The organism is Arenibacter flavimaris, from assembly GCF_030291335.1.
Lineage (GTDB): Bacteria > Bacteroidota > Bacteroidia > Flavobacteriales > Flavobacteriaceae > Arenibacter.
Genome location: NZ_JASWIM010000019.1, coordinates 57,672 through 115,342 on the forward strand (window position 1 = coordinate 57,672; position 57,671 = coordinate 115,342).

Below are 57,671 nucleotides of genomic sequence, written 5' to 3' on the forward strand. Positions count from 1 at the left end.
CAACATTACAATGGCAAAGGCAGCCCCGTCAAAACCTGAAGTAAACCATTTATGACCGTTTATTTCATAGTGACCTTCTTTTTTGAAGGCCAGTGTACCCATATTTACCGGATTGGAGCCCGCAAAATTGGGTTCGGTCATAGCGAAACAACTTCTAATATCTCCTGCTAGAAGAGGTTGGAGGTATGTTTCTTTTTGTTCCTCGGTTCCGAATTCGATCAATATCTCCATGTTGCCCGCATCAGGGGCCTGACAATTAAAACAATAATGTCCGTAGGGACTGGCGCCCAAAATCTCGCTGATTTCCCCATGCTGGGAATTGGTGAGTCCCAATCCGCCGTATTCCTTAGGAATCTGAGGTAGCCAAAGCCCCAAGGCCTTTACTTTTTGGCGCAGTTCATTGAGCTTTGGTAATTTTTCATCCCAGCTGCAATTTAAAATCCAGGGTTCCAAAGGAAATAATTCATCCTGAACAAAGGACTTTATCCTATTTTTAATTTCGGTGAAATTCATCTATTCTGTTTTTTACAGGTTCCGGTCTTTATGTGAAATGAGTTTGGAAAACCTGTGGGATTGGGTATCAATATTTACAAACAGTATTATTTACCTGTAAATTTAGCGGGACGTTTTTCCAAAAAGGCGTTGACACCTTCCTTAAAATCGCTACTTCCAAAGGTGGCCACTTGCTTTTCAGCTTCATAAGCAATGGTGTCGTACAAATCGTGTCCCATGGCATAGAACATATCCTCTTTGGTGACGCCAAGGGCTAGGGTAGGGCGTTTGGCCAATTCATGGGCCCAGGCTTTGGCCGTTTTAAGCAAATCCGAGTCGCCTTGTACCAACTTATTGGTGAGGCCAAGGTCTAAACATTCCTTTGCCATTATTTTTTTGCCTTCCACGGCTATTTGCAATGCCTTGCTATATCCGACCTGTCTTGCCAATAGCCAACTTCCGCCACCGTCGGGGCCAAGTCCAATATTGATAAAAGCATATAACAGAGCACTGCTTTCGGACATTACCCTTAAATCGCACGCAAGGGCCAAGGAAGCACCTACACCGGCCGCAGTGCCGTTAATGGCCCCGATAATAGGTTTGCGAAGTGTAAAAAGCGTGCGCATCAGTGGTTGGTAAGTACTGGTAATATATGCCCTCCCTTCCTCGGGTGTAATCTGACCAAAGACAGCCATATCCGCACCTGCACAAAACCCCTTGCCGGCTCCCGTAATGACCACGGCACGTATGTCGTCATCTTTTCGGATTAGGTTCATGGCCTGGGTGATTCCTTGTACCACATCGTCCGTAACCGCATTGTATCTTGAAGGCCTGTTAAGGGTAATGATTCCGATATCGCTTTCCTTTTCAAAAAGAACACTCTCATTGATCTTGCTTTCAATTTTTCTAGGTGCGTCTTTGTGGGTTGCGGGATCTGCTTTCCCGTTCTTGGAGTTTGAATAGGCTTGGGCAATAAATTCGGCTACACATGCCGGTTTCTCTTCGCCCTTAAGCTCAAATACAAGCTTCAATTTGTATTTGGCCCCACCTTGAAAAGGGTTGAATTCCATTAAAGACACTCGGGCCCTTAACAAGGCGCCTACAGGGGTGGCATTCATGAACCTTACTTTGTCCAATCCATAATTTACTCCCATCGCAATATCCTTGATCCTGAGGGTTTCAAAACAAAATTTTGAGGCCAGTGACAGTACTAGAAAGCCATGTGCCACCGTTTTTTTATAAGGAGAATACTTGGCGGATTTTTCAGGGTCTATATGAATCCATTGATTATCGTCTGTTGTTTTGGCAAAGGTGTCGATCATATCCTGGGTTATGGTCATCCAATTGGATACCCCCAATTCCTTTCCTTGGTAACGGGTCAGATCCGATAACTGTGGAATTTCTGTGGAATAAGCCTCATTGATTGGTTTTTCTTCTGCCATTTGGTTGGTTTTTGTCTAATTAAATTGTTTGGTGTTTGCAGGGCTCTGGCCTGATTGCTAATTGAACCCTCCAGCGATCATGTGGCCCCCGTCGGCTGTAAAAATCGACCCGGTACAATAACTGGATGCCTCGGAAGCCAAAAAACAGGCCAGGCCGGCCATTTCATCCGGAACGGCCATTCTTCCTGCCGGTAAATGGCGTGTTACTTGGTCCAATATTTTTTCGTTTTGCCATAGGGCAGAACTAAATTTGGTTTTGATAAGTCCTGGACAAATTGCGTTGGAACGGATACCAAATTTGCCCCATTCCACGGCCTGTGATTTTGTCAACATAATTAAAGCCGCCTTACTAACGCTGTACAGCCCCAATCCAGCACTCGGTTTCATTCCTTCAACTGAAGCAATATTGATGATACTCCCGCCTCCGTTTTTTTTCATAATGGGATAACAAAGGTTGGCCAATAGAAAAGGGGCCTTGGCATTTATATCCATTATTTTGTCAAATAAAGCATTTTCCATAGTATCCAAGGGGCCATAAAACGGATTGGTAGCGGCATTGTTCACAAGAATATCCACGCCTCCGTAAGCATTTACCGTTTCTTCCACCAGTTCCTTTAATTGGGTTTCATCACCAACATGGCAGGCTATTCCCAAGGTGTCGAAGCCTTCCGCATTCAAATTGTTGGCTACTTCATCAACCGCTTCCTGGCTACGGGAACTAATCACCACCTTGGCACCGTATTCGGCTAGCCCTCTGGCAATAGATGCACCTATGCCTTTGCTGGCACCCGTTACAATGGCCACTTTGTTCCTTAGATCGAATTTTTGTTTTATTCTTGTTTGCATCTACTTGTTTTATTGGAGTTCTTATTATATCATAAAGGTATGGGCATACATTAAACAGGCATGGCACCACCATTGGCATGTAGGGTATGGCCACTTATAAATCCTGCTTCTTTTGATGCCAGAAACAAATAGGCGTGTCCCATATCTTCCGGGGTGCCGATCCGGCCTACGGGAATCATCGAAATCCCTGCCTGTATAACATCCTCTGGCATTGAATCCGTCATTTCAGTTTTAATAAAGCCAGGGGCAACGGCATTTACCGTTATGTTGTATTTGCCAACTTCCCTACAAAGCGAATGTGTAAAGCCTACTATGGCTGCCTTACTGGCACTGTAGTTGGTTTGCCCAAAAGCGCCATGAAAGGCATTTATGGACGATGCTGAAATTATACGTCCATAATTGGCTACTTTCATGTGGGGTACTACGGATTTAGCAGTAATGTAAAGCGAATCTACATTGACACGCATTACCTGATCCCATTCCTCACGACTCATTTTTAGGATAGAACGGTCACGGATAATACCTGCGTTATTGATCAGAACATCAATTCTACCATATTCTTCAATAATCTTGGCAACCGCTCTGTCTACAGATTCTTGGTCGGTAACATCTACTTTTTGATAAAATATTTTTCCACCGGAGTCCGCAATTACTTTTGCGGTTTGTTGCCCATCTTGTAATACATCCCATAAGGCGACCGTGGCGCCTTCATTGCAAAATACCTTGCAGATTCCTTCACCAATGCCTCTTGCTCCACCCGTAACGATTACGAGCTGTCCTTCCAGTTTTTTCATTTTTATAAAAGTTTGACCGATTTTAATTCAGTAATTTAAAAAACTTTGGAGACAAACTCTAATGAAGTAACAAGTATTATTGGAACTGGAAAGCTTAAGACCCCCCTATTACCAACATGGGAATTAAAAGTATTGGTAGGCCATATGTGGCTATAGAACCAAAATACCCTAGAAATCAAGAAAATTGATACTAGGGTAAATGCTATCTTTTATTTCAATTGTTTTAGAACTGGTACCTGATACCCAAAGCGATATCCAAATCCAGATCATCGGAATAACTATCGTTAAAACCCAACTCTGGGCGTATGTCCAAGGACAGCAAAAGAGGAAAATCAAAATTACATTCTATACCTATATCTCCGGCAATAAGGGCAAAGGCACCGTCTCCACCAGGGGAATCGAAGGAGCCAATTCCCGCACCTGCACCAACATACCAGTTAAACAAACCTTCAATAGGCATTACCCACTGATAGAGTCCGACCAATTTAAAGGCGTCAACATTGTTGGAATCGCGCCAACCTAGGTCAAATTCGAGCCTGTTGTTATTGGATATAGCTCTTTGATAGGACACTTCCCCTCCAAATCCGTCATTGTCCCCGAGCCTTAGACCTAGGGCGTTTTTGGCAACTGATTGGGCATTGGCCGCTGCTATGGTCATAGATATAACTGTTAAAATACTCAGTATTTTTTTCATGATTTTGAAATTTATTTTTTACAAGATTAAATATGTTGAGGATTTCCCATTGTCCCCATCAAAACAAATTATAACTCCATTGATATTGAAAGGGACCGACTTTGGAAAAAGTCAATATTTAATTTTGTTGGGTCATTAATTAAAACTGTAAGACCGAACTTTGGGAATAATAGTTTTTAACTCTCCAACTGATTATGGCCGACCGCAAACCAAAAAACAAAATAGTTTGGATCATCGCTATTGCAATGGCCCTTATGCTACTTTTATTTGCCGTCCTGCAATTTAGCGCCAAGAGATATGTGGAGAATCTCCTGAATAAAAAAATACCAGACCACATTCATTTGGTATATGATAAAATAGAAGTAAACCTACTTACAGGTTCCTTGCTAATAACCGATGTTACCTTGGATATAAGTAATAGGAACGCTGGTAATGAACATAAGGAAATGCATTTGGAAAGCATAGGCATGGAAGGCTTTGGCTATTACAATTATATTTTGGGAAACACTATTGGGGCCGATAAAATAAAGTTGCTTAACCCCAAGGTGCGTTATTATAACGATAATACGACCAACAAAATTACTTCAGATAAGCCTTTGGAGACTGGAACAGAGAAGGTTTTTGTTTTGGACCATTTGGAAATTGAGGACGGTGAAATCGTGAATATTCAAAATGAGACAAACACCATAAAATTTACAGTGGAAAACTTCAATTTGTCTCTGGAAAATCTACAACTGGACAAGGAAACGGTAACTCATAAAATCCCATTTTCCTATGGAGATTACAAATTGAATACAGGAAAGGTGTATGCTGACCTTGGACCCTATGAAGCGCTTAGCCTAAGTGGTGCCAACATCGATAAGAGGGTGTTGCAATTGAGCAATTTATCTTTGAAGTCCAAGTATAACAAGAGAACTCTCTCCAAAAAATTGGATAAAGAACATGATTACATCGATTTGGAAATCCCTAAGGTCCGGCTGGTGAACATGGATTTCGGATTTAGGGCCGAACGTTTTTTCCTGGATACCAAATCGGTCGTCATCCAAAACCCAAAAATGCAAATCTATCGCGATAAGCTTGTACAGGATGATTTTGAACAAAAAAAACTGTACAGCCAAATGTTACGCGAGTTGCCGATAGATTTAAATATTTCCGAGGTTAGGATCAAGGATGGATATATAGCCTATTCGGAATTGGTGAAAACTGGAACGGTTCCGGGAGAGATTGTATTTTCCGATCTTAAGGCTTCAATGAGCAATGTTTCCAATATTTATGAAAATGAAGAAAAGACCGAGATTATGGCCAAGGCAAAACTGATGGGCGAAGCTCCGATAGAACTAACATGGAATTTTGATTCCAAAGTGGGAAACGATCCATTTTTTGTGTCTGGCGTGGTTACCAATTTTAAGTCTAAAAGTATTAATCAATTTCTGAGGTCCAATCTTCGTGCGGAGGCCGAGGGCGATGTAGAAGAGCTGTATTTTACGCTTAGTGGCGATGCGGTTAGTGCCAGTGGGGATATGAAAATGAGCTATGAGGATTTTCGTTTTACGGTCCTTAAAAAGGATAGGATGGGAGTGAACAAATTATTGACTTTCGTAGGGAATATATTTACCAATGATGGTTCCAAATCAGATAAAATGGGCTATAGATATGGGGAAATATATGCAGAGAGGGATAAAACCAAATCTTTCTTTAATTATTTGTGGCTCAATGTAATGGACGGGATGGTAAATACACTTACCGGTGATGGGGAAAAAGATTAATTTTTAACAAAAATAACCATGGCTAAAAATTGGATGGGAGATCCAGAAATAGGGGCTACTTTTTTGGATCATATACACGCTCTCCTTCTCTTTCTCTCTTCGGACTGCAATCCTATCTTGAAACAGGCATTAAAAGCACTGTAGAATGCCTCGCTATTCCTTTTCAAGTAAGGACTCTAAAGCTACCTTATGGCAATGGATTTTTGTTCTTTGTTCCATGTTAATCGGATTCCTATAAACCTTGCCCAAATAGAGCAAATGAAATAATCGTTAGCATCAAGGTTTCTGGTGAAAGCCCATTAACTTGTAGGTATTAACAAAAAATAAAAACAGTTAAGTATTATGGAAACAACACAAGCAACTATCGGAATAAAAAAAGACAATAGAAAAGCCGTAGTGGCAATGCTGGGCAAACTTTTGGCAGATGAGTATTTGCTATATACCAAATTGCGGAATGCACATTGGAATGTAGAGGGAATAGACTTTCATACCAAACACGTTTTTTTTGAGGAAGAATACAATAAGATAGAGAAAATTGTAGACCAGGTTGCCGAGAGAATCCGCATGTTGGGGTTTTATTCTCCCGGGACTTTGAACGAATTTTTAAAACTATCACATTTGAAGGATGAAAGCCCCAAAAAGAACGATAGTTCCAGTTTTATGGAAGTTTTATTGGAAGATCATGAGACAATTATCAAGTTCATTAGAAAAAGTATCAGTGAAAATGCGGAGGAGCACAATGACGAGGGTACCGCCGATTTTATAACCGGAATCATGCAATTACATGAGCAAATGTCCTGGATGTTAAGGGCTTCCCTCAAGACCTTTAAATAGGCGATTGGACTTTTTAAATTATTGAGAAACGGCGGGAATTTATCCTGCCGTTTTTTTGTAAAATATGGGAGTTTAAGCGCAGTCTCGAACATGCAGTAATTAATATTCCGTAGCCAGTGATGATGGGAATTGGTGAGTCAAATGGGATGTGTGGGTTGGGATCTATGTGTTAAAACAAAAAAACCAGTCTAAAGACTGGTTGTGTAAATAAACTTATTAAATATATCAGGCTGTAACAGCTAACGAATTTTGATGGTCCTGATAATGTTTAGGACTACAACTGTATTTTTCTTTGAATATTTTGGAGAAGTAGCTTCTGCTAGTTAGGCCAACACTATATACTATTTCTGAAATGTTGAGGTCGGAAGTTTTAATAAGGTGTTCTGCGGTCTCCACCCTTACATTCCTAATGTAATCAGTTACCGTTCTATCGAATAGCAGTTTAAAACCTTCCTGTAGTTTTGCTGGTGAAAGACCGGATTTGTTGCTAAGATATTTCAGGCTATATTGAATTTCCGGATAGTTCTTAATAAAATTGGACAGCTCTTTTATATCATCCATTTCATCTTTGGTCAAGGAACCGAAATTATTTTTTGCTTTCTTTTTATCTTCCTTGTGTTGTTGGATTTCCATGGCCAAAATAACGTGCACAATACCTTTTATCAATAGGTTTCGAACCAGTCCTTTTTGGGTGATGGCCCCTAACTGCTGCATTTTTTCGGCTATTTTAAGATTATAGGAACCGGTGTAGGCAAAAATGTTCTGTCCTGATTTGGGCATAAATGTTCTAAGTAACTGATTTCTCAGTAGGTCGGTATCATCATCATCTTGGGCAACTTCATGGGTGTCTACCATTATATTGGAAAGCTTAACCACTTCATTTTTCCTAAAGAACAAGGTCGTGGCCTTGCTAGGGTCACTGGAAAAGATTCCTGTTTGGAATTGGTTCAGAAGTCTTTTTTCTCCTTTGATACCGAAACTATGACTAATTTTTCCCTTGGCACAGTACATAAAGTGAATAGGGTTGGTAATTGGCATATTATTGATGAGAAGCATATCTTCCTTAAAGACAATGTCATATTCCATAAAGGAAATATTGTTCTTAAAGGAAACTCCGCTTATGACACCGCTGACCAAATTATTGTCAAGTTCTAAATTGTACTCCTGTGGGCGAATTTTTAACGTTCCCCCCAAGTCTTGTTGTAACTGATTAAATATGTTGGCTATGTTGTTCGTTTTAAGATATACAATTTTCATGTTTCCGTATTTTAGAATTATTACTTTATTTGTCTCTTATTACCCTAGCAATAAATAGTACCACAGCAAGTAGGAGGAGCAGGTGTATTAAAATGCCTACGTTTACTATAAAAAAGCCAATGGCCCATAGAAAGAGCAATAGTATTGCTGCGATTATCAATATTTTGGACATTTTCTTTTTTATCATAATTAAGCCACTTGGTCTTACCGATTAAATGGATATCTATCTCAGTTTGATTCTGATTTGCCATTGGTCATACCCATGATGAAATTATCCGGGAGGTCATAATTTTTGTTGTCCATGGAATCCAAAGTCCAGCTTTTTCCGATTTTTGAATTGAGTTGATATGGTTCTGATGTCTTTTTCATGTTGGTTGTGTTTATAGTTCTTGTTTATAGTTCTTATTGTTTGAAACAAAGTTCGTTACAGAGGGCTCCTTTTGTGTTATACAATTTTTATATTCTGTTATATAATTCCATTAAATCGACCTTATTTCCTTAAAAAAATGCAAAAATTTGGTAGGTTCAATCAATGACCATTAAGAACCATCGTTGTTTGTGTAGCGGAATTTCGCTTAAATATCAGGGAGCACAGGTAAGGATATTTCTTGAAGAACAGGCTAGTAATATGTTGGGCCCAAGCTTGGGGCGAGACAGAACTCGATACTGTTTTTAGGATATAGGTAAGAGGTGGGTATACAACTACCAATGAGCGTACTTAATGCTATTGGTTTTATTAGTGAAACTCAATTTTGAGAAGTCAGTTAGACGCACTTAAAATTGCAGGTTGAACTAATCCCGCCTTTTTCGGCGGGATCTAGGTTCAATACCTCGACCCTAGGGTCGATTCCTATTATTGGGTTCAGGGCCTGCCTTTGTCGGCAGACAGGCCTACCTATGTCGGCAGACAGGCCTGCCCTGAGTTTTAATGCCTTTTATTGTTGATGTGAAATGGGGGGAGAAGTATCCTTTGGATTCTATACCGTATTGGGATTTTAAACCGGTAAGTAGATGTTGAAGGTAGCACCTTTGTTTATAAGCCCATAGGCCGCAATATGCCCTTTGTGTTTTTCCACAATCTTCTTGCAAATAGCCAATCCTATTCCTGTGCCCGAATATTCGTTTTTTTGATGAAGGCGTTGGAAGAGTTCAAATATTTTATGGGCATTGGCCTGCTCAAAGCCAATACCATTATCCTTCACGGAAATGCAGTAATACTCCTTGGCTTTCTTGTGAAAGTCATCAGGAATGGAATTGCGTTCCATTTTCTCGCATTCGATTTCTATTTTTGGAGTATCGAGAATACTGTGATATTTGATGGAATTTGAAATCAGGTTGTTGAAAAGCTGTTCTATCTGAAAAGGGATACCTCTCACTTCGGGCAGATCGCCAAGAATAAATTCTACCCCGGACTCCCTAATTGGGGCCTCCAGATCTTCCTGAACTTTATCCAACACTAGATTCAGGTCTACTTGTACAAAGTCCTTTTTTTTCTTGCTTAGCCTGGAATAGGATAATAGGTATTTTATAAGGGTCTGCATACGGTTGGCGGAAGATTTTACTTTGTCTATGTATTGCAGTTGTTGTTCTGTAAAACTGGAGGAATCGGAATCCGTAATCCTTGATATGAACATCTGTATTTTTCTTAAAGGCTCCTGAAGGTCATGGCTGGCAACACGGTTAAAGGATTCCAATTCACTATTGGTGCGTTTTAGTTCCAGGTTCTTGTCCTTTAGCTTTTGTTCATTTTTAAGTTCTTTGGTAATATCCTTTACCACTCCAATAAACTCGGTCTTTAAAAAATGGCCCGTATTGTGAAGGTATTTTACCTTCCCTCCTTTGGTTATAATACGATATGTATAATTGCCGATTATTTTTTTCTCCCAGGCCAAGTTTAATTTTTCGTCGTAAAGCTTGAGGTCTTTTGGGTGCACAAAGTGTCTATAGTTATCAGGTGTCGGCTCAAATTCATTGGGTTCGCAATCCAATAACCTGAAAAAGTTATCGGACATAGTGGCTTCCTTGGTTTCTATATTCCATCGGTAGCTACCTATTTTGGCCACCGCTTCTGCATCATTCAGAATAGAATTTTGTACTGTTAATTGTTCATTAAGCTCCAATAATCGTTGTTTGGCATTAATTATTTGAGTACTGTCATAAGAAGTTAGTGTAATACCATCGTTTAGCTTATTGATGGTAGTATGGACCCACACGCGTTTATCTTTTAAGGGATATTCGGTTTCATGTATTTCAATGCTGCCGTTGTTGGCACATTTTACCATGAGGTCGTATAGTCCGGTTTCATGTACAAAAGGATAAATTTTGGAGATGGACTTTCCAATCACTTCATCCACCTGTTTTCCTGTAAGGTTCTCACTTTCAGTGTTGGTGAATAAATATTTGAAATCTATAATATGGCCATTTGAATCCCTTTCGGTAATTAGATGGCTAACGGTGTTACTGGTGCTTTCCAGGATATTGTTCAAGAAGGATTTGGTTTCGATCAAGTTGTGGTTCTGCTTTTCCAGTTGTTCGTTCAAAACCTTTAGATTTTGAGTAAACTTTCTTTCCGCAGTAGTATCCACAGAAGTTGTTAAAACCCCATTTTCCATTTTAACGGCCGTGGTCTTGAACCAAAACTTATTGTCATTAAATTCAAAATATTTTTCAAATTTACGGGTAGTTCCTTCTGTAATAACTTTGGACAATTCGTCAAAAATGCCGTTCTCAAAATTAATGGGAATTAATTCGGACATTTTACATTGCTCTATTTGGTGGGATTTTTGTCCGAGGACCGATTCAATTTTTTCGTTGGAAAATACAATGGTAAAATCTTTTACCTGTCCCGTAGTATTATATATAGGTAAAAAATAACTAATAATATTGTCTGTGCTGCTCAAAATATTTTGAAGAAATTTCTCCGCAGTAACTGTTTTTTTTCGCTGTCTGTTAATTTGTAGAAATGAAATAATAAAGATAAATAAGGCAAACATACCCAGGAGCAAGGTCATTAATGGCGTAAATGAAATTTGGGACCTATATTCCTCCTTACGTTGGGCAAGTTGTATCTGCTTTTCTTGGTACAATTGATTTCTGAGCAGATTCAATTGGGTAATGTATTTTGAAACCTTAGTGATTTTTTCTCTATCACTGGCAGAATAATTTGTTTTTTGAAATGGAATATCTGCTATAATTTTTAGGGAATTATAAAGGCTGTCCTGCCAGGATTGTACAGAAAATAGTATTTTCTGCTGTAGTTCATTGTCTTGGGTTAATCTTCTTAGTTTTTGAAAAGACTCCTGTACTTCCGGTTTGTAATTTTCAAAGGAAGAAATACCCAAGGTATCTTGGGACAGCAAGTTTTTAAGTTCCGTGGACTGCATTTGGGCATAGTAGGAAAATAGCTGATTTATTTCCATGTCCACCTCAAGGGAATGGGAAACCATATCTGCCGATTCCCCAAGTTGTACAATTTGTTTGTAACTGATGCTCCCGAGAAACATGAGAAGGGCAATGGCCAAAATAAGGGAGACGGCAAGAACTTTTGGAGAGGATGTTATTTTTCTTATTGGCATGCCGTAACTCCTTTAGATCCGTAATAAAAAATTATCCTTGTTCAAGGCCGAGGTATGGTATTGCCAGTTGAGCTGTAGAACCTTTTCTATAGCTTGTTTAAGAGCACCAAAACTAGTGGGCTTATTAATATAAATATTAGCCCCGTTCACAAAAGTTTCTTCAATATCGGCCTCTGATGAGGATGTTGAATAGATAGCTACCAATAGATCATGGAGTCTAGGGTGGTTTCTAATTTCATAGAGACACTGCATTCCGTTTTTAATGGGCATGTTTAAATCCAGAAAGACTATTTCAGGCAATATCACATTGGGTAGGATCAAATAATCCATTAACTCTTTCCCATTGTTGAAAAGCGATAATTTAGTCTTAATTTTTATTTCGTTCATAGCTTCCTTGAACAATGTTCTGTCATCATCGTCATCATCGGCCAAGGCTATGTTTAGCGTATGTAGAGGCATGTTTTGGTATGGTTATTTTTGGGTTAAGGCTCTTTCTTTCCGTTTCAGGATTATTTTCTGAAAGGCGGAAGGGGTAAGTCCCGTTGTCTTTTTAAATTGGGCCGATAAATGTGATACGCTACTATAGTTTAGCTTATACGCTATTTCAGTTAAGGTTAGGTTATTTTGTAGGATTAAACTTTTGGCGAAATCTATTTTTTTTAAAATCACAAAGTTCTCTATGGAAGAATAGGTAGCTTCAGAGAATACTGAGGATAAATAGGTATATGAATAATCCAGTTTTTCAGAAAGATAGGTGGAGAAATTATAAAGCTTAGGGTTCTCCACATCATTGATCCATTCTGTAACGGAATCTTTAATTCGCTGTACCAAGGCCATTTGTTGGTCATCCATAATTTCTATGCCGTAATTTCCCAAGAGCGAGGCCATTTCCTGTTCTTCCTTTGGTGTAGGCGGTCTACTAAATTCAATTTCACCAACACCATGAATGGTATATTTCATTCCCAAGGCGTCCAATTGTTCCTGAAGAACAGCTTTACAGACAAGGTTAAAATCAAATTTTAGATAAATTCTCATTAATTGCATATAATATGGGCCTGTAACATCGATTCCTCTTTATAGGGGAAAACGATAAAGGCGTTATACACAAAGATGATGAATTTTTAAATTGAATTAAACTGCTCAGGGAATTATTTAACAATTGAATTCCAAATTGATACCTAAGCCAAACTTTGCCCCTAACGATACCTTTAACCTTCCTAGCTGACGTAGCTTATTTAGGTAATATAAATATTAGTTTGTCAGGTAATTTTTTTCTGGAATTTCCTTAAAAAATTCAGCAGTTTCAATATTGCTCGATGGACTATAATTGGCCAATACCGTGCCTTTACTGCCGTCGTTTGTTTCCAAAATATATAAAATGGACATGTCCGATGGATTGCTCATCCCTTCGAAGCGATATTCCTCCAAAATAGTGACATTTTCCGGCGAATATCCAATTTTTGTCTTTAGATCTATAAGTTTCATTTTTTCTACCCGGTAGTTGCCCTTAAAGCCTTTTTTTTGATATTCGTCTATAATTTCTTTTTCGTTCTTTGCAAACTGATTCTTCATTTTCATATATTTTAATTATTCTCAAATAGTTCTTTTCATTGAATCCTTGGTAAAAGGATCTATTTTATGCAACCAAAAATTATTGGCAAAACTTGTATTGAAAGATGTTGTACATGTTTTATTTCTGTGGAGCGAAAAAAACGGACAAGCTCCGTGATGGAAAATGTCCGTTCAAAATAAAATCTAACCAACCAAAGAGAATTTCTTAATTGTCGTCCGTGGCATCGTCTATTTCATCCTCAATTTCTTCCACACCTTCCTCAATATCATCGCCCACGTTTTCTATGCCATCCTCAATTTTTTCACCTGTGGTTTTTTCTTCCCTACAACTGCTAAAGGTGGCTAAAGAAACAGTAAATAGGAGTGTGAATAGAAAGTATATTATCGATTTTTTCATTTTTATAGTTTTAGGATTACGTACGTTACGTACTTGATTTGTTTTTAATGTATTTAAAAAAGTGTCTTACTTAGATCTTACTTCTTCCTGTAAATAAAGAAATTACAAAGAGAATCAAGAAAATAAAAAATAGGATTTTAGCAATACTGGCAGCTCCAGCTGCTATTCCCCCAAATCCGAAAATTGCGGCGATTATTGCCAATATTACAAATGTTACTGTCCATCGTAGCATGATATATGTGTTTTTTAGGTTAATACTATAAATTGTTCTTTTAACAATCTCTGACACAAATCTCGGGATAATCAATTGAGTTGTTTAACGTTATCACATTAATGGTTAACACAAAAGATTTAATTGTAAATTGTTTTTAATCAATCATTTATGGGATTGTTGGATTTGAAGTAGTCTGGGAAATCCAACGTTCGAATAGGAAATGGAATATTGATGTTGTTATCGTCAAATGCTTTCTTAAGGGCTATCATGGCGATAGTTTTGGCTTTTAGTACCTCTAGGGAGGAGGTGGATTGAATCCAAAATCGAGTTTCAAAGTTGATGGAACTATCTCCAAATTCGGTATAAAGAAAAATTACTTCCCTGGTATCTTCCACACTGTCAAAATTGGAGATAATAGTCTTGCATACCAAATTGCGTACAAATTCCAAATTGGAGGAATAGGCAACACCGCATTTAAGGATTACACGTGACTGGGCTGTGGTAGAGAAATTTCTTATTGGGTTCTCCAAAACCAATTTATTGGGAATATAAACTAGATTATTGTCCGATTGCTTGATGGTTACGGCCCTAAGGTCAATATCGATCACCTCACCTTCATAATTGTTGCTTTCTATCCAATCCCCAAATTTTATATGTTTAATATAGGAAAGTACAATACCGGAATAAGTGTTGGCCAAAGCGCCTTGTAAAGCCAGACCTACAGCAAGACCTGCTACCCCTGCACCGGCTAAAATTGTATTTAGCGTTTTGCTAAGGTCCAGGATTCCTAGCACTAAAAATAATCCAGTTAGAATGATTAAAACTGAAATTAATTTGGCAATTACGTTCTTCATGGATTTTTGCAAACTACTTTTTTCCAAGAGTTTCCATGTGAGTTTTGCAAAATATTTCGATAGTAGGATTACAATGGTGAAAACGAACAGTGCTAAAATAATGTTGGGCAAATTCACTATTAAACTGTCTGCCCAGGATGCCAGTCTCTTGATCATTTTCTCCCAGGCTTCGTCTATCTTTAGATCCATGTCCTCATTTTTAGTTGTAGTTTCAATATTTTTGGGGATTAACTCAATTACCTTTAAATATACGGATATAATTGCAGCGGTTTCAATAAAAATGGTTCCGATACTTAAGCGTATCGGAACCATTAACAACCAACCTAACCATCTTTACTGAATTACTGTTTTTATTCGTAGTAATTCAATGAAAAATATGTTTATCCCTAAATGTCCCCAGAAATTTAGGATTCAAAAGATCACCAAATTTTGGCAATGCTTTTTTTTTTCTTGATTTCAAAGTTACCTGGTACACTTAAAAAAGTGGTGCTGTATTCTAAATTTTATTGACTCTTATGACAGTACATTATTAGCAGCTATTGTTCTCATGGTTGTTTTATTATTTTCCTTTATTAGCGTTTGGGATACTATTTGTCCGTAAAGGAACAGTAAGAAAATGAGTATTGACTATCTTTAAATATCGATTTATTGGGAGCAACATACAGCACCAATACTATTTTAATTTTATTATTAACTATATATAAAAAGGATATGGAATATGTGGAATCAGTGAACCCTTATGATGGCACGCGATTGGAAAAATATAAAATGTTTTCAGATGATGATATCAATAACGTTTTGGATAAGACCGAACGGGTCTTTCCGAACTGGAAAAATGAAAGTCTGGAGCATAAATCGGGGCTATTAAAAAAACTGGCCAAGGAATTGTTGAAAAATAAAAAATCCTATGCCGAGTTAATGTCGAAAGAGATGGGAAAACCTATAAGCCAAGGTATTGCCGAAATTGAAAAGTGTGCATGGGCCTGCGAATTCTACGCCAAGAATGCGGTTAGGTTTCTAGCGGATGATCTTATAGAAACCGAGGCTGACGAAAGCTTTATTAGCTACGACCCCATAGGTTGTGTATTGGCCGTAATGCCATGGAATTTCCCATTTTGGCAGGTCATTCGTTTCGCGGCACCAACACTCACTGCTGGTAATACTGTAATATTAAAACATGCCAGCAATGTCCCTGGCTGTAGTTTGGCTCTACAGGAACTGTTTCTATCGGTAGGCTATCCACAGGGCTGTTTTCAGTCTATTTTGGCGGACCATAAACAGCTTGAAACTATTATTGGAAACACTATTGTTCAGGGGGTTACCCTTACGGGTAGTGAGAAGGCAGGTAGGGCAATTGCGGCTCAGGCAGGAAGGCATCTAAAAAAATGCGTTATGGAACTTGGGGGCAATAATGCTTGTATAATATGGGAAGATGCGGATTTGGAAAAATATATGGATACCATGGTGATGGCTCGAATGCAGAATACCGGACAAAGTTGTATTGCGGCAAAAAGATTCATAGTGGTCGAGGCAATATATGAGGAGTTTCTAATGAAATTTTCCAACAGAATCCAAACCCTTAAATCAGGGGATCCATTGAACAAACAAACAGTTATTGGGGTAATGGCCAAGGAGGACTTGGCCAAAAGCTTGGAAGGACAAGTGAATGACTCCTTGGACAAAGGAGCAGAGGTCCGGATTGGGAATAAACGGGTGGGTGCCTATTATGAACCCACGGTAATTACCGGTGTAGTTCCTGGTATGCCAGCATTTGACGAGGAGTTATTTGGCCCGGTGGCAGCTGTGATTAAGGCAAAAGATAGGCAGGAAGCCGTTTCCCTGGCTGCAAAATCTACTTTTGGTCTGGGGTCCATGTTATTTACCCAGGATATAAAATCTGCCCGGAAAATAATTGGCGATATCCCCGATGGCGCGTTTTTTATCAATGAAATGGTAAAGTCCGATCCCAGGTTGCCATTTGGAGGGACAAGGGCATCGGGATTTGGTAGGGAGCTTTCCATGGAAGGTATATTGGAGTTTGTGAACAAAAAGACGGTATATATAAGGAAATAGTATTGGATAAGGCGTGTTATTTAGTTTGGTCTGTCTCCCAACAATTTTTAAATGCGAATTGGTTTTGAGGCATTCGTTGCCTTTCTTTAATTTCTATGTCCTGAAGATTTGGGGGCAGTTTTTCCAATTCCCCACCATAGTATCCTAGGGCAATGGCCGTAGCAATATGAAATTCTTCGGGGATACTGAAGGTGTGCTGGACTTTTTTATAATCCAGACCGGCCATATGGTGCATAGCTATTCCCATATATTGTGCCTGTACCGTCATAGCCCCAAGGCCCAGGCCCAGGTCGTGAAGGGCGTAGAAATTTTCTTTTCCATTAATGGTTTCCTTCTTATATGCCGTAAGTATTAAAAGGGGAGCGTTTTTGGCCCAGGTCTTATTGGAATTTGTTAGGTTGTCCAATATTTGTGCGTAGGCGTTAGAACCTTTTTCCGCATATAGGAATCGCCATGGCTGTTGGTTTTGGGAACTTGCAGCCCAGCGTACAGCTTCAAAGAGTTGGTGCACATGTTGTTCAGAGATTTTTTTGTCCTTAAAAACCCGAGGGCTATATCGCTGTTTTAAAAGTGCAAATATTTCATAATCGCAATCGGCTATATTTTCCAATTGTATTTGTTCCATAGCTGTCATGTTTCTTTTTTTAGCAAAGTTTATTAGTGAAACTCAATTTTGAGAAGTCAGTAAGACGCCCTTAAAATTGCAAGTTGAACTAATCCCGCCTTTTTCGGCGGGATCTAGGTTCAATACCTTGACCCTAGGGTCGATTCCTATTATTGGGTTCAGGGCAAACCTGTCTGCCCTGAGGTTTAATACCTTTTATTATCGATTTTTTTCTTCATGTAACAAATTGGTGCTGTCATAGTAACTTTTTCATTAGGACCAGTATGTAAAAGGTCCGCTCTAGGGTTTAATACTATTGGTTGTCCATTTTATAGAATTGACTATGTCATGTCTTGGCCCAATCCAATAGCTGCCTCCTGGGTTGTCTATGGTAAATGTGTCTTATTTACGCTATAATATTTTAGGAAGCATTTACCGGTGACACAGGGTAATCTGTACTTCAGATCCGTTCTTCTTAGGCAGCGTCCCCAAGGAATTACCAATTGGGCAGTTTAAACGGTGAAGGCTTTATATGTTATAACAAGTTTAATAACTTATGGAAGTACATGTTGACTCAAATCCTATAATAATTGATTCTTATCCCAATGTTTGATGGGGGTCAAATGTATTCAATTGGCAAGGATCACAAGGTCTATAAATTGTGTGTCCGGGATAATGTGGCGGGTTGTTTCCCTTCCTAGAAGCAGGATAGAGTTCTTTCTAGGGCGGGGTTAAATCCAAAATTTACGTTTCATTCTTAGAAATCCGATAATAAAACTAACATACATCAATACGATCAGTGTTAGGTGGATTCTTCTGGTATGAACAAACTCGTTCAATTGATTGGTGTAATTATAAAATCTTGAAGCCTTGATGGGGGCATAGCCCAAATAAAAAATTAATAGTCCAATGCTTATCCATTTAATGCCTGTATATCTATAGTCCAATTTTTTTGACGCATTCCGGTGCTCCAAGAAAAAGAGGATGATACAAATAACAAGGGCAAAAGCTCCAGCCAAATAACTGTATACCTGTGCTTCCAATTTAAAGTTTTGAAGAAAGGGATTTATAAGCGAAGCGAGCATATAGAACATCGCGGCAATTAAAATGTAAATTTTATATTTTTTATTCTCTATATAGCTCCAATAGACATAGAAAAAATAGTTAAAAAAAACTAGGTTGTAAATATTGTATATAAAAACATTGTGCTTCACAAAAGTAGAAAAAATGGAAATATGGAATACCTCATAGTTCTTAGTTAAATAGCCCAATAATTCGGTTAAGAAGGTGTACATTAAAAGTATGGGAAAATACTTTAAGGGAGTACTGTAATATTTGGGATATTTTATTAAGGCTATCAATAAGGTTACAACATAGAGAGGTTGATTGGCATTCTCCAATATAGTATCCAATATTTCCATTTTTGCTTAGATAAGGGGTTAATGGGGCTTGTTAATCCTCATGGTATGGAGGGGGAACCATATTGGCCTCGTTTAGCACCAGACTTTTATTTTTGGCATAGAAGGGTGCAGGGGATGTTGTAGGTAAAAAGGAGGCCTCGGATTTACTTTCCCCAGACTGCATATTGTCCGTTCCACCGTCCTTTTTTGGTTCCAAATTATCAGTAAGTAAAACTGGGACATTTTTACCATCGTCCTCTTCCCTAATATAGAACCCGTATTCCCTATCATTTTTGTCCTTAACTGCTGGAATGATAAAAAATGAATTTTGTTTTGGATGTTTTATTGCCCTACCATCCTCAAAGGTCTTTTTATCCGGGTAATTGGAAAAATAAAAGCGTAGGGAGGAAATTTCCACATTGGCCTTTTTTGCTTCTTGTTCAATGTAGTTCATATATTCCTTTATGGTATGGTAGTCATAATAGCCAAAACGTGCCACATCAAATTTTTTCTCAGGTGCAAGTTCATTTTCAAACCCTTCAATTAGGCGTACCCTGCGTTCGCCATAGGCATCGTACATGGTTTTTGCTTGGGAAACGCTTACAATCTGTTTAGGGGCGGAAACTTCCGTGGGGACAGGTTCGGTCACTGGTTTTTGTTCCTTTTTCTGTTCACAGGAAGTGAAACCAAAAGTAATGAGGGCTCCAACGCATAATATTGCGTAAGTTTTTTTTAGGTTTTTCATAATTTAGATTTTTACAATTAGTTGTTAATTAAAGTAATCATTTAGTGGTAAGTGTTGGGGGAAAACACTTGTTAAATTATTTGTTAAAGTACAGATTATTGTACATCTAAAAAAATTGCGTAAAAAATAAATGTATTTTTTTATTAGGTATAGGTTACAAAAAAATCCCATTTGGCCATAATGCCAAATGGGATTTTAAGACTGTCCCTAATTTTTAGGGAGTATACGCTCGGTGGATTATTGATTCATGGTCAACAAAAACTCTTCGTTGTTCTTGGTTTGCCTAAATCGTTGTTCAATAAATTCCATTGCTTCAACCGGATTCATGTCCGCTAAATACTTTCTCATGATCCACATTCTTTGAATTGTGTTTTCATCCAGTAAAAGGTCGTCCCGTCTTGTACTTGAAGAAGTAAGGTCGATGGCCGGGAATATTCTACGGTTGGAAATTTTTCTATCCAATTGTAATTCCATGTTACCTGTACCTTTGAACTCTTCAAAGATTACTTCATCCATTTTGGAACCGGTTTCGGTAAGTGCGGTTGCAATAATAGTTAAGGAACCTCCGCCTTCAATATTACGTGCAGCTCCAAAAAATCGTTTTGGTTTATGCAGCGCATTGGCATCTACACCACCACTCAAGACCTTTCCCGAGGCAGGCTGTACCGTGTTATAGGCCCGGGCAAGACGGGTAATGGAATCCAGTAGGATAACCACATCATGGCCACATTCTACCAAGCGTTTGGCTTTTTCCAATACAATGTTGGCAACCCTAACATGTTCTGTTGCTTCCTTGTCAAAAGTAGAGGCAACTACCTCACCTCGAACATTACGTTGCATGTCCGTAACTTCCTCAGGACGTTCATCTATCAAAAGAATAATTTGATAAACTTCAGGATGATTGGCGGCAATACCATTGGCGATATCCTTCAGAAGCATGGTCTTACCAGTTTTGGGCTGGGACACGATCATTCCTCTTTGGCCTTTTCCAATAGGACTGAACAAATCTATTATTCTTGTAGAAATGGTACTTTGTCTTTCTGCAAGATTGAATTTTTCCTGTGGGAATAATGGGGTCAAATGTTCAAAAGAAACCCTATCCCTAACAATTTGGGGATCTATCCCGTTTATCTTGTTCACTTTGATAAGTGGGAAATACTTTTCGCCTTCTTTTGGCGGACGTACATTACCAAGTACGGTATCTCCGGTTTTTAATCCAAATAATCTTATTTGGGACTGGGATACATAAATATCATCAGGAGAGGAAAGGTAGTTGTAATCCGAAGACCTTAAAAACCCGTAGCCATCCTGCATAATATCCAGGACACCTTCACTTTCTATAATACTGTCGAACTCAAATTCAGGTTCTTTGTATTTGTTTTTTAGGTCTTTATCAAAATTGCTATTGTTTTTGTCAATATTACCTTTTTGATGGTGTGGATTTTTTTTATGCTGAGGTTTGTTGGCTTGCGGGGGATTTTGCTGGGTCGAATTTTGCTGGGGTGCACTCTTTTGAAATTCCTTTTTTGCCGGAACAGGATTATTGTGTTGGCGAGGTTTTCTTTCGCGTTTAGGATCCTCTTTTTTATCTTCGACCACTTTGGTGGTTTCTTCGGGGGTACTCGATTTTTCTGTTGGTGCAACAGATTTTATCTCTGGTTTTACGGGTTCGGCAGTTTTGGTCTCGGCCTCTTTGGGCTTCGACTTGATTATCCTGGACCGTTTAGGCTTTGCAGTACTGCTTTCTTCTTTTGTTACTTCTTTTGTTACATCGGTTCTTTCTTGAACAATTTTTGGATTTGATGCTTGTACATCCAAAATTTGGTAAACCAAATCAAGTTTTTTTAAAGTTTTAAATTTGGCAACATTTAGGCCCTTGGCTATTTCCTGAAGCTCGGGAAGCTTTTTTGATTTTAAATCTGAAATCTCAAACATTAAGTTTTGAATAAATTATACTTATTACGAAAATTTTGAAGTGTATGTAGTTTTTGTTTTTGGATAATAAAGGGAATGAAATCCCCTGTTGGTAAGTAATCTGACTTATAACGTAGCAATATTACAAATTATTTTCAATATTAGGGTGATAATTTTTAAAAAGACGCTTATTTTTGTGTCTCAATTGTTTTGCAAAGCATGATTCAAAGAATTCAGACCATTTATTTAATCGTAGTTATACTTTTAGGGGCGGTTGTACCGTTCTTTGTAAATCTGTGGTCGGATGCTAAAGGAAATGAGATATTTGCGGAAAATGAAGTGTTTGTTTCCATTGCTTTTTATGCTGTTGCAGTCCTTGGGCTGCTGGCAATAGTTTTATTTAAGAATAGACAAAATCAATTTGTGGTAAACAGGTTGAATATGATATTAAATCTTTTTTTACTAGGATTTTTCGTTTACCGATCACTAAACTTATCCGGAGAAACCTTGGTTTCAGAGAAGGGTATTGGGATGCTGATTCCTGTATTTTCTATCGTTTTTTTAGTCCTGGCCAACAGGGCAATAAAAAAGGATGAAGATCTTGTAAAATCTGTTGATCGATTGCGTTAAGCCTAACATCTTAGTAGTATTAGTGCGTGAACCCGGGGTAGTGCCCGGGTTTTTTTGTGAAACTCAGTTTGAAAAAGTTACTTGTAACGAATTTAAAATTGCTGGTTGAACTAATCCCACTTTTTAGCGGGATATTGTGGTTTGTACTTTAGTATCTTATAGACCATGGTAATCATCCCCTTTTTCCAAGCTCAATAATCTCTAAATCCTTAATATTCTCTTTGTCTATTTTAAACCGTAGCATGGTCCTGATTTGGTGAAAGCCGTGTATACCGCATGCCCCTGGGTTCATATGCAGTAGGTTTAACTTTTTGTCCCACATTACTTTTAGGATATGGGAGTGTCCTGAAATAAAGAGTTTTGGGGGGTTTTTTTTGATCTCCTCCCTTATTCGCACATTGTATTTGTTGGGGTATCCACCTATGTGGGTCATCCAGACATCTACCTCCTCACAGGTAAATCTGTTGTCCAATGGATATTCCATCTGAATTTTGTTGTCATCTATATTGCCGTAAACACCCTTTACAGGTCTTAGTTCCTGTAAGATATCCATAACCTCCAAATTTCCAATATCCCCGGCATGCCATATTTCATCCGCGACCTTGGCGTATTTAAGGATCTTTTCATCCATATGGCCATGGGTATCGGAAAGGAGGAGTATTTTTTTCATGTGTATATTTCTTTTAATTTATGGCCTGGAAGGCACATTGCAAATGGAAAACCTGTTTTTGCCTATAGGTCTTGCATTGGAATTTTGGAGCTGTAAACATAAAGGAATTGTGTCAATGGATGTGGTATTATATTATCAGAATATTATATTAAAACATTTCAGCTATCTGTTTTTCTCCGTTGGAACAAGTATCTTTGCCTACCACAAAACTAAAACATTCATTTGAGATATTTCGTCCAATTTTCTTATCAGGGAAGGTCGTATCACGGTTGGCAAAAACAGCCCAATGCAATAAGCGTACAGGAGGTTTTGGAAAATGCCTTTTCCTTATTGCTACGGGAAACGGTGTCCTTGACGGGTGCAGGGAGAACGGACGCTGGAGTCCATGCCAAGGAGATGTATGCCCATTTTGATTCCAATATACTTTTTGAGGCAACAGAATTAATACATCGTTTAAACGCCTATCTTCCAGAAGATATTGCCATTGCTTCCATAGTTGAGGTTCCGCTGGAGGCACATGCCCGTTTTGATGCTTCTGAGCGTACATACGAATATTGGATTGTTCAAAAAAAGAATCCCTTCTTGCTAGAAGGGGCCTATTATGTGAAATATCCGTTAAATATAGAGCAGATGAACAAAGCTGCAGCTATTTTAGTGCAACATAAGGATTTTGAGTGTTTTTCAAAGTCCAACACCGATGTAAAAACTTATCTCTGTGATGTTAGGAAGGCCCAGTGGACAAAAGAAGGGGAGAAGTTGGTTTTTACCATCAGCGCCGATAGATTTTTGCGGAATATGGTCCGCGCCATCGTTGGAACCTTAGTAGATGTTGGTTTGGGCAAATCTTCCCCAACGGACATGAATTATATACTGGCCAGTAAGGATAGGGGGAAGGCTGGGGTATCGGTACCTGCAAAAGGATTATATTTGACAGCAATAAAATATCCAAAAAATATTATTGATCACAATGGATAAGGATACGGGGAAAGCATTTGATTATAGATTGTTTAAGCGCCTGCTTAGGCACGTTAGACCATATTTGATTACATTTTACGGAGTTGCAATCGCTGCAATTTTACTGTCGGGTTTTGCCGTACTAACTCCTATTTTGGTAGGGGAGATAGTTGATAACGCCATTACCAATAAGGATGGTCAAAAATTATTGACCTTGACCCTGGCTATGGTAGGGGTTCTGCTGGGGGAAGTTTTAAGTCAGCTATATTTTAATTATTACGCCAATTGGTTGGGAGAATCTGTAATAAAGGATATTAGAATAAAACTTTTTAACCATCTTATGGGCTTTAAGATGAAGTATTTTGATAATTCTTCCATTGGTTTATTGGTTACCCGTGCGGTGACGGACATGCAGAGGATAGGTGAAATTTTTAGCGAAGGTTTTTTCGTCATCGTATCCGATTTGCTTAAAATGTTGGTGGTGGCAATAGTGATGCTAGTGGTCAATTGGAAATTGTCGTTAATTGTATTTGCCGTATTGCCCATAATCCTATATGCTACAAGACTGTTTCAAAAGGCTATGAAGGTCGCTTTTATTGAGGTAAGGGCACAGGTTTCCAATCTTAATTCATTTGTTCAGGAACGTATCACAGGAATGAAAATAGTGCAGTTGTTCACAAGGGAAGAAATTGAGAAGGAGAAGTTCAGGGAAATCAATGAAAAACACCAAAATGCCTGGTTAAAAACAGTATGGTACAACTCCATTTTTTTTCCAGTTGCTGAAATTGTATCCTCAATTACTGTTGGATTGATTGTTTGGTACGGAGGTCTGCAGAATGTTACCAATATTAGTAAGGAGGAATATGGAACTATTTTTATGTTCATATTGTTGTCCAGTATGTTGTTTAGACCACTGAGGCAAATTGCGGATAAGTTCAATACCCTACAAATGGGAATGGTAGCGGCCAATAGGGTTTTTAAAATATTGGATACGGACAGTAATATACAAGATGTAGGGACCATAGATAGGGATGGGGTAAAGGGTGATATTGAATTTAGTAACGTACGTTTCGGCTATTTGGAAAATGAGGAAGTGCTTCACGGAATTTCCTTTAAGGTAAAGGCCGGAGAGACTATTGCCATTGTAGGGGCCACCGGAGCGGGAAAATCCACCATTATTAATTTGCTCAATCGTTTCTACGAAATTAATTCAGGGGCTATTTTTATTGATGGTATCAATATCAAGGACTACAAATTAAGTTCTTTAAGGTCAAAAATTGCCGTGGTATTGCAGGATGTATTTCTCTTTGCCGATACCATTGCCAATAATATTTCCCTAAAGAATGATACCATCACTATAGAGAATATGGAATTGGCGGCCAAGCAGATAGGGGTCCATGAGTTTATTTCCAGTCTTCCGGGAGGGTATTCATACAATATTAAGGAGAGGGGAACCATGCTTTCCAGTGGTCAGCGACAGCTAATTGCTTTTTTGAGGGCTTATGTGAGTAATCCGAGTATTCTGGTGCTGGATGAGGCTACTTCATCGGTGGATACGTATTCCGAACAATTGATACAACAGGCAACCGAGAAGATTACCGAGGGGCGTACTTCCATTATAATAGCCCATCGGTTGGCAACAATTAAGAAGGCCGATAAAATATTGGTAATGCAGGATGGATTAATAGTGGAGACAGGAACACATAAAGAGCTATTAAAGCAAAAAGGGTATTATCAAAACTTATATGAATCCCAATTTTTGGCTGAAGAGGTAGCTTAGGTATTCCAATTTCAATTTGCTGTTAAAGTAGATCGGATTTGATTAGACTGGCCAATTCATCCAAATCCTTAAACAGTACAAATTCCCCATTTTTAATATAGGAGATTAGTCCGGTTTCCTCACTAACAATTATTGCCAGGGAATCGGTTTTTTCGGTAATGCCAACGGCCGCCCTATGTCTTAGCCCAAAACGCAAGGGTATGGTACGTTCATTGGAGACAGGTAGAATTACTCGGGTAGCCACAATAAAATTATCCTCAATAACCGCCGCACCGTCATGTAAGGGGCTGTTCTTATAAAATATACTCTCCAGAATGGGCTGGGTTACTTCTATATACATTTTATCTCCGGTAGATTTCACGAAATCCAAGGAATTATTTCTGGCAATAACGATAAGAGCTCCCGTTTTTGTGCTAGCCATTCTCTCACAAGCCCCAATTATAGCATCTACATTGGTACCGATGGTAAGTCCATCTTCTTTTAAGAATTTAAAGTGTTTTAGAAAATTGCGTTTTGAAGCAAAATTAGTGGAGCCTACCATTAAGAGGAATTTCCTGATTTCTTGCTGGAAAACAATGATCAGGGCAATTAAGCCCACTTGCATAAACCCGCCTACCATGCTACTGATCATTTTCATTTCAAGAACTTCCGTCAATTTCCAAAATGCCCACACAATCACAATACCAATAAAGATATTAATGGCTACGGTGCCCCTAACCAATTGGTAAACATAATACATAAGTATAGCCACCAAAAAGATGTCTATAATATCGGTAACGCTATAATCTAAGAAGTTTAAAAAATCCAATCCTGTGGTTTTTGTAAAAATAGGAAATAAGCTATAACCTCAAATCAAATTCGAAAAAATGTTTTGGCCCTTTTTTGAACAATTTTTCAATGGTCGAAATTCGAAAATGGTCACAGTTGATTCCCGGTGCCATTAATGGCTTTAAACAATGTAATACATTCCATAGCCTCCTTAACGTCATGTGCCCTTAATATTTGAGAGCCCTTGGATAGGGCAAACATATGCAAGGCGGTGCTGCCGTTTAAAGCTTCTTTAGGGGAGGTATGGAGTAATTTATATATCATGGACTTTCTGCTGACCCCTGTTAAAATGGGTAGATTAAGGGAGTGCAATAGATTAAATTTTTTGAAAATTTCGTAGTTCTGTTCCAGGGTTTTAGCAAATCCAAATCCAGGATCAATAATAATGTCGTTAATACCAAACGTCCGTGCCGTGGCAACCTTTTCGGAAAAATAATAGCATATATCCAATAGTAGGTTTTCGTAATGGACCATGTCCTGCATAGTACCAGGAGTACCTTTCATATGCATCATAATATAGGGTGCCCGGTGCTTTCCAACTGTTGCCAACATTTCTGGATCCATTTCACCTGCGGATATATCGTTTATTATTGCGGCTCCCAGGGCAAGGCATTCATGCGCAACCCTACTTCTAAAGGTATCTATGGATAAAAGGATGTCCGGGAAGGTCTTGAGCAATAATTTTACGATAGGTGTAATTCTTTCCAGTTCGTCTTTTTCAGCAACATGCACCGCACCTGGCCTGGAACTGTAGGCCCCAATATCTATAAAACTTGCCCCATTGGCCAACATAGTCTCTACTTGGGCAATAATCTCCGATTTGTTTTTATACTTACCTCCATCATAGAATGAGTCGGGAGTAATATTGATAATCCCCATTACTCTGGGAGTACTTAGGTCCACTAAATTTCCTTTACAGTTAATGGTCATTTTTTTTATAAGATAAATGGGAGTAAAACTTTTGGTAGTTAAGTTTAAATCTCGATTTTTGAATAGTTTAAAATTTTAAGCGAAATTTACACAAATTAGAAAGATTACATGCATAATACCTCCGAGCAATACAATGCCGTTATTAAAATTTGTAGGGACCTATTCCTAAAAAAGATGCAAGATTACGGTAGTGCATGGCGAATTTTAAGGCTTCCATCCCTAACAGATCAAATTTATATCAAAGCACAGCGCATTAGGAGTTTGCAGGAAAATGAAGTCCGCAAGGTAGACGAGGATGAGGTTTCCGAATTTATTGGAATTATTAATTATTCCGTAATGGCCTTGATTCAAATCGAAAAAGGGATAGTGGATCAACCGGATCTTTCAGCTTCGGAAGCAGTGGCCTTGTTTGATAAGCACATTTCCATCACCAAGACCTTAATGGAGAATAAGAACCATGATTATGGGGAAGCTTGGCGGGAAATGAGGGTGAGTTCCTTGACCGATTTAATTTTACAAAAATTATTACGCGTTAAGCAAATAGAGGACAATAAAGGCAAAACTTTGGTAAGTGAAGGTATAGATGCCAACTATCAGGATATGATCAACTATGCCGTGTTTGCAATGATACATCTTAGGGAAAAGACAACATCCTAAGTGCTATTTTTAAAAGCTGATAAGTGATAATGTCAATTGAATAATAATCGGAATTATATTGGAATATGAAATATATAGTGACTCTGTGTCGTGTAATTGTAGGTGTTTTATTTATTATCAGTGGTTTTATTAAATTGAACGACCCCGTTGGCTTTTCCTTTAAGTTGGAGGAATATTTCAGTCCGGGAGTACTGGATTTGGGGTTTTTAATGCCCTATGCCTTGGGGATCTCTATTATTGTGGTAATTCTGGAGGTCTTGCTCGGAGTAATGTTATTAATTGGTTTTAGAACCAAGTTTACTGTGTGGAGCCTACTTTTGATGATCATTTTTTTTACCTTCCTAACCTTTTATTCCGCTTATTTTAATAAGGTTACAGATTGCGGTTGTTTTGGGGATGCCATTAAATTAACACCTTGGGAATCCTTTGCCAAGGATGTAGTTTTATTGCTGCTCATTATTGTACTATTTTTGAAAGTTAAATATATTGGCTCGCCTTTAGGTGATAGCGCCAATAGACTTATTGTTGGCTTTAGTTTATTGGTAAGTGCTATCTTTGCCTATTATGTTCTTAATCATTTACCGGCCTTGGATTTTAGGCCTTATAAAATTGGGGCCAACATAGAGGACGGCATGGGTGTTCCGGAGAATGCTCCGGCAGCGATTTTTGAGTACAGTTGGAAATTTAACGTTGATGGAGAGGAAAAGGTGGTGGTAACCAATGGGGACTATCCAACTGTAGATGGTGAGTTTGTAGATGTGGATACCAAGGAGATCCAAAAGGGATACGAGCCTCCAATCCATGATTTTACCATAGAACGGGATGGTGAGGATTTGTCGGCTTCCCTACTACAGGAACCTAAATTGGTAATGGTGATAGCATATGATCTTGCAAAAAGTCATTATAGCTCTTATAGTAAGATAAAGGAGATAACGGATAAGGCTATAAAGAGTGGGTATAAGGTCATAGGAATGTCCGCTTCAGGTAAGGATTATACCCAAAAAATGAAAAAGGAATATCAATTGGGATTTGATTTTTATTTCACTGATGAAACCACTTTAAAAACAATTGTACGCTCCAATCCTGGTGTGTTGGTGTTGAAGCAAGGTACCATTGTACAGAAAGTCCATTACAACGACTTGGAAGATTTAACGTTTGAATAATTTGGTAGCAATGCCTCTAAAATTAAAAGGCCAATTAGCCTCGATCATAAAAAGTGAACAACATAAATTAAAATCAAAATGAGAAGTAAAATAGTAGCAGGAAATTGGAAAATGAACAAAAATTTAGCGGAAACGGAAGTGTTGTTGGCAGAACTTTCCGCTAAACTTCCAGATACTAAGGCAGAAGTGATGGTAGCTCCTACATTTGTCAATTTGAACGCAGCGGTAAATAAACTAAAATCGTCCACCATTGAGGTAATTGCCCAGAACATGCATTTTGCTGAAAGTGGTGCCTACACTGGTGAAATATCTGCCAATATGCTGTTGGGAATAGGGGTAGACACGGTAATTATAGGACACTCGGAAAGAAGGGCATACTTTGGGGAAACCGATGGAATTTTGGCCAAGAAAGTGGTCGCTGCCTTGGCAAAAAATATGAGGGTGATGTTTTGCTTCGGAGAGGAATTGGAAGATCGTAAGTCCGGTAACCATTTTAAAATTGTGGAAAGCCAGTTGAAAAATGCTTTATTTTCCTTAGATGCCGCTGCCTGGAGCAAGATAATTCTGGCCTACGAACCAGTTTGGGCCATCGGGACTGGGGAAACTGCTTCCCCTGAACAGGCACAGGAGATGCACGCCTTTATTCGTAAGACTATAACAGATGCCTATGATGCAGGTATAGCCAACAATGTCTCCATACTTTACGGGGGCAGTGTGAAACCAAATAATGCGGTCGAGATTTTTTCTAAACCGGATGTGGATGGTGGTTTAATTGGGGGAGCTGCCTTGGTTGCGGACGACTTTATTGCTATAATAAAGGCAATAGCTTAAAAAGCTAATAAAAAATACTGGGATTCAAGCCGTTGATGAATGCTTTATTCGGAGGTTTGGGTGCTACAAGATAATTTAAAGGACCCCTTGATACTTCAGCGGGTCCTTTTACCCACTAAGGGGTATTTGAAAGCACCAACGCTTGGGTAGAAAAAAAGCAGTTTTCCATGGATGCCTAATAGGCATGTCCCAAGATAATTGATTGAAAAAGGGTGACTAATTAAAATGTTGGGATTAAATGTCGAATTCTATATATCTAGAGTATAATTTTAAGGTAAACCCAGTACAACCGGCTTCGGATATTCTTATTGCCGAATTGGGAGAGGTACAGTTTGAAAGCTTTGTGGAAACCAAAGAAGGGGTTCAGGCCTATATTAAAAAAGAAGATTGGTATCCAACGATCCTGGATGACCTACAGATTCTTACCAATCCCTTGTTTTCTATTGACTATGATTATTCGGAGATAGAGCAGGAGAACTGGAACGCTACCTGGGAAAGTAATTTTAACGCTATCCAAGTTGGGCAGCAATGTGTGGTTAGGGCGCCCTTTCATGAAAAGCCTAAGGTAGAATATGATATTGTTATTGAACCAAAAATGAGTTTCGGGACCGGTCATCATGAAACTACCTATATGATGTTACAGCATTTGTTGGACCATGACTTTGTAGGGAAATCCGTTTTGGATATGGGTAGCGGCACCGGGGTTTTGGCCATTTTAGCAGCTATGAAAGGAGCAGTTGCCATAGATGCTATAGATATAGATAACTGGTGCTACCTCAATGCCAAAGAAAATGTTGAACGGAACAATTGTAATCATATTAATGTTTACGAAGGCACTGCAGATTTACTGGTAGACCAGAAATATGACATTATTATAGCCAATATTAATAGAAATATTTTGCTGGAAGACATCCCTATCTATGTTAAATGCTTAAACAAGGGTGGATTTTTGTTCCTGAGCGGATTTTATAAAGAGGATATACCCCAGATTTCTGAAAGATGTAGGATGGCTGGGCTAAAATTTGAAAAAAATCTGGAAAAGAATAATTGGGTTGCCGTAAAATATGTATTTTAGGAGGTATTAAAATTGAATTCTATGAGTACAAAGGAAAAAGTCTCGGAAGAATTACTTTTGGAAGAGGAGACTGTTAAGCAAAATGAGATTGTTTTGTTCAATGATGAGGTTAATACTTTTGATCATGTTATTGAAACTTTAATTATGGCTTGTGACCATACTCCGGAGCAGGCGGAACAGTGTTCCCTAATTGTACATTACAATGGTAAATGTACTGTTAAGACAGGGGAATATAAAGATTTAAAGCCTAGGTGTGCTAAGCTTTTGAATGCAGGATTAAGTGCTGAAATTATTTAGTAAGCCGTTGCTTTAAAACCTTTTTACTTTATTTCAAGCAAACAATGGAAACGGACTTCCCAATGTAGAGAAGGCCTGGTTATTTCCATTCCTTACTTGAATTCATAAATTGGGGATCACGTCTTATTGTTGGGGACTATGCAAAAATAGTGGTCAATCTATACAGGAAGAATTTAAAGGATCAGGAACAATTGTTGTGTTTATGCAAATATTCTTTTGGAAAAAAATAGCTACATAAAAGGTATTAAACCTAGATCCCGCCGAAAAGGACGGGGTTAGTTCAACTTGCAATTTTAATTGTGTCTTATCGACTTCTCAAAATTGAGTTTCACTAATAAAGACACTGCATTTTGGCTTCGTTTTCCGCAAGGGATCCCAGAGCCTATTGTGCCGTCCATGAAAGGTAAAAAGTGGCTTGAAAAGGAGCTATTTTAGCGCGCCAAAAAGGGGTGGATCCAGCCTGTTTTCCCCTATTTTCATATACGGCCTAACTATGGACTATCTATGGAGTATCTATGGAGTATCTATGGCTTATCCCCGGACATGACCCGTCCTAAAATAGCTATACATGTTATGCATGAATGCTACGTATTTGGGCGATACAAAAAATGAACAGAACAGGAATTTGGGATAGAAAATTCTATCTTATTTCTATTCACACACAACTTTTGAGATTGATCCTTATCCCCAGAGATTTTTTTCCATAGCTCGGCTATTCAAAAAATAGTTCGAAAAAGCATGCATAAAATAAAAGGTATTAAACCTAGATCCCGCCGAAAAAGGCGGGATTAGTTCAACTTGCAATTTTAAGTGCGTCTTACTGACTTCTCAAAATTGAGTTTCACTAATAAAACTTAAACAGTTTCTAGCATGGGATTTATTGGGCTTCCCGCTATTGGTAAAATGGCCTCGGGTACGTGGCCTTTTGTATCATTTTAATGAGGTAATTTCTTCATAAGTACCCCATAGGCAAAAGTACCCAGCAAGGCACCTGCAATTACTATCAACATGCTAAAAACACCGGTACCTACTAAAATGTACATAGGACCAGGGCAAGCCCCTGCCAATGCCCAACCTAAGCCAAAGATGGTGCCGCCAAGAATATATCTTGCAACCCCTTTATCTTTTGTTGCCAAATCCATGGTTTTGCCTTCAATACTTTTCAACTTATATTTTTTAAAGAGCCAAATAAATAGAGCCCCTAGAAATACTGCAGACCCAATAATCCCGTACATATGAAAGGCTTGAAATCTGAACATTTCATAAATACGATACCAGGATACAGCTTCCGATTTTACCAGAACTATCCCGAAAAAGATACCTACCAATAAGAATTTTAAGAATTTCATTTTATTTATCTTATGTACTTTTTAATGAAAACAATTTCAACGGCCTTAGGCTTTTCAATTGTTGTTAGTTTTACTTGTGAACTGGAAATCATGACATTCACATGGGTCATGAATATCAATTCTTCGCATTTATGTTCCGAAAATAAGGGGTAAAATAAAGAAGGTCATTATGAGGCCCCCAATAAAAAAACCTATTACGGCTATGAGCGAGGGTAATTGAAGGTTGCTCAAGCCAGTTATGGCGTGGCCAGAAGTACACCCTCCGGCGTACCGGGTTCCAAAGCCTACCAAAAAGCCTGCAATGACCAAGATTAAAATCCCTTTTATACTCATCACATTTTCCCAACTATATATTTCTGGGGGCAAAAGGGTTTCCCCAACCTCACTAAACCCTAAGGCATTTAGGTCCGAAATAGTTTCGGCACTTAGTGCAATTGCCGATCCGTCCGATAAGAATTGGGTTGCTATAAAGCCGCCAATTATTGCACCCAGAACAACGGTCAGATTCCAGCGATGGGCCTTCCAATCCAACCTGAAATAGTCCGAATATTTTCCTGCCCCTCCCATACTGCAAAGAGTCTGTAAATTGGAGGACATGCCAAATGTTTTTCCAAAATACACCAAAATTAGCATTACCAGGGCAATCAAGGGCCCGGAGACATACCAAGGCCAGGGTTGAAGTATATAATCCATATTAATTCTTAAGATGCAAATATAAAGTTATCTAAAATTCTCTATGTAACAATTGTTACACAAGGGATTTTGGAGGTCTAAGGATTCCTTATTCTTAATTAAGTACTATCTCGTCTACAAATAACCAACTTTTTCCCCCGGGATTGTTATGCCAGGACGGGTTCTTGAGTTGGCTCATAACCTCCACTTTAACAAAAGTGGATTTGGTTGGGGGAATATTAAGGTCGAAAAATTGGAACTTAGTATCCGAGTTGGGTTTTTCCGTTGGGATTTTCTCTGTATGGACCAGCTTAAAATTATCGCCATCTTGGGACACCCATACTTTGAAACCCGTTGGATAAAAAATCCATTTCTCGGGTGAAGAAAATGCCCCTACCGACACTGTGGATATCACCTCTTCTTTTTGGAGTTTTAGAGTGGCGGAAAATCCGCTGCCCTCGTAACCGATCCAATTGCCATCAATGAAATTGATGGTCCCCCGTTTTAGATCTATCAAGGTATTTCCTCCATTGCCCTTGTATTTTTCGTTGGGTTTGTTGTTTAGGGTTATGGAATTGGGTAGAATATTCGTTTTTTTAAAACTTACCGTTTTTACAGGACTTATTTCCCAACCAGATTTATGGCTAACAGCTTTGAGCTGGACGGAACTGGTGAGTATAATGGGTTCAATATATTTATTGGATGTGGTGTCGGGTGTGGAACCATCCAAGGTGTAATATAAGTCTACCCCTTTAAAAAAATAATCCAGGGTAACTGCAACGGAATCCTTGAAGAAATCCGTATCCGCAATTATGGTTGGCGGTTCCAAACTAGAGGGGGTAAAGAGATCCTCCTGGATGCTTACTACAGTGACCTCCTTATACTTGCTGCTAAAACTATCCAGAGCTTCCTTGGTGATTTTGGAATTCCATGGATATAATGTTTTTAATCCATTCAGGGTTGTCAATTTTTGCAGACCCTGATCTGTAATATCGGTTCCATAAATATTTAGGGACTCCAGGTGTTTAAGATCCTTTATGGATTCCATGGACTTATCCGTGATCTTCGTATTCTGTAATTGAAGTTTGGTGAGATTCTTAAAGGAGGTTAGATATGTAGAAAGGGTGTCATTAAAATTGGAGTTGCCCAAATTGAGTTCTACTATGTTTTCGGCATGTTTTTTTAATGCTTTCAGATCATTTTTCCCTAAACTTTTATTGCCGGACAGGTTGGCTATCAAAAGTGGATTATTTTCTGCCAATTTTGTAATAATGGATCCGTTGTTGTTTATAGAGGCCAACCATTCATCAGGAACCATTGCCAATTCTTTCGCAATAAGGGCCCTTGGGGAGGTATCCTCTTCCAAGGAATTTAAAATATCACTGATCTTTTCTGTTTTATCCAAAGTCCCGGCCACACAATCAAAACAGTTTTCATGGCCTATCCACCATTCCAATAATTGAATTTCGTGATTGGTCAATTGGACCTTGCCCTTGGGTGGCATATGCTCCTCGTCTTCCATGGGGAGTTTTATATGATGAATTAGTCTGGGAGATTCACCTTTTTCGGCCATGAATAGACTGCCGGAGTCGCCCCCTATAAGCAATTGTTCTTTGTTGGTCATGATCAGACCTCCTTTAACCTTGTTGGGATTATGGCAACTTGCACACTTATCATCCAGAATTGGCTTTACAATGTCATTGAACACAAGGGCATTATCAACGTCCGTTATGACCACTTTGGTGTTCTCTTCATTTTTAAATAGATAATCCTCCCCATGGGTCATACTTCCACCATAATGACCAGTTAGGCCTAAAAGTCCCATAACCACGAAAAAAAGGGGTAAGTATATTTTCTTGGTCCAGGTCTTTGGATTCTTTTTAATAATATATAGCAATGAGCTTCCTATGGCCAATCCAACTGCCATCCATCGATGTCTAAACAACAAGGTTTCGTCATACCCGCCATTTTCGCCCAATAGCCATCCACTGCCTACAGATAATACTGTGCTTATAGCAGCAATGGCTAGGGTAAAGTTGATGATTTTTTGTTCCGTGCCTGAATCTTTTTTTCTAAAGTATAGTTCCATTAGAAAAGCCAGTACTAATATGCCTATGGGCAAATGTACCAATAGGGGGTGTAGACGGCCAAGGCTTATAATCTGTAATATCATTCTTTGGTTATAGGTTTAGGTTAGGATATCCTTTACAATATGGCCTTCCACATCTGTTAGTCTAAACCTTCTGCCTTGGTACTTATAGGTTAATTTCTCATGGTCTATTCCCAATAAGTGCAACATTGTAGCTTGGAAATCATGGACATGTACCGGATCCTTTACAATATTGTATCCAAAATCATCCGTTTCCCCATACACAATACCAGGTTTAACACCACCTCCGGCCATCCAAATGGTAAAAGATCTTGGATGGTGGTCCCTACCGTAATTGGTATCTGTTAAAAGGCCTTGTGAATAATTGGTCCTTCCAAATTCCCCTCCCCAAATTACCAAGGTGTCCTCCAACAATCCGCGTTGTTTTAAATCGGCCACCAGGGCAGCAGAAGCTTGGTCAACGTCTTTTGCCTGTTTGGCAATGGCTCCAGGGAGATTGTCGTGTTGATCCCAACCCATGTGGTAGAGTTGGATGAAGCGTACATCTTGCTCCGCTAATCTTCTGGCTAAAAGACAATTTGCGGCGTAGGTTCCCGGTATTTTGGCTTCAGGTCCGTACATTTCATAGATATAATCGGGCTCATTGGCAGTATCCATAACATTGGGAACGGAGGTTTGCATCCTATACGCCATTTCATATTGGGCAATCCTACTTTTTATTTCTGGATCACCTGAATCTTGATAATGCTTATCGTTCAATGCGGCCAAATTGTCCAGCATTTCACGTTTCACTTCCTTGGTAATGCCCTTGGGGTCGTTTAAATACAACACAGGATCCTTGGCAGCCCTAAATTGAACGCCTTGGTGCAGGGAATGCAAAAATCCATTGCCCCATAGCCTAGTGTACAAAGGTTGCCCGTTGGGCCTTCCTGTACCCCGCGACAATAGAACGGTGAATGCCGGGAGGTTTTCATTTTCACTGCCCAAGCCATAACTTAGCCAGGATCCAATACTAGGCCTTCCGGGTTGTTGGGACCCTGTCTGGAAGAAGGTCACCGCAGGATCATGATTGATGGCTTCGGTATACATGGATTTTATAATGCACAGTTCATCTACCATTTTAGCAGTATAGGGTAGAATATCACTAATGTAGGTGCCGTTCTTGCCGTGTTGGCTAAAATTATGTAGGGAACCGACCAACGGAAATTTGTCCTGTCCCGCCGTCATCCCCGTAAGCCGTTGCCCGTTCCTGATAGATTCCGGCAAATCTTCCCCACGTCTTTTGTTCAGAAGTGGTTTATAGTCGAAAAGTTCCAATTGGGAAGGCCCTCCGCTTTGAAACAGATATATGACCCTTTTAATTTTTGCAGGGTGATGCAGTGAATTTAAAATTCCTTTCACCCCTTCCAAACTATCATCCTTGGTAAGTATGCCATTTTTATTCTTTCTAAAAAGGTTGGCACCCAAAAGGGATGCCAGGGCTACCCCGCCTACTCCCAAGGCCGTTTTTCCTAAAAATGACCTTCGGTTTAAAATCAAGGATCGTTCTTCTATAATTTTTTTTTCGCTCATGATCAACCCCTGGTTATAGTTTCATCTAAGTTTAAAATGGTATGTGCCGTTAACGCCAATGCGGCCAATTGTTTTTTTGAATAGCTCTCGTCTATTTCATAATCGCCAATGGACAGGTAGTCCTGTGGGTCTATTCCTTCTTCATCCACTTTTTGGAGCATACTGGTGTAATAATTGTTCAGCATGGATAACTCATCTTCATCCGGAGATCTGGATGTTGCCAGCTTGAAAATGTATTTTATTTGATCAATTATTTCTGTATTGCGATCAATGGCATTTTTGGCAATTAGCCGCGATGCCTCAATTATTTGTGGATCGTTTAACAATACCAATGCCTGTAAGGGTGTGTTCGTTTCTTGCCGTTTTACCGTACAAAGATCCCTGGATGCCGCGTCAAAAGTCATCATGCTTGGCGGGGGAACGGTTCTTTTCCAAAAGGTATACAAACTTTTTCTGTATAGATCTTTTCCGGTGCTGGTTATGTAAGTGGCCGTACTTCCTCCACCTCCACCAGTGGTGGCTTCCCAAATTCCGGCGGGTTGATACGGCTTAACGCTTGGTCCACCAACCTCTTTGTTGAGCAGTCCACTGATCTTCAGGGCTTGGTCCCTAATTAATTCGGCTGTTAGCCTTAACCTTGGCGCACGTGCCAAGAGACGGTTTTCCGGGTCCAATTCCTGTAATTTTTTGGATACCTTGCTGCTTTGTTGATAGGTTGCGGAAAGGGCCATATATTTTAATATTTTTCTGGTATCCCAACCTTCTTCCTTTAATTTGATGGCCAGAAAGTCCAGCAATTCGGGATGTGTTGGCAAGGAGCCTTGGTTGCCGAAATCGAAGGAAGATGCCACCAAACCTCTGCCGAACATACGTTGCCAAAATCTATTTACGGTAACCCTAGCGGTCAAAGGATTGTCTTCGTGAAACAACCATTTGGCCAGTCCCAATCTATTTTTGGGATAGTCCTCAGGGAAAGGTAGAATGGACTCTGGTGTATTGGGATAGACCTGAGTAGTGGGTTGGTCATAGACACCCCTGTTCAAGATATAGGAGGGCCTAATTTCCTCCATTTCGTTCATGACCATAACGGGAACTTCCTTCATGGAGGATTTTTGGAGTTGAACAAAACTTAACACACCGTTTTTCTCCTTTTCGGTAATGGTCATATAGGGTTTTGGAATTTTTCCCGCCCCCCCGGGGGTCAGTCCCAATTCGTCAATATTGTTGAAGAAACTGAACAATTCAAAATGGTTTTTTTGACTTATAGGATCATATTTGTGATCATGGCAGCGGGCACATTCCAACGTTAGACCCAGAAAGGCGGTTCCAAAGGTCACCGCCCTGTCCTCTACGTACTCAATACGATATTCTTCGGGTATAACCCCACCCTCAAAGGTGATCTTGTGGTTCCTGTTGAAGCCGGTGGCAAGAATTTGTTCCGCATTGGCATTGGGCAAAAGATCTCCTGCCAATTGATAGGTTACAAATTGGTCATAGGGCATGTTCTGTTTAAAGGCGTGAATTACCCAATCTCGCCATGGCCACATGATACGTTCAAAATCGTCTTGGTATCCATGGGTGTCCGCATATCGGGCAATATCCATCCATTCGGCGGACATGTTCTCTGCATAATCGACCGTGTTTAGCAGGGAATCAATAATTTCTTCATAAGCAGTAGGGGAATCATTGTTGACGAAAGCGTTTATCTGTTCCACGCTTGGTGGTAGCCCGGTAAGGTCAAAACACACCCTTCTTAGCATTTTTTCCTTGGAAGCTTTTTCACTGGGTTCCAAGCCGTTTTGTTCCAGTTGTGATAAAACAAATTGATCAATTTCATTTTGGGCCCATGTAGTATTATTTGTTTTGGGGATGCTCGGTTTTTCTGGAGCAATAAAGGCCCAATGTTCTTTGTATTCGGCACCTTGTTCTATCCATTTTTTTAGGATTTCCTTCTCGTATTTGGTGAGGGTTAGGTTGGATTCCGGGGGCGGCATCAGCAAGGACTCGTCTGTTGTAAATAACCTATTGACCAATTCACTGTTTTCTATATCGCCAGGAACAATGGCGTAATGATCCTTCTTTTTGCCCAATGCCATATAGGCATCTTGGGCAGTGTTTAGGGATAGTCCACCCTCTATGGCATTTTTATCGGGACCATGGCATTTAAAACATCGGTCCGATAGGATCGGTTTTACGTGAAAAGTAAAGTCTATTTTATCGGGAATTCTTCCATTGGTATCAGCATTGTCGGTTGTTCCGGACGTTTGTGCCCCAGTGTTGCAACCAAAGGCAATTAAAACAGGAAGGAATGCCAGTATTGAATACAACCGCTTTGGGAAGCGGACAAAAAATTTTCTTACGGGATGGGACAACATTTTGACTTTAAATAAATTAATACCTTCTAAGATAGATGGTTTGCAATAATTTAACGTTAAATTTCGACAAATGACAATCCCGAGCAGCTAAATGCTGCCAAAAAAAAAGAATTAAGTGTATTTTGGACGGTTTATTCCAATCCGTCATGTAAAATTTTGCTCTTTACTTCGTTAAGATAGCTACGCCCAATGGTATATCTAATGCCCTGTACTTCTACACTGTTGCCTTCAATGGCATCGATCTTGTTAATGGCTATGGTATAGGATCTATGTATTCTGATAAATTTGTCCGCAGGGAGTTCTTCGGTAAAACTGCTAAGGGTTTTGTGGATGATATGTTTGCTAGCCTTGGTCTTTATCCTGATGTAATCCTTTAAGCTTTCTATTACAATAATGTCATCCAAATAAATTTTCTGCAATTTTTTCTTATCCACCTTTACGAAAATACTGGGATTATCATTGGTCGCAGGCGTTTCATTTTTGGCGCCTCCTTCCTTTAAATTGATAATTCTATTGACGGTTTTTAAAAACCTATGGAAAGGTATGGGTTTCACTAAATAGTCTATGGCCTCCAATTCAAAACTTTTAAGGGCATAATCTTCATGGGCCGTTGTCATAACTACCATGGCCTTAGAATTTACACTGCCTAACAGGTCAAGACCGTTCATTATGGGCATATTGATATCGAGGAATACGATATCTACCTCATTTCTTTGTAAAAAGGTAGAGGCGTCAATGGCATTGGTAAAGGTCTGAATCAGTTCCAATTCCTTGATTTGTTCTACATAGTTTTTTAATATGTTGATTGCCAGTGGTTCATCGTCAATAATTATTACCTTAAAACTCATTGCACTTTTAATTTAAGAATAACATTAAACATTTTGTCTTTTTCAAAGATTGATAAGTTGTAATCTTTGGGTTCATAACCCAGTTCCAAACGTTTTTTTACGTTGGCAAGTCCTATTCCGCCAACTTCTGGGTTTATTCTGTTGCTCGACTTATTTTGGGGGATGTTGTTGCTTATTTCAAAATTCAGGATGTCGTCCACAATTTCCAAATTAATTTTGATATACATACTGCCAATATTTTTACTGGCACCATGTTTAAAGCTATTCTCTATAAAGGGCATTAGGAGCATGGGGGCAATACCCTTTCCTTCAATATCGCCAGAAACGTTCATATCAATTTTTAAGGAATTGTCAAATCGGATACGCTCCAGATCGATATAGTTTTGGATACATTCAATTTCCTTGGTCAAGTCCTGATAGGGTTTGTCCGTAGCATATAGCAAATAACGCATTAATTCTGATAATCTTAGGACCACTTGGGGAGCCTTGTCCGATTTTTCTAAAGTTAGCGAATAAATGTTATTAAGAGTGTTAAAGAAGAAATGAGGGGAAACCTGTGCTCTCAGGAATTTTAATTCAGTGGTCAGCTGTCTTTTTTCCAGTTCATGGAGTTTACTGTTTTCATTTAACCAATCTACCGTAATTTTTATGGCCGTAACAAACGACATTACATAAAGTTCCCCCAGCATGGTAACTATGGCATAATTTAATGTAAGGCTTTCAACATCTCCGGCTTCGGGCATTACGTTGTTGCTTACCAAGTAGTAAGTAAGGTTGAATTTTACCAAAAGTCCTATAAGTAAAGATGTCAGAAGTAAAATAGTATAAGTGATATATCGTTTTTTATAAACGAACTTGGGCATTAAAAAATAAATATTGAGGTATGCCAGGGCCATATGTATGGGGAATCCCAACAAGTTGGTTTTTATGGAATAGGCAAAATCCTGATGCAGATTTCCCCAGCGGAATATATTGAATAAAATATATACGGCCCAAAAAATGATATGGTGCCTATAGTTGATGTTGAAATCACCGGAACTATTTCTACTGAGTAATTTATGATTTAGATTTTTAATTGTCATGAGAATTGATCACAGTCTTGATTTCTAAAAATTGGCGTTTGGCTTTACGGGTTGGTTGTTGGTCTAATTTTATTCCTCTTCCTGAAAAAAAATTAAATATTTAGTTCAGGTAAATGGAATGCCCATGTTGGTTTTTGTTTACTTTTTTGAAAAATCGCCAATACAGTCTTGAAAATTTGGGGAATTTATAAAAAAAATAAGAGTTCTTGTCGTTAGTAGCTAAAAAACACAAGGCTGTAATATTTTTTAACCGTTTTTATTTAAAAAAACCACGGGTTGACACGTTTTTGGCTTCAACCTTAAAAATAAATTAAATGAATGTAATTGATGTAGCCATAATTGTTGCCTATATAGTGTTGACCCTCTTTGTAGGTATTTGGGTTTCAAAAAAAGCATCCAAGGGGCTCAAGTCGTACTTTTTAGGGGGGAACAACATAAAATGGTATTATTTGGGGCTTAGTAATGGTTCTGGTATGTTCGATGTTTCGGGTACTGCTTGGATGGTAGGGATACTATTTTTGTATGGAGTTAAGAGCTTCATGTTCATGTGGCTATGGCCAATTTGGAATCAAATTTTTGTGATGATGTTTTTAGCCGTCTGGATTCGGCGATCAAATATTATGACCGGATCGGAATGGATACTTACCCGCTTTGGAGACGATAGGGCAGGGAGGGCTTCCCACAGTATAGTCGCTGTATTTGCTATTGTTGCTGCTGTTGGATTTATTGCTTATTTTTTTGAAGGCGTGGGTAAATTTTTGACCATTATCCTGCCTTGGGATATGACCCTGCATATTGGGGAAATGGTTTTGTTGAACTCAGAACAGTCCTATGCCATGATCATCATATTTTTGACCACGATCTATACGGTAAAGGGAGGGATGTTCTCGGTGGTAGCTACCGAAGTACTGCAATATATCATTATGGTCGTTGCCGGAGTGCTGGTAGCGGGCTATGCCTTTTTTGCTTTCACGGATGTAGAGATCAATTCGGTAATAAGTGCCGAATGGAAAAATCTGTTCTTTGGTTGGGAATTGGGAACCCATTGGGACAAGGATTTTCAGGCATTTAATAATTTGATCGATTCCGAGGGGTATAAAATGTTTGGAGCCTTGATAGGAATGACGCTTTTTAAAGGTTTCTTTGCGAGTATAGCAGGCCCTACCCCTAGTTATGACCTTCAGCGCATATTGTCTACCAGAACAGTCAAAGATGCTGCCTATATGAGCGGGTTTACCAATTTGGTATTGTTCATCCCTAGGTATTTGCTCATATCCGGGATAGTGGTCATTGCTTTGGTGGTACTAAGCCCGGAAATGATCGCTAACCCTTCGCTTACAGGAGCTGAACTGGAGGTGCTACTTCCCAAAGTAATTAACTTTCACGTTCCGGTAGGGATAAAGGGATTGTTGTTGGCAGGGTTGCTTGCAGCGTTTATGTCTACTTTCTCCGCTTTTGTCAACGCTGGCCCTGCTTATTTGGTCAATGATATTTATAAAAAGTATTTTAGACCCGAAGCATCGCAAAAGCATTATATTAAAGTGAGTCATATAGCGTCGTTTTTAGTGGTGATTTTAGGTGTTGTTATGGGCTTTTTCGCGGATTCCATCAATTCCCTCACCCTTTGGATAACAAGTGCTCTTTTTGGAGGTTACGTAGCAGCAAATTTTTTAAAATGGATTTGGTGGCGATTTAATGGCTGGGGCTATTTTTGGGGTATGTTGTCCGGCTTGATTGTTGCTTCCCTGCAATTTGTACTGGATAACAACAAGGGCAATTTTGTGGAGGAAGGTTTATTGTATAATCTTTCCCATGTTCACGCCATTTATCTTTTTCCGATAATTTTTGGAGTTTCCATGTTAGGATCGTTTTTGGGAACCTATTTTAGCCCGGCTACCGATAAGGAAGTATTAAAGTCGTTCTATAAAAATGTGAAACCTTGGGGTTGGTGGAGTCCGATATATAAAGAACTGAAAGCGGAAGACCCTGCTTTTGAAAAGAATAATGAGTTTTGGCGGGATATGATGAACTGTATCATTGGTATTATTTGGCAGTCCAGTATGATCGTTCTTCCAATATATTTTATGATCAGGGATTACCCAAAGGCAATTATAGCCTTGGTTGTTTTTGGCATTACCTCTGCAATTCTAAAATTCACTTGGTTGGATAAGGTTAGAAAAATACCCAATTAGGATATAATTGATATGCCCCAGATTAAAGTCTGGGATAGTTTAAATTAGTAGGATAAAGTTTAATTTTAAATATAAGATAAAGTGAGTAACATTCCTTGGCAAGAAAGGCCTGCCCAAAGTACTGATGTAGTTTGGCGATATACGGAGAACCCAGTGGTGAAGAGGGATGCAATTCCTTCTTCCAACAGTATTTTTAATAGTGCGGTAGTGCCGTTCAAAGATGGCTTTGCCGGGGTCTTCCGCTGTGATAACAAGGCGGTGCAGATGAACATTTTTGCCGGATTCAGTAAAAATGGGATAGACTGGGATATTAACCATGATCCTATTCAGTTTCAGGCAGGTAATACCACTATGATCGAATCTGACTATAAATACGACCCTAGGGTGGTCTTTATTGAGGATAGGTATTGGATCACCTGGTGTAACGGATACAACGGACCAACCATTGGTATTGGGTATACCTTCGATTTCAAAGAATTTTTTCAATGTGAAAATGCCTTCTTGCCCTTTAATAGGAATGGCGTATTATTTCCAGAAAAAATTGATGGCAAATATGCAATGTTGAGTCGCCCAAGTGATAATGGACATACCCCTTTTGGCGACATATATATTAGTTATAGTCCGGATATGAAATATTGGGGGGAACATCGTTGTGTAATGAAGGTGACCCCTTTTGTGGATAGCGCATGGCAATGCACCAAGATTGGGGCAGGGCCAATTCCAATACTTACCGATGAGGGGTGGTTAACCTTTTACCATGGGGTAATTAATACCTGTAACGGATTTAGATATTCCATGGGAGCGGCTATTTTGGACAAGGAGCATCCAGATAAGGTACTGTATAGGACCAAACCTTATCTGTTATCCCCACAGACCAATTATGAATGTGTGGGCGATGTACCAAACGTGGTGTTTCCATGTGCCGCACTGTATTCAATTGAAGAGGATAAGGTAGCCATTTATTATGGAGCTGCGGATACGGTTACCGGCTTGGCCTTTGGGCGTATATCCGAAATTCTAAAGTTCACAAAGGAGAATAGTTTGTAATCCGTGGGGACCTACACGGCTTTTGCTTATTAAATAGAAATAATAAAAATCAAAATATGAAGACCACATTTTCCATTCAAACCAGAACTTGGTCATTGGCACTATTGTTTTTATGCGCTGGCTTTACCGCAATAAAGGGTCAAGAGCTTATACCAAGAAACTATGTTGCATTTAAGGCAAGTGAAACACTGACTATAGACGGGAAAGGGGAAGACGCTTCTTGGCAAAAAGCACCTTGGTCCCAAGATTATATCGATATCGAAGGAAAATTGATACCTGATTATAGGACCAGAATGAAAATGTTGTGGGACAATGAGTACCTATATGTTTTGGCAGAAATGGAGGAGCCCCATGTTTGGGCTACCTTAAAACAACGGGACACCGTTATTTTTTACAATAATGATTTTGAGATTTTTATCGACCCCGATGGGGATACCCACAATTATTACGAATATGAGATGAATGCCCATAATACATTGTGGGATTTGTTTCTAACCAAACCCTATAGGAATCATGGCAAAGTAATAGACAGTTGGGATATACAAGGGGTAAAATCAGCGGTAAGTATTGATGGTACACTGAATGATTCATCCGATTGGGACAAAGGATGGACCGTTGAAATAGCTATTCCATGGACGGTGATCACCGAAGCAAGCAATAGTAATAATGTGCCGGAAAACGATTTTTGGAGGATCAACTTTTCCAGGGTAAATTGGAAATTTGATTTAACGGACGGGAGGTATTCCAGGAAAAAGGACAATAATGGCAAGTTTATGCCCGAGTATAATTGGGTTTGGTCACCTCAAGGAGTTATCAATATGCATGAACCGGAGCACTGGGGGTATGTTTATTTTTCTTCAGAAGAAGTAGGAGGAAAGGATAGTTTTTCCATTCCAAAGGACGATTATATAAAATGGTATTTGTATTCGGTATACAGAGGGGTTCTACAAGAAAAAAAGAATGCCGAAAAACGGGTGTCAGCACCTACGATTATATTGGGCAAGTCTATAAAACCCAATTTGGACAAGCACCGATTTGGATATGATATTTGGGTTAAAAGCCCATTTACAGGAAAAATATTGACGATAAGCGAGGATGGTAAATTTCGAAGTGTCGATGAATAATAGTGATGCGTTCTAATAAATTTTTGGGTGGTCAAGGGAAATGAATAAAGGGAGTATAATGAAAAAGACAGTAATTCAAAGCTTTAGTGTAATTCTTTTGGTGGTCCTAATGGGTTGTAAAGAGGAAAGCAAAACCATATTTACGGAGGGTGATATAAATATCGTTCCCAAACCTTTGGAAATGACATTTAACCAAGGGGCTTTCCGCTTTAACAAGGAAACCAAATTGGTGGCGCCAAAGGATCATGAGGAGACTCTGGACGTATTGAAGGATAGATTTACCGCGGCTGCCGGATGGGACCTGGAGGTGGTACCCACAGCACCAAGTAGTAACTTTGTCCTGTTATCCACGGATTCGTCCTTGGCGGAGGAAGGCTATAGTCTAAAGGTCACCGATAATCAAGTGGTTATTAGGGCCAATGATCATAATGGTTTTTTGTATGGCTTGGAAACAGTTAGGCAATTACTTCCAGTCGCCATAGAAAATAAAAGCGTGGTCACCAATATTAATTGGGATATTCCCACTGTTGAAATTAAGGATAGTCCTCGTTTTAAATGGCGAGGGTTTATGTTGGATGTTTCCAGACACTTTTTTGAAAAGGAATATGTTCTGTCTACCATAGATCAATTGGCCTTATTAAAAATGAATACCCTGCACTTGCATTTGGTAGATGATCAGGGCTGGCGAATAGAAATAAAAAAGTACCCTAAATTAACGGAAGTAGGCGGGTTTAGGGTAGACCAGGAAGACAAGCCATGGAATGCAAGACCTACACCGGATTTGGGTACGGAGACCACTTATGGCGGATTTTATACGCAAGAGGATATTAAGGAAATTGTGGCTTATGCCAGTCGTAAGGGAATTACTGTGGTTCCGGAAATAGAAATGCCGGCCCATGTAATGAGCGCTATAGCGGCATATCCTGAATTATCATGTTTTCAAAATCCGATCATGGTACCCTCTGGAGGGGTATGGCCCATAACTGAAATATATTGCGCTGGGAAGGATTCGACTTTTGAATTTTTGGAGAACGTTTTACGGGAGGTGATGGAATTGTTTCCGTCCCCATACATCCATGTGGGTGGGGATGAGGCTACCAAGACCAATTGGAAGATATGCCCTGATTGCAAAAAAAGAGTAGCCGCGGAAGGCTTGGACAATGTTGAGGAACTTCAAAGCTATTTTATACAACGTATGGAACGTTTTTTAAGCAGTAAGGGAAGAACCTTATTGGGGTGGGATGAAATATTGGAAGGCGGTTTGGCTCCGGGCGCCACTGTTATGAGCTGGCGCGGGGTAAAAGGTGGCTTGGAAGCCTCCGAAGCTGGTCACGATGTAGTGATGACCCCTAACTCACATTGTTATTTTGATTATTACCAAGGGGACCAAGATGTTGAGCCTTTGGCTTGGGGAGGAAACCTGCCCCTTAGTAAGGTCTATCAATTTGACCCTGTGGTTGAAGGGATGAGCGAGCAGCAGGCCAAGCATGTCTTAGGAGGTCAGGCTAATTTATGGACGGAATATGTCCCGACCAATGAACAGGCGGAGTATATGACCTATCCGCGTTTGGCCGCTTTGGCAGAAGCTGTTTGGAGTAGTAAGGATAATAAGAATTGGAATGATTTTTCCAATAGGGTAGGTAGTCTATTCCAGAGATATGGAATCATGGGTGTCAATTATGCCAAAAGTGTCTACCAGGTTACAACAGAAACTACCGTCAATCCCGAAAGTGCCGTTATTTCCATAGCACTTATATCGGAATTTCCGGGTTCGGAGATCCGTTATACCCTTGATGGTAGTAACATTACCACAACATCGGAAAAATACACCGATCCTATAGAAATCACAAAGACAACAACCCTCAAGGCACAAGTTTTTAAGGAAGATAGACCTGCCGGTGCCTTGTTTGAAAAAACAATTACCTATCATAAAGCTGTGGGTAAACCTGTAACCTATTTAAATAAATATCACGATAGTTACCAGGGAGCCAAAGAATTGGGGATGGTAAATGTAGTTCGTGGGTCCAAGAATTTTCACGACGGACAATGGCAGGGATGGTTAGGTGATGATATGGAGTTGGTGATTGATATGGAGTCCCCTACGGAAATGGAACAAGTAACGGTGGGAGCCTTGGAAAACCAAGGTTCCGGAATCTACTTTCCTATCCAGGTCGAGATTTTTCTTTCGGATGATGGCAAATCATACAGAAGTGCAGGAATTGTAAAAAGGGAATATACGGCAAACAATGGTTCGGAATTAAAAGATTTTATAATTGGACTAGGGAAACAAACCGCTAGATATATTAAAGTTAAGGCAACAAATTTAGGATCTCCGCCATCAGGAGGTGGCTCATGGATGTTTATTGATGAGGTGGTAGTGGAATAGTTTGGGGACTTGGGAAAACACACCCATAACCCCCACCAAAATTCAGGTGAGGCTTTCTTGATAGGGATTGTATGTGTAAATTTAAGATGGCACATATTCAGAACAAACATATATAGCAAAACATAAGGATGGGTTTACAGAATAAATTAGTATTGATATTGGTAGTTTGTGCTCTTGGAGCCTACGCCCAAAAGCAACCGGTAGACTATGTGAACCCTTTTATAGGGACTTCAAATTTTGGGACTACCAATCCCGGGCCTATAGCGGTAAGAGGTATGGTGAGTGTATCTCCCTTTAATGTGGCTGGACCTAAAAATTTGCCCTTGGAAAAAGACAGTCGATGGCTGTCTACCCCTTACGTGCAGGAGAATACCTTCTTAACAGGATTCAGCCATGTTAATTTAAGTGGGGTGGGCTGTCCGGAATTAGGGGTAATATTGGCCATGCCCACTACAGGGGGGCTTGAAGTTGATTATCTAAAATACGGAAGTTCCTATTCCAATGAGGTTTCCAAAGTAGGATACTATTCCAATACGTTGGATGATTATAATATAAAAGTGGAGGCAACCGCAACTACTAGGGTAGGGGTGAGCAAATATTTCTTTCCGAAAGGGGATGCCAATATTTTAATAAATCTTGGTTTGGGACTTACCAATGAACAAGGCGCCGCTGTTAGGGTAGTTTCACCCACAGAAATTGAAGGAGTTCGTTCTGTTGGTTCATTTTGTTATTACAAACCAGAAGAAGCATACCCCGTTTATTTTGTGGCAAAGTTTTCCAAGCCTGCGACCGAGTATGGGGTTTGGAAGAAACCAACTACTTATACAGGTACCGAAGCCGAATGGATGGGCTATAATGGAAAAACTAGGATAATGCCAGGGTATACCATGGAAGTTATAGGCGATAGTATAGGGAGTTATATGCGATATAATTTTAAAGAGCCCACGGTAGTGGAAATGAAAGTTGGAATCTCTTATGTCAGTATGGAAAACGCCCGGGAAAACTTGGAAAAGGAAACATCAACGCGAAGTTTTGACCAAATCTTGACAGAGTCCAAGGAGAATTGGAACAGATATTTGTCCAAGATTGAGGTAGAAGGGGGTGCTGAAGGGGATAAGGTTAAGTTTTATACCGCTTTATATCACACTTTGATCCATCCCAGTACCCTGAATGATTATAATGGCGATTATCCCAAAATGGGAACTAGGGAAATTTTAAGGACCCAGGATACCCGATATACCGTATTTTCCCTATGGGATACCTATAGGAATTTGCATCAGCTTATGAGTTTGGTTTATCCAAGACAACAATCCGATATGGTGAAGAGTATGTTGCAGATCTATGATGAGAGCGGGTGGCTGCCAAAATGGGAGTTGAACGCCACGGAAACGACTACTATGGTAGGGGATCCGGCCGGAATTGTCATCGCCGATACCTATTTGAAGGGTATAAAGGATTTTGATGTGGAAAAGGCCTATGCAGCTATGGTCAAAAGTGCAGATCAGATTGAAGATAATCCCCTTCGCCCTGGACTAAAAGATTATTTGAAAAAAGGATACCTCACCACCAAAACCACCAATAGTGGATCTGTATCAACCACCCAGGAATATAATATTTCGGACTATGCCATAGCCCAATTGGCCAAAATCTTGGGTAAAAAAGAGGACTATAAACGTTTTTCCAAAAGGTCTATCTCATACAGGAACCTTTTCGATAGGGAATTTAATTTACTGAGACCTAGAAATGATGACGGATCCTGGTTAAGTCCCTATAATCCGGAAGCCGGAGCCAACTTTGTGAAAAATCCGGGATTTATTGAAGGCAATGCATGGCAGTATTCATTTATGGTCACCCATGATGCCAAGGGCCTTATGAAACTTATGGGTGGGCCAAAACATTATGTAAATAAATTGCAGGATGTCTTTGATAAGGGGCATTATGATATGGCCAATGAGCCGGATATTGCCTATCCCTATTTATTCAATTATGTGAAGGGAGAGGAAAGACGGACCCAGCAAATAGTTTCGGATTTGCTAGATCAATATTATAGGGATGCGCCGGACGGACTCCCGGGGAATGACGATACGGGTACCATGTCCGCTTGGGCCGTGTTTTCAATGATGGGTATTTATCCCATAAGTCCTTCAAATCCAATTTACACTATAGCAACGCCACGGTTTAATAAGATAACCATACATTTGGATAGTGATTATTATCAGCAGGAAAAAATTACTATAATTTCAAACTTTTCAGAGCAGAACCGGTTTATTGAAAAGATAAGGATAGACGGAAAACCCCATATGGGGTATTTCATAGGACATGATGAATTGGTAAATGGCAAAACATTGGAGCTGAAATTGTACAAATAGGTTAAAATGACATTGAGAATGAATATTTTAAAGGCACATTTAAAAACCCTAAGTCTCTTATTAATAGTATCGATCCTATCGTCCTGCAATATGGATGGAATTGAATTGGTTCATGCGGGCCAGTCAGATTATGAAATTGTAATTATGGGTAGGGCCTCGGAAAGTAATCAGGAATCTGCCGAAATATTGCAGCGATATTTATATAAAATTAGTGGTGCAAAATTGGAAATAGTCGATAAAGCTTCCCAAAGTACTGAAAAGCATAAAATTTATCTGGGTATTGATAATGAAAGGAATTTGGAGGAGCAAGGGACATCCATAAGGACCATGGAAAAAAACCTTTGGGTAGGAGGAGGTTCGGATAGGTCTACAAAATATGCTGTGTACGAATTCTTGGAGCGTTATCTTGGTTGTAGGTGGTATGCACCCAAGGTGGAGAAAATACCCACTTCCAAAAATATAGATCTTCCCGCATTGAATTATACGTATACCGCTGATATTACTACCAGAACGGTCCATTCAAGATTGTTTTATGACAATCCGGAATATGCGGAACAACAAAAGGTAACGGATGAATCCTTTCCCACTTATGTCCCTAGTGCCAGGGTACATACGTTCCACAAGTTTTTGCCCGAGGAAAAATTCTACAAACCCAATCCGGAATATTATGCGCTGCGGGGCGACCAAAGGTTGCCTACCCAATTGTGTTTGACCAATCCTGATGTGTTGGCTATTGTAAAGGACTCTGTAGCTTCCTTGTTTCAGCAATTTCCCAAGGCAGGGGTAATATCCGTTAGCCAGGATGATAATCAACAATATTGCCAGTGCGACGATTGTAGTAAAATCAATGAAGAAGAAGGCAGTCCATCGGGCACCATGATTCGATTTGTAAATGAGGTTGCAGCTACTTTTCCGGATAAAATGATTTCCACATTGGCCTATCAATATACTAGAAAGCCATGCAAAACAAAACCTCTGGAAAATGTATTGATAACACTTTGCTCTATTGAGTGCGATAGAAGTGCGCCCATTGCAGAGAAGTGTACCGATTTTGCAAACGATTTAATAGGATGGGGTAAACTAACGAACAATATTAGAATTTGGGATTATACAACACAGTTTACCAATTTTTTTGCCCCATTTCCCAATATCCATACACTGCAGCCCAATATTCAATTGTTTCGGGACAACAATGCAAAATGGGTTTTTGAACAACACAGTAACAATCCTAGCGAACTATTTGAACTAAGATCCTATATAACGGCAAAACTGCTTTGGAATCCCGATCTAAATTTTGATGCCCTCTTGACGGATTTTGCCACTGGTTATTATGAAGAAGCCGGGGTGCATATAAAAAAATATATTGATGTAATCCATACCAAGTTAAAGGAAGACAAGGATTTCTTTCTATTTCTCTACGGAGATCCATCGGAGGCAATTTCATCTTATTTAAGTCCAGGGTTGCTATCCGAATACTCCCAATTATTTGACGCTGCAGAAAAGGCGGTGGCAGGAAAACCCGAAATTTTGGCCCGGGTAAAAGTGGCACGTTTGGGGGTGGATTTTGCCGAATTGGAGGCCAGTAGGAAGAATATTACCGACAATTATCGGCTTTTGATCCCCAATGAGGAAGGTAAAAAGATAATAAATCCGCTGGTGACCACACTACTGGATAATTTTAAGGCCACCACGGCCAAGAACAATATTACCTTAATGAATGAAATGGGTTTTACCGTAACGGAGTATCTGGCAAATTATATGTCGGCACTGGAAGTAATAAGGATGCCCAATGTTGCCATGGGCAAAAAAGTGGTTACCATAACAAAACCAAAAAAATACGCTAAGGAAGACCCTATGGCACTTACCGATGGGGCTCTGGGGGGAAGCAGTTTTTATGCCAACTGGTTGGGGTACGAAGGAAATGATATGGAGGTGGTTGTGGATTTAGGGGAGCCTATGAACATAAGTACCATTTCTTTGGCCTTTTTGCAGGTTACCAATCATATAGTTTTTTTTCCTGGGAAGGTTACCTATTCAGGCTCCCTGGATAATCGGCATTTTGCAAGTTTTGGGACTATTAACAATCCTTTTCCCTTAACCAAGGACAGCAAGGTCAACGATATTCAATTTTTTAAATTGGATTTTGAAAAAAGGAATGCTCGATATATCAAGGTTAGGGCTACAAACACAAAAACACCTTATTGGCACCATGCTGCTGGACTGCCTTCTTGGCTATTTGCCGATGAAATAATAATTAATTAAATCCGGAATAAATGAATACAAAAATTAGATTTAAAAATCTTATGACGGCGATAATCTTGGCCTTCATTTCCCAAGCAATGGATGCACAGGCCATCTATGAGGACGAGCGATATGTGCCCGAGACCGATCCCTTGGTGCTTGAGAAATTGGAACAATGGCAGGATATGAAATTTGGCCTTCTGATGCATTGGGGAACTTATAGTCAGTGGGGTATAGTGGAATCATGGTCGCTTTGTCCCGAGGAATATGGTTGGTGCGAACGGACCAAAGGTTCTAATCCCAGTGATTATAATACGTATAAAAGGGAATATGAGGATTTGCAAAAAACTTTCAATCCTGTGAAGTTTGACCCTGATAAATGGGCCAAGGCAGCAAAGGATGCGGGAATGAAGTACGTGGTATTCACTACCAAGCACCACGATGGCTTTTCCATGTTCGATTCCAAATACACAGATTACAAAATAACGGATCCAAAAACCCCATTTTCAACCAACCCTAAAGCCAATATCACCAAGGAAATTTTTAATTCCTTTAGAGGGCAGGGGTTATGGGCCGGAGCCTATTTTTCCAAACCGGATTGGAATACCCCAACCTATTGGGATCCTTATTACCCTCCTCGGGATAGGAATGTTAATTATGAACCAGAGGCCAATCCTGAGAAATGGCAGGCATACATAGACTTTACCCATAATCAGATATTGGAATTGTTAACAGACTACGGCAAGGTGGATATCTTGTGGTTGGATGGCGGCTGGGTGGCCAAAACACCTAAATCCGAAATTACCAGTTGGTACGAGCAGCAGCTAGTTAATAATGACAACGGATATTTAAAGAACCGTATCGTTAACCAAGATATAAAAATGGATGAATTAGTGGTCAAAGCCAGGGAAAAACAGCCGGGATTAATAGTGGTGGACCGGGCCGTTCACGGTAAGAATCAAAATTATTTGACCCCGGAAAATAGGGTGCCGGAAAAGCCGCTTCCCTATCCTTGGGAATCCTGTATCATAGCTGGCGGTGGTTGGTCCTATTCTTTTGATGCCAAATACATGTCCGGACGTGAGGCCATACATACTTTGGTGGATATAGTGGCCAAAGGAGGTAATTTGTTGTTGAATGTTGCTCCCAGCCCAGAAGGGGAGTGGGATGAAGGGGCTTACAAATTGCTGAGTGAAATTGGCGATTGGATGTCGGTGAACAAGGAGGCCATTTATGGTACCCGATCCATGGCTCCCTTTAAATTTGACAACGTTTGTGTTACCGCCAAGCCTGATGGAGCGATCTATCTTACGTATCTAGTGGAAAAGGGACAGACATCTTTACCTTCCGAAATAGTGTTTCCAAATTATGTTGCGTCAAGAGGTGCCAAGGCACAGCTCCTGGGGGGTAAACAGAAATTGAAATGGACCCAAAAAAACGAGGGCATGGCTATTCAGCTTCCAAAGGATTTGGGCGCTAAATTGTTGGACACCGAAGCATTTGTTATCAAAATTAAATAAGAGATCGTAATAGGTCGGGAGTTTATTGGATTGTAATGGAATAAGGGTCCAATAAGAGAACAGGCCAACGTTGAATGGAAGTTGTTTCCGGTGGTAATTGACCTATTTTATCATAAACTATTTTAACACCCTGATGGTAATCGTAACTATCAGGGTGTTTTTTTTGTAATAAAGATCAAAATAGTGTTGTTTAAGAATACTAAAACGTTTTCGAAAATACGTCATTAGGCTTTTGGCAGTTGTCATTAGTCGAATTAATTTCCTTACCTACCCAAGAATACGAAAATTTATGAATTAATTAACATTGGGGTAACTCCCTAAATTAACTTCTAACTAACTAAAAATTATTAGTATGATTAAAAAAATTCATTACTATTTATTACTGGCCTCGTTTCTCCTTGTACAGGGGATGATGGCGCAGAACAAAACGGTCACCGGTACAGTGTCCGATGATTTGGGTACCCCTCTACCAGGTGTAAACGTTGTGGAGAAAGGGACTACTAATGGTACTTCAACAGATTTTGATGGTAACTATTCACTTAATGTAGGTGATAATGCTACATTGGTTTTTTCTTCCTTAGGATATACCAAAAAAGAAATAGCTGTAGGTGTTCAAACTTCGATTAAAGTTGTACTTGAAGAAGATGCGGAGCAATTGGGAGAGGTTGTTGTAACAGCTTTGGGAATTAAAAAGGATGCCAAGGCTCTTGGTTATTCTGTAGCCCAAGTTGATTCGGAGCGTATTATGGCTAGTGGTACTCCAGTTAATGCCTTGCAGTCATTATATGGAGCAGCTTCTGGGGTTAGCGTGGCCTCAACGGCTGTTGGACCTTCTGGAGGAATGAAAATCAATATTCGAAATGCTGTTTCATTTGATTCGAACTCAACAACCAGACCTTTAATTGTGGTTGACGGGATTCCTATTCATGATGAGAATACCAATATAAGTTATAATGAGCGAAGCGGAAGGGATAACGGAACAGGGATTAATGACATAAATCCAGATGATATTGCATCATTTCAAATTCTGAAAGGGGCAAAAGCCTCTGTTTTATACGGAAGTGAAGGGGCCAATGGGGTTATATTGATAACTACCAAAAGTGGCGCCAAAAGTCGAGGACTTGGAGTTTCGGCTTCTTTTACCACTTCAATGGATAAAAGCGCATTTATGCCAAAACTACAAACTAAGTACGGTACAGGTAGAAGCGCAAGTAATAGTCAAACAGATGCAGAGGGTTATTATCTAGATGAAAATAACCAAAGAGCATTGGACGTATCGGGAGCTGCTTTTGGTCCAAAATTTGATCCCAACGTTATGTTGAACTGGTGGGATGGGTCCCAGAGACCATGGGTAGCAAATAAGCAATCCGTTTACGACCAATTGTTCAAAACGGGTATACAGCAAACTTCCAATGTTGCCGTAAGTTCTGGGAACGATAATGGGTCTGTACGATTTTCGTACACCAATATGAATGTGAAACCAATTATTCCAAATGCAGAGTATAAAAAGAACACTTTCAGTATAAGTGCATCCTACGATTTGAACGATTTCATAACTTTGAAGTATGTAGGGAATTATTATACTACAACAAATCTTAATTCTGCATACGCGGGGTCCTTTGATGCTCAAGGAGCCAGATCTAGTTTAGGAGCTTATTCAGGAGATATTGACGTTGATTTGTTGAAAAGTTATATGGTTACCGAAAACGGATATAATTATTTTGCAAATCCAGATTTAAGAAGCAATTTTATTTCAGGGGGTAGGTCTTCTGTAGTTGGTACTTTATGGGATTGGACTCAGAATGAATCAATCTTTGATAGAGTTCACAATATACAGTCGCTTACCTTGGACCTAACTTTTAATGATTATTTAAGCGCTACCGTTTTGGGAGGTTTGGATAATACCAATGAGCGTAGTGTTTATAAAGGTAAGCTACAGGATCCGAGTTTGATAGGGCCTAACAGTGGTTCGGTTTTTACAGATGAAAGTAGGGATATTCGTAAAACTTACGGACAGGCTACTTTAAATTTCGATACAGATGTTAAAGATTTTGGGCTTTCAGGTTTTGTTGGTGGTGCTATAAGAAATAATTATTTAGAGTCTAAAGGCGCCTCAGTGATAGGAGGTATGGTTATTCCTAATTACTTTTCGTTCTCCAACCTTCCTTCAGGTGTTCAACCTCAATATACATTCGATAATGGGGAAGACATATTGTATAGTGTACTTGGCTCTTTCCAAGTAGATTGGGATGATCAGCTATATGTTGAAGTTCAAGGACGTCAAGACTGGTCTTCAATTTTGCCACCAGAGAATAACAGTTATTTTTACCCTGGAGCCAGTGCAACTTGGATAGCTTCCAATTCTTTCGATTTACCAGAAGTGTTTAAATTTTTAAAATTAAGAACTTCTTGGGCCGATGTTGGACGTCCAGGACCACGTTATTTCAGTAATGTTAATTTGGGAATTTCCGCATCTGGTGGTGGTTTTATTCTTTCTCCACCTAGTGACCTTCCTCCAATTGATGAAAATTTTGTTCCAAACTTGAAGCCGGAGCGTAAGCGCGAATATGAGGTTGGACTTGAAGCCTATCTTTTTGAAAACAATAGATTGGGTGTTGATTTTTCATTATACCATTCAAATACTTATGATCAAATTATGAAAGTTACGGCTCCTCCGGGACTTGGTGTAAATAATATCAGGTTAAATGCAGGAGATGTAGCTAACACTGGATGGGAATTGGCTCTTAAAACAAAGCCTATCTTAAGTAATGATTTTCAATGGAATTTGGATATGACCTTTGCATCAAGTAAAACAAAGGTTGAGAGACTTGATGGGGATCTAACTTCTTTATCCCTTTGGAGTACAAATGGATTGAACGCCGTAGCCGAAGTTGGGGGTGAGTATGGGGTGATTTATCAACAAAGTGGATGGCAGAATTACATCAATCCTTCAGATGACAATGACCCTAATAATGGTAAACGAATTGTAGATAGTAATGGACAACGTTATAGTTATTCCACGAAGAGCAATAGAAAAGTAGGTAAATTGCTACCTGACGTAACAGGAGGGGTATTTAGTGGTTTCAACTATAAAAACTTTAGCCTTATAGTAAATATGGATTATTCATTTGGGGCTACTTTTATCCATGAAGGCGAAACTTATATGATGGCTTCGGGAGTATTGAATGAGTCCTTGAGCTATAGAGATGCGCAGAGTGGAGGAATAGCCTACCATTTAGATGGTAGTGGTCAGAAAGTGATTGGGGCGAATACTAGCGGTGGACCCACATTTAATGATGGTGTGTTATTACCGGGTGTAAATGCAAGTGGAGTAGCAAATTCTCAGGTTGTTTCGGCTGAGGAATATTATTACGCTTCCTATTTTTCTAACGGGTTTTTTCCAGAAGATCGCTTATTTAAAAGTGATTATATAGCCTTACGTAATGTTTCTTTGGGTTATAGACTACCAGATCTATCCGAAAAAATTGGATTGAGG

Annotated in this window: 49 protein-coding genes (2 of these 49 cut by a window edge); 20 read left to right on the forward strand and 29 right to left on the reverse strand. The window is 39.4% G+C overall.

Annotated elements, in window-relative coordinates:
* From QSE00_RS14700 to QSE00_RS14720, 5 genes are all read right to left on the reverse strand, one after another.
* Positions 1-513 carry the start of an acyl-CoA dehydrogenase family protein gene (locus tag QSE00_RS14700; RefSeq protein ID WP_286106530.1) on the reverse strand. 666 nt of this gene lie to the left of the window's left edge, so 513 of the gene's 1,179 nt are visible here — the first part of the coding sequence; its start codon is at positions 511-513; its stop codon lies off the left edge, out of view.
* Positions 514-599: 86 nt separating this feature from the next.
* Positions 600-1,934, reverse strand: a complete 1,335-nt coding sequence (locus tag QSE00_RS14705; protein ID WP_286106531.1) for an enoyl-CoA hydratase-related protein — start codon at positions 1,932-1,934, stop codon at positions 600-602.
* A 57-nt stretch (positions 1,935-1,991) separates the two neighbouring features.
* Positions 1,992-2,780 carry an SDR family NAD(P)-dependent oxidoreductase gene (locus tag QSE00_RS14710; RefSeq protein ID WP_286106532.1) on the reverse strand — a complete coding sequence of 263 codons (789 nt, stop codon included), beginning with the start codon at positions 2,778-2,780 and terminating at the stop codon, positions 1,992-1,994.
* A 50-nt stretch (positions 2,781-2,830) separates the two neighbouring features.
* The gene (locus QSE00_RS14715; protein WP_286106533.1) at positions 2,831-3,574 is read right to left on the reverse strand and encodes an SDR family NAD(P)-dependent oxidoreductase; all 744 of its coding nucleotides are present in this window, start codon (positions 3,572-3,574) and stop codon (positions 2,831-2,833) included.
* A 223-nt stretch (positions 3,575-3,797) separates the two neighbouring features.
* Complete coding sequence (locus tag QSE00_RS14720; protein WP_110356363.1) at positions 3,798-4,268, reverse strand: hypothetical protein; 471 nt, start codon at positions 4,266-4,268, stop codon at positions 3,798-3,800.
* A 194-nt stretch (positions 4,269-4,462) separates the two neighbouring features.
* Between QSE00_RS14720 and QSE00_RS14725 the strand changes: the two genes are divergently transcribed.
* The 3 genes from QSE00_RS14725 to QSE00_RS14735 all read left to right on the forward strand — a co-directional run bounded on the left by QSE00_RS14725 (position 4,463) and on the right by QSE00_RS14735 (position 6,868).
* Positions 4,463-6,034, forward strand: a complete 1,572-nt coding sequence (locus QSE00_RS14725; protein ID WP_286106534.1) for an AsmA family protein — start codon at positions 4,463-4,465, stop codon at positions 6,032-6,034.
* A gap of 18 nt (positions 6,035-6,052) precedes the next feature.
* On the forward strand, positions 6,053-6,178 hold the full coding sequence (locus tag QSE00_RS14730; protein WP_286106535.1) for a hypothetical protein: 126 nt from the start codon (positions 6,053-6,055) through the stop codon (positions 6,176-6,178).
* Positions 6,179-6,376: 198 nt separating this feature from the next.
* Positions 6,377-6,868, forward strand: coding sequence for a Dps family protein (locus QSE00_RS14735; protein ID WP_286106536.1), 492 nt, complete (start codon positions 6,377-6,379; stop codon positions 6,866-6,868).
* Positions 6,869-7,093: 225 nt separating this feature from the next.
* Here the strand turns inward: QSE00_RS14735 and QSE00_RS14740 are convergent, their stop codons facing one another.
* The 10 genes from QSE00_RS14740 to QSE00_RS14780 all read right to left on the reverse strand — a co-directional run bounded on the left by QSE00_RS14740 (position 7,094) and on the right by QSE00_RS14780 (position 14,926).
* Positions 7,094-8,125 (reverse strand): helix-turn-helix domain-containing protein, encoded by a 1,032-nt coding sequence (locus QSE00_RS14740; RefSeq protein WP_110356366.1) that lies wholly within the window; start codon positions 8,123-8,125, stop codon positions 7,094-7,096.
* Positions 8,126-8,150: 25 nt separating this feature from the next.
* The gene (locus QSE00_RS25235; RefSeq protein ID WP_353477477.1) at positions 8,151-8,312 is read right to left on the reverse strand and encodes a lmo0937 family membrane protein; all 162 of its coding nucleotides are present in this window, start codon (positions 8,310-8,312) and stop codon (positions 8,151-8,153) included.
* Positions 8,313-8,353: 41 nt separating this feature from the next.
* Positions 8,354-8,494 carry a hypothetical protein gene (locus tag QSE00_RS14745; protein WP_181422865.1) on the reverse strand — a complete coding sequence of 47 codons (141 nt, stop codon included), beginning with the start codon at positions 8,492-8,494 and terminating at the stop codon, positions 8,354-8,356.
* A gap of 626 nt (positions 8,495-9,120) precedes the next feature.
* Complete coding sequence (locus QSE00_RS14750; RefSeq protein WP_110356368.1) at positions 9,121-11,700, reverse strand: ATP-binding protein; 2,580 nt, start codon at positions 11,698-11,700, stop codon at positions 9,121-9,123.
* A gap of 12 nt (positions 11,701-11,712) precedes the next feature.
* Positions 11,713-12,159, reverse strand: coding sequence for a response regulator (locus tag QSE00_RS14755; protein ID WP_110356369.1), 447 nt, complete (start codon positions 12,157-12,159; stop codon positions 11,713-11,715).
* A 12-nt stretch (positions 12,160-12,171) separates the two neighbouring features.
* Positions 12,172-12,735, reverse strand: coding sequence for a helix-turn-helix domain-containing protein (locus tag QSE00_RS14760; RefSeq protein ID WP_110356370.1), 564 nt, complete (start codon positions 12,733-12,735; stop codon positions 12,172-12,174).
* A gap of 216 nt (positions 12,736-12,951) precedes the next feature.
* Positions 12,952-13,272: a hypothetical protein gene (locus tag QSE00_RS14765; protein WP_286106537.1), complete on the reverse strand. Its 321-nt coding sequence runs from the start codon at positions 13,270-13,272 to the stop codon at positions 12,952-12,954.
* 205 nt (positions 13,273-13,477) lie between these two features.
* Positions 13,478-13,669: a hypothetical protein gene (locus QSE00_RS14770; protein WP_110356371.1), complete on the reverse strand. Its 192-nt coding sequence runs from the start codon at positions 13,667-13,669 to the stop codon at positions 13,478-13,480.
* Between the two features lie 70 nt (positions 13,670-13,739).
* On the reverse strand, positions 13,740-13,901 hold the full coding sequence (locus QSE00_RS14775; RefSeq protein WP_031443085.1) for a DUF1328 family protein: 162 nt from the start codon (positions 13,899-13,901) through the stop codon (positions 13,740-13,742).
* Positions 13,902-14,041: 140 nt separating this feature from the next.
* Entirely contained in the window at positions 14,042-14,926 is an 885-nt protein-coding gene (locus tag QSE00_RS14780; RefSeq protein ID WP_110356510.1) for a mechanosensitive ion channel family protein, read from the reverse strand.
* A 459-nt stretch (positions 14,927-15,385) separates the two neighbouring features.
* Here QSE00_RS14780 and QSE00_RS14785 point away from each other — a divergent pair, with 459 nt between their 5' ends.
* Positions 15,386-16,810, forward strand: coding sequence for an NAD-dependent succinate-semialdehyde dehydrogenase (locus QSE00_RS14785; protein ID WP_353477478.1), 1,425 nt, complete (start codon positions 15,386-15,388; stop codon positions 16,808-16,810).
* A 16-nt stretch (positions 16,811-16,826) separates the two neighbouring features.
* Here the strand turns inward: QSE00_RS14785 and QSE00_RS14790 are convergent, their stop codons facing one another.
* From QSE00_RS14790 to rho, 4 genes are all read right to left on the reverse strand, one after another.
* Positions 16,827-17,444: a nitroreductase family protein gene (locus tag QSE00_RS14790; RefSeq protein WP_286106538.1), complete on the reverse strand. Its 618-nt coding sequence runs from the start codon at positions 17,442-17,444 to the stop codon at positions 16,827-16,829.
* A 701-nt stretch (positions 17,445-18,145) separates the two neighbouring features.
* A complete protein-coding gene (locus QSE00_RS14795; RefSeq protein WP_110356374.1) occupies positions 18,146-18,835 on the reverse strand; it encodes a hypothetical protein in 690 nt (229 codons plus the stop codon).
* 31 nt (positions 18,836-18,866) lie between these two features.
* Positions 18,867-19,559, reverse strand: a complete 693-nt coding sequence (locus tag QSE00_RS14800) for a hypothetical protein (RefSeq protein ID WP_286106539.1) — start codon at positions 19,557-19,559, stop codon at positions 18,867-18,869.
* A gap of 237 nt (positions 19,560-19,796) precedes the next feature.
* Positions 19,797-21,494 (reverse strand): transcription termination factor Rho, encoded by a 1,698-nt coding sequence (gene rho / locus QSE00_RS14805; RefSeq protein ID WP_286106540.1) that lies wholly within the window; start codon positions 21,492-21,494, stop codon positions 19,797-19,799.
* Between the two features lie 198 nt (positions 21,495-21,692).
* Between rho and QSE00_RS14810 the strand changes: the two genes are divergently transcribed.
* Entirely contained in the window at positions 21,693-22,103 is a 411-nt protein-coding gene (locus tag QSE00_RS14810) for a DUF4293 domain-containing protein (protein ID WP_110356377.1), read from the forward strand.
* A gap of 172 nt (positions 22,104-22,275) precedes the next feature.
* Here the strand turns inward: QSE00_RS14810 and QSE00_RS14815 are convergent, their stop codons facing one another.
* The gene (locus tag QSE00_RS14815) at positions 22,276-22,773 is read right to left on the reverse strand and encodes a metallophosphoesterase family protein (RefSeq protein ID WP_286106541.1); all 498 of its coding nucleotides are present in this window, start codon (positions 22,771-22,773) and stop codon (positions 22,276-22,278) included.
* Positions 22,774-22,995: 222 nt separating this feature from the next.
* On the opposite strand from QSE00_RS14815, the gene truA reads away from it, so the two are divergent.
* A complete protein-coding gene (gene truA, locus QSE00_RS14820) occupies positions 22,996-23,748 on the forward strand; it encodes a tRNA pseudouridine(38-40) synthase TruA (protein WP_286106542.1) in 753 nt (250 codons plus the stop codon).
* On the forward strand, positions 23,741-25,507 hold the full coding sequence (locus QSE00_RS14825) for an ABC transporter ATP-binding protein (RefSeq protein ID WP_110356381.1): 1,767 nt from the start codon (positions 23,741-23,743) through the stop codon (positions 25,505-25,507). Before truA ends, QSE00_RS14825 begins: the two co-directional genes overlap by 8 nt.
* 22 nt (positions 25,508-25,529) lie before the next feature.
* Here QSE00_RS14825 and QSE00_RS14830 read toward each other — a convergent pair whose 3' ends face one another.
* The gene (locus tag QSE00_RS14830) at positions 25,530-26,315 is read right to left on the reverse strand and encodes a diadenylate cyclase (protein WP_286106543.1); all 786 of its coding nucleotides are present in this window, start codon (positions 26,313-26,315) and stop codon (positions 25,530-25,532) included.
* 110 nt (positions 26,316-26,425) lie between these two features.
* Complete coding sequence (folP, locus tag QSE00_RS14835) at positions 26,426-27,265, reverse strand: dihydropteroate synthase (protein WP_286106544.1); 840 nt, start codon at positions 27,263-27,265, stop codon at positions 26,426-26,428.
* Positions 27,266-27,373: 108 nt separating this feature from the next.
* On the opposite strand from folP, the gene QSE00_RS14840 reads away from it, so the two are divergent.
* The 5 genes from QSE00_RS14840 (at position 27,374) to QSE00_RS14860 (ending at position 31,288) form a co-directional block, all read left to right on the forward strand.
* A complete protein-coding gene (locus QSE00_RS14840) occupies positions 27,374-27,922 on the forward strand; it encodes a DUF1599 domain-containing protein (protein ID WP_286106545.1) in 549 nt (182 codons plus the stop codon).
* Between the two features lie 65 nt (positions 27,923-27,987).
* Entirely contained in the window at positions 27,988-29,085 is a 1,098-nt protein-coding gene (locus tag QSE00_RS14845; RefSeq protein ID WP_286106546.1) for a BT_3928 family protein, read from the forward strand.
* A gap of 78 nt (positions 29,086-29,163) precedes the next feature.
* Positions 29,164-29,916 carry a triose-phosphate isomerase gene (tpiA, locus tag QSE00_RS14850; RefSeq protein WP_110356386.1) on the forward strand — a complete coding sequence of 251 codons (753 nt, stop codon included), beginning with the start codon at positions 29,164-29,166 and terminating at the stop codon, positions 29,914-29,916.
* A 238-nt stretch (positions 29,917-30,154) separates the two neighbouring features.
* Positions 30,155-30,991, forward strand: coding sequence for a 50S ribosomal protein L11 methyltransferase (gene prmA / locus QSE00_RS14855; protein ID WP_286106547.1), 837 nt, complete (start codon positions 30,155-30,157; stop codon positions 30,989-30,991).
* Between the two features lie 21 nt (positions 30,992-31,012).
* Positions 31,013-31,288 carry an ATP-dependent Clp protease adaptor ClpS gene (locus tag QSE00_RS14860; protein ID WP_110356388.1) on the forward strand — a complete coding sequence of 92 codons (276 nt, stop codon included), beginning with the start codon at positions 31,013-31,015 and terminating at the stop codon, positions 31,286-31,288.
* 935 nt (positions 31,289-32,223) lie between these two features.
* Here the strand turns inward: QSE00_RS14860 and QSE00_RS14865 are convergent.
* From QSE00_RS14865 to QSE00_RS14895, 7 genes are all read right to left on the reverse strand, one after another.
* Positions 32,224-32,637 carry a YeeE/YedE family protein gene (locus QSE00_RS14865; RefSeq protein ID WP_286106548.1) on the reverse strand — a complete coding sequence of 138 codons (414 nt, stop codon included), beginning with the start codon at positions 32,635-32,637 and terminating at the stop codon, positions 32,224-32,226.
* A gap of 129 nt (positions 32,638-32,766) precedes the next feature.
* Positions 32,767-33,330, reverse strand: coding sequence for a YeeE/YedE family protein (locus tag QSE00_RS14870; protein ID WP_286106549.1), 564 nt, complete (start codon positions 33,328-33,330; stop codon positions 32,767-32,769).
* A 94-nt stretch (positions 33,331-33,424) separates the two neighbouring features.
* Entirely contained in the window at positions 33,425-35,482 is a 2,058-nt protein-coding gene (locus QSE00_RS14875) for an FN3 associated domain-containing protein (RefSeq protein WP_286106550.1), read from the reverse strand.
* 15 nt (positions 35,483-35,497) lie between these two features.
* Positions 35,498-36,991: a DUF1501 domain-containing protein gene (locus QSE00_RS14880; protein ID WP_286106551.1), complete on the reverse strand. Its 1,494-nt coding sequence runs from the start codon at positions 36,989-36,991 to the stop codon at positions 35,498-35,500.
* 2 nt (positions 36,992-36,993) lie between these two features.
* Positions 36,994-39,366, reverse strand: coding sequence for a PSD1 and planctomycete cytochrome C domain-containing protein (locus QSE00_RS14885; protein ID WP_286106552.1), 2,373 nt, complete (start codon positions 39,364-39,366; stop codon positions 36,994-36,996).
* Positions 39,367-39,497: 131 nt separating this feature from the next.
* The gene (locus QSE00_RS14890) at positions 39,498-40,214 is read right to left on the reverse strand and encodes a LytR/AlgR family response regulator transcription factor (protein WP_286106553.1); all 717 of its coding nucleotides are present in this window, start codon (positions 40,212-40,214) and stop codon (positions 39,498-39,500) included.
* Positions 40,211-41,296: a sensor histidine kinase gene (locus QSE00_RS14895; RefSeq protein ID WP_110356395.1), complete on the reverse strand. Its 1,086-nt coding sequence runs from the start codon at positions 41,294-41,296 to the stop codon at positions 40,211-40,213. Before QSE00_RS14895 ends, QSE00_RS14890 begins: the two co-directional genes overlap by 4 nt.
* Before the next feature lie 314 nt (positions 41,297-41,610).
* Between QSE00_RS14895 and QSE00_RS14900 the strand changes: the two genes are divergently transcribed.
* The 8 genes from QSE00_RS14900 to QSE00_RS14935 form a co-directional block, all read left to right on the forward strand.
* Entirely contained in the window at positions 41,611-43,488 is a 1,878-nt protein-coding gene (locus QSE00_RS14900; protein ID WP_286106554.1) for a sodium:solute symporter family protein, read from the forward strand.
* A gap of 81 nt (positions 43,489-43,569) precedes the next feature.
* Positions 43,570-44,535, forward strand: coding sequence for a glycoside hydrolase family 130 protein (locus QSE00_RS14905; RefSeq protein WP_110356397.1), 966 nt, complete (start codon positions 43,570-43,572; stop codon positions 44,533-44,535).
* 56 nt (positions 44,536-44,591) lie between these two features.
* Positions 44,592-45,659 (forward strand): carbohydrate-binding family 9-like protein, encoded by a 1,068-nt coding sequence (locus QSE00_RS14910; protein WP_286106555.1) that lies wholly within the window; start codon positions 44,592-44,594, stop codon positions 45,657-45,659.
* A 58-nt stretch (positions 45,660-45,717) separates the two neighbouring features.
* Entirely contained in the window at positions 45,718-48,045 is a 2,328-nt protein-coding gene (locus QSE00_RS14915) for a glycoside hydrolase family 20 protein (protein ID WP_286106556.1), read from the forward strand.
* 128 nt (positions 48,046-48,173) lie between these two features.
* Positions 48,174-50,414 (forward strand): GH92 family glycosyl hydrolase, encoded by a 2,241-nt coding sequence (locus QSE00_RS14920; RefSeq protein ID WP_286106557.1) that lies wholly within the window; start codon positions 48,174-48,176, stop codon positions 50,412-50,414.
* Positions 50,415-50,432: 18 nt separating this feature from the next.
* Positions 50,433-52,676, forward strand: coding sequence for a DUF4838 domain-containing protein (locus QSE00_RS14925; protein ID WP_286106558.1), 2,244 nt, complete (start codon positions 50,433-50,435; stop codon positions 52,674-52,676).
* A gap of 11 nt (positions 52,677-52,687) precedes the next feature.
* Positions 52,688-54,175 (forward strand): alpha-L-fucosidase, encoded by a 1,488-nt coding sequence (locus QSE00_RS14930; RefSeq protein ID WP_220020894.1) that lies wholly within the window; start codon positions 52,688-52,690, stop codon positions 54,173-54,175.
* A gap of 352 nt (positions 54,176-54,527) precedes the next feature.
* A protein-coding gene (locus QSE00_RS14935) for a SusC/RagA family TonB-linked outer membrane protein (RefSeq protein WP_110356401.1) crosses the window boundary here: on the forward strand, positions 54,528-57,671 show its 5' portion. 168 nt of this gene lie beyond the right edge of the window; only the first 3,144 of its 3,312 coding nucleotides appear in the window; it begins with the start codon at positions 54,528-54,530; its stop codon lies off the right edge, out of view.

Excerpts from the sequence above, each read along its gene's own strand:
- QSE00_RS14705 (WP_286106531.1), bottom strand. The coding sequence starts at position 1,934 with ATGGCAGAAGAAAAACCAATCAATGAGGCTTATTCCACAGAAATTCCA.
- QSE00_RS14710 (WP_286106532.1), bottom strand. The coding sequence starts at position 2,780 with ATGCAAACAAGAATAAAACAAAAATTCGATCTAAGGAACAAAGTGGCC.
- QSE00_RS14715 (WP_286106533.1), bottom strand. The coding sequence starts at position 3,574 with ATGAAAAAACTGGAAGGACAGCTCGTAATCGTTACGGGTGGAGCAAGA.
- QSE00_RS14720 (WP_110356363.1), bottom strand. The coding sequence starts at position 4,268 with ATGAAAAAAATACTGAGTATTTTAACAGTTATATCTATGACCATAGCA.
- QSE00_RS14725 (WP_286106534.1), top strand. The coding sequence starts at position 4,463 with ATGGCCGACCGCAAACCAAAAAACAAAATAGTTTGGATCATCGCTATT.
- QSE00_RS14730 (WP_286106535.1), top strand. The coding sequence starts at position 6,053 with ATGGCTAAAAATTGGATGGGAGATCCAGAAATAGGGGCTACTTTTTTG.
- QSE00_RS14735 (WP_286106536.1), top strand. The coding sequence starts at position 6,377 with ATGGAAACAACACAAGCAACTATCGGAATAAAAAAAGACAATAGAAAA.
- QSE00_RS14740 (WP_110356366.1), bottom strand. The coding sequence starts at position 8,125 with ATGAAAATTGTATATCTTAAAACGAACAACATAGCCAACATATTTAAT.
- QSE00_RS25235 (WP_353477477.1), bottom strand. The coding sequence starts at position 8,312 with ATGATAAAAAAGAAAATGTCCAAAATATTGATAATCGCAGCAATACTA.
- QSE00_RS14745 (WP_181422865.1), bottom strand. The coding sequence starts at position 8,494 with ATGAAAAAGACATCAGAACCATATCAACTCAATTCAAAAATCGGAAAA.
- QSE00_RS14750 (WP_110356368.1), bottom strand. The coding sequence starts at position 11,700 with ATGCCAATAAGAAAAATAACATCCTCTCCAAAAGTTCTTGCCGTCTCC.
- QSE00_RS14755 (WP_110356369.1), bottom strand. The coding sequence starts at position 12,159 with ATGCCTCTACATACGCTAAACATAGCCTTGGCCGATGATGACGATGAT.
- QSE00_RS14760 (WP_110356370.1), bottom strand. The coding sequence starts at position 12,735 with ATGAGAATTTATCTAAAATTTGATTTTAACCTTGTCTGTAAAGCTGTT.
- QSE00_RS14765 (WP_286106537.1), bottom strand. The coding sequence starts at position 13,272 with ATGAAGAATCAGTTTGCAAAGAACGAAAAAGAAATTATAGACGAATAT.
- QSE00_RS14770 (WP_110356371.1), bottom strand. The coding sequence starts at position 13,669 with ATGAAAAAATCGATAATATACTTTCTATTCACACTCCTATTTACTGTT.
- QSE00_RS14775 (WP_031443085.1), bottom strand. The coding sequence starts at position 13,901 with ATGCTACGATGGACAGTAACATTTGTAATATTGGCAATAATCGCCGCA.
- QSE00_RS14780 (WP_110356510.1), bottom strand. The coding sequence starts at position 14,926 with ATGGATCTAAAGATAGACGAAGCCTGGGAGAAAATGATCAAGAGACTG.
- QSE00_RS14790 (WP_286106538.1), bottom strand. The coding sequence starts at position 17,444 with ATGACAGCTATGGAACAAATACAATTGGAAAATATAGCCGATTGCGAT.
- QSE00_RS14795 (WP_110356374.1), bottom strand. The coding sequence starts at position 18,835 with ATGGAAATATTGGATACTATATTGGAGAATGCCAATCAACCTCTCTAT.
- QSE00_RS14800 (WP_286106539.1), bottom strand. The coding sequence starts at position 19,559 with ATGAAAAACCTAAAAAAAACTTACGCAATATTATGCGTTGGAGCCCTC.
- rho (WP_286106540.1), bottom strand. The coding sequence starts at position 21,494 with ATGTTTGAGATTTCAGATTTAAAATCAAAAAAGCTTCCCGAGCTTCAG.
- QSE00_RS14810 (WP_110356377.1), top strand. The coding sequence starts at position 21,693 with ATGATTCAAAGAATTCAGACCATTTATTTAATCGTAGTTATACTTTTA.
- QSE00_RS14815 (WP_286106541.1), bottom strand. The coding sequence starts at position 22,773 with ATGAAAAAAATACTCCTCCTTTCCGATACCCATGGCCATATGGATGAA.
- QSE00_RS14825 (WP_110356381.1), top strand. The coding sequence starts at position 23,741 with ATGGATAAGGATACGGGGAAAGCATTTGATTATAGATTGTTTAAGCGC.
- folP (WP_286106544.1), bottom strand. The coding sequence starts at position 27,265 with ATGACCATTAACTGTAAAGGAAATTTAGTGGACCTAAGTACTCCCAGA.
- QSE00_RS14840 (WP_286106545.1), top strand. The coding sequence starts at position 27,374 with ATGCATAATACCTCCGAGCAATACAATGCCGTTATTAAAATTTGTAGG.
- QSE00_RS14845 (WP_286106546.1), top strand. The coding sequence starts at position 27,988 with ATGAAATATATAGTGACTCTGTGTCGTGTAATTGTAGGTGTTTTATTT.
- tpiA (WP_110356386.1), top strand. The coding sequence starts at position 29,164 with ATGAGAAGTAAAATAGTAGCAGGAAATTGGAAAATGAACAAAAATTTA.
- prmA (WP_286106547.1), top strand. The coding sequence starts at position 30,155 with ATGTCGAATTCTATATATCTAGAGTATAATTTTAAGGTAAACCCAGTA.
- QSE00_RS14860 (WP_110356388.1), top strand. The coding sequence starts at position 31,013 with ATGAGTACAAAGGAAAAAGTCTCGGAAGAATTACTTTTGGAAGAGGAG.
- QSE00_RS14865 (WP_286106548.1), bottom strand. The coding sequence starts at position 32,637 with ATGAAATTCTTAAAATTCTTATTGGTAGGTATCTTTTTCGGGATAGTT.
- QSE00_RS14870 (WP_286106549.1), bottom strand. The coding sequence starts at position 33,330 with ATGGATTATATACTTCAACCCTGGCCTTGGTATGTCTCCGGGCCCTTG.
- QSE00_RS14875 (WP_286106550.1), bottom strand. The coding sequence starts at position 35,482 with ATGATATTACAGATTATAAGCCTTGGCCGTCTACACCCCCTATTGGTA.
- QSE00_RS14880 (WP_286106551.1), bottom strand. The coding sequence starts at position 36,991 with ATGAGCGAAAAAAAAATTATAGAAGAACGATCCTTGATTTTAAACCGA.
- QSE00_RS14885 (WP_286106552.1), bottom strand. The coding sequence starts at position 39,366 with ATGTTGTCCCATCCCGTAAGAAAATTTTTTGTCCGCTTCCCAAAGCGG.
- QSE00_RS14890 (WP_286106553.1), bottom strand. The coding sequence starts at position 40,214 with ATGAGTTTTAAGGTAATAATTATTGACGATGAACCACTGGCAATCAAC.
- QSE00_RS14895 (WP_110356395.1), bottom strand. The coding sequence starts at position 41,296 with ATGACAATTAAAAATCTAAATCATAAATTACTCAGTAGAAATAGTTCC.
- QSE00_RS14900 (WP_286106554.1), top strand. The coding sequence starts at position 41,611 with ATGAATGTAATTGATGTAGCCATAATTGTTGCCTATATAGTGTTGACC.
- QSE00_RS14910 (WP_286106555.1), top strand. The coding sequence starts at position 44,592 with ATGAAGACCACATTTTCCATTCAAACCAGAACTTGGTCATTGGCACTA.
- QSE00_RS14915 (WP_286106556.1), top strand. The coding sequence starts at position 45,718 with ATGAAAAAGACAGTAATTCAAAGCTTTAGTGTAATTCTTTTGGTGGTC.
- QSE00_RS14920 (WP_286106557.1), top strand. The coding sequence starts at position 48,174 with ATGGGTTTACAGAATAAATTAGTATTGATATTGGTAGTTTGTGCTCTT.
- QSE00_RS14925 (WP_286106558.1), top strand. The coding sequence starts at position 50,433 with ATGAATATTTTAAAGGCACATTTAAAAACCCTAAGTCTCTTATTAATA.
- QSE00_RS14930 (WP_220020894.1), top strand. The coding sequence starts at position 52,688 with ATGAATACAAAAATTAGATTTAAAAATCTTATGACGGCGATAATCTTG.